Annotated in this window: 51 protein-coding genes (1 of these 51 running past the window's edge); 11 read left to right on the forward strand and 40 right to left on the reverse strand. The window is 47.2% G+C overall.

Features of this window, described 5'->3' with window-relative positions:
* Positions 1-618: 618 nt before the first annotated feature.
* On the forward strand, positions 619-1,323 hold the full coding sequence (locus tag AC1RR2_RS11420; RefSeq protein WP_493222536.1) for a ZIP family metal transporter: 705 nt from the start codon (positions 619-621) through the stop codon (positions 1,321-1,323).
* A gap of 5 nt (positions 1,324-1,328) precedes the next feature.
* On the opposite strand, the gene AC1RR2_RS11425 is transcribed toward AC1RR2_RS11420, so the two are convergent.
* From AC1RR2_RS11425 to AC1RR2_RS11445, 5 genes are all read right to left on the reverse strand, one after another.
* On the reverse strand, positions 1,329-2,189 hold the full coding sequence (locus tag AC1RR2_RS11425; protein WP_493222380.1) for a sulfurtransferase: 861 nt from the start codon (positions 2,187-2,189) through the stop codon (positions 1,329-1,331).
* An 18-nt stretch (positions 2,190-2,207) separates the two neighbouring features.
* On the reverse strand, positions 2,208-3,143 hold the full coding sequence (locus AC1RR2_RS11430; protein WP_493222381.1) for a DMT family transporter: 936 nt from the start codon (positions 3,141-3,143) through the stop codon (positions 2,208-2,210).
* 78 nt (positions 3,144-3,221) lie between these two features.
* Positions 3,222-4,337 (reverse strand): aromatic ring-hydroxylating oxygenase subunit alpha, encoded by a 1,116-nt coding sequence (locus AC1RR2_RS11435; RefSeq protein ID WP_493222382.1) that lies wholly within the window; start codon positions 4,335-4,337, stop codon positions 3,222-3,224.
* A gap of 14 nt (positions 4,338-4,351) precedes the next feature.
* Positions 4,352-4,600: a hypothetical protein gene (locus AC1RR2_RS11440; RefSeq protein WP_493222383.1), complete on the reverse strand. Its 249-nt coding sequence runs from the start codon at positions 4,598-4,600 to the stop codon at positions 4,352-4,354.
* A 307-nt stretch (positions 4,601-4,907) separates the two neighbouring features.
* The gene (locus AC1RR2_RS11445) at positions 4,908-7,433 is read right to left on the reverse strand and encodes a DUF1631 family protein (RefSeq protein WP_493222384.1); all 2,526 of its coding nucleotides are present in this window, start codon (positions 7,431-7,433) and stop codon (positions 4,908-4,910) included.
* 295 nt (positions 7,434-7,728) lie between these two features.
* Here AC1RR2_RS11445 and AC1RR2_RS11450 point away from each other — a divergent pair, with 295 nt between their 5' ends.
* The 3 genes from AC1RR2_RS11450 to dxs are packed head-to-tail and all read left to right on the forward strand — an operon-like array spanning position 7,729 to position 10,708.
* The gene (locus tag AC1RR2_RS11450) at positions 7,729-7,983 is read left to right on the forward strand and encodes an exodeoxyribonuclease VII small subunit (RefSeq protein WP_493222385.1); all 255 of its coding nucleotides are present in this window, start codon (positions 7,729-7,731) and stop codon (positions 7,981-7,983) included.
* Positions 7,980-8,867, forward strand: coding sequence for a polyprenyl synthetase family protein (locus AC1RR2_RS11455; protein WP_493222386.1), 888 nt, complete (start codon positions 7,980-7,982; stop codon positions 8,865-8,867). The genes AC1RR2_RS11450 and AC1RR2_RS11455 overlap by 4 nt, the downstream gene beginning before the upstream one ends.
* Positions 8,868-8,869: 2 nt before the next feature.
* Positions 8,870-10,708, forward strand: a complete 1,839-nt coding sequence (dxs, locus tag AC1RR2_RS11460) for a 1-deoxy-D-xylulose-5-phosphate synthase (protein ID WP_493222387.1) — start codon at positions 8,870-8,872, stop codon at positions 10,706-10,708.
* An 87-nt stretch (positions 10,709-10,795) separates the two neighbouring features.
* Here the strand turns inward: dxs and AC1RR2_RS11465 are convergent, their stop codons facing one another.
* The 6 genes from AC1RR2_RS11465 to AC1RR2_RS11490 all read right to left on the reverse strand — a co-directional run bounded on the left by AC1RR2_RS11465 (position 10,796) and on the right by AC1RR2_RS11490 (position 17,234).
* Positions 10,796-11,737, reverse strand: a complete 942-nt coding sequence (locus tag AC1RR2_RS11465) for a CysB family HTH-type transcriptional regulator (protein ID WP_493222388.1) — start codon at positions 11,735-11,737, stop codon at positions 10,796-10,798.
* 8 nt (positions 11,738-11,745) lie between these two features.
* Positions 11,746-12,816 carry a sulfate/molybdate ABC transporter ATP-binding protein gene (locus AC1RR2_RS11470; RefSeq protein ID WP_493222389.1) on the reverse strand — a complete coding sequence of 357 codons (1,071 nt, stop codon included), beginning with the start codon at positions 12,814-12,816 and terminating at the stop codon, positions 11,746-11,748.
* Between the two features lie 243 nt (positions 12,817-13,059).
* Positions 13,060-13,956: a sulfate ABC transporter permease subunit CysW gene (gene cysW / locus AC1RR2_RS11475; RefSeq protein ID WP_493222390.1), complete on the reverse strand. Its 897-nt coding sequence runs from the start codon at positions 13,954-13,956 to the stop codon at positions 13,060-13,062.
* Positions 13,956-14,810 (reverse strand): sulfate ABC transporter permease subunit CysT, encoded by an 855-nt coding sequence (gene cysT / locus AC1RR2_RS11480; protein ID WP_493222391.1) that lies wholly within the window; start codon positions 14,808-14,810, stop codon positions 13,956-13,958. The genes cysW and cysT overlap by 1 nt, the downstream gene beginning before the upstream one ends.
* A 143-nt stretch (positions 14,811-14,953) precedes the next feature.
* A complete protein-coding gene (locus tag AC1RR2_RS11485) occupies positions 14,954-15,826 on the reverse strand; it encodes an EAL domain-containing protein (protein ID WP_493222392.1) in 873 nt (290 codons plus the stop codon).
* 400 nt (positions 15,827-16,226) lie between these two features.
* Positions 16,227-17,234 (reverse strand): sulfate ABC transporter substrate-binding protein, encoded by a 1,008-nt coding sequence (locus AC1RR2_RS11490; protein WP_493222393.1) that lies wholly within the window; start codon positions 17,232-17,234, stop codon positions 16,227-16,229.
* Between the two features lie 330 nt (positions 17,235-17,564).
* Here AC1RR2_RS11490 and AC1RR2_RS11495 point away from each other — a divergent pair, with 330 nt between their 5' ends.
* A complete protein-coding gene (locus tag AC1RR2_RS11495) occupies positions 17,565-18,464 on the forward strand; it encodes a dienelactone hydrolase family protein (protein ID WP_493222394.1) in 900 nt (299 codons plus the stop codon).
* Positions 18,465-18,480: 16 nt separating this feature from the next.
* Here the strand turns inward: AC1RR2_RS11495 and pssA are convergent, their stop codons facing one another.
* The 16 genes from pssA to AC1RR2_RS11575 all read right to left on the reverse strand — a co-directional run bounded on the left by pssA (position 18,481) and on the right by AC1RR2_RS11575 (position 36,499).
* Positions 18,481-19,842, reverse strand: coding sequence for a CDP-diacylglycerol--serine O-phosphatidyltransferase (pssA, locus tag AC1RR2_RS11500; RefSeq protein WP_493222395.1), 1,362 nt, complete (start codon positions 19,840-19,842; stop codon positions 18,481-18,483).
* A gap of 151 nt (positions 19,843-19,993) precedes the next feature.
* A complete protein-coding gene (locus AC1RR2_RS11505; RefSeq protein WP_493222396.1) occupies positions 19,994-20,341 on the reverse strand; it encodes a VOC family protein in 348 nt (115 codons plus the stop codon).
* A gap of 21 nt (positions 20,342-20,362) precedes the next feature.
* Entirely contained in the window at positions 20,363-20,920 is a 558-nt protein-coding gene (locus tag AC1RR2_RS11510) for a DUF5946 family protein (protein WP_493222397.1), read from the reverse strand.
* A 69-nt stretch (positions 20,921-20,989) separates the two neighbouring features.
* Positions 20,990-21,541 (reverse strand): cob(I)yrinic acid a,c-diamide adenosyltransferase, encoded by a 552-nt coding sequence (locus tag AC1RR2_RS11515; RefSeq protein ID WP_493222398.1) that lies wholly within the window; start codon positions 21,539-21,541, stop codon positions 20,990-20,992.
* Between the two features lie 398 nt (positions 21,542-21,939).
* Complete coding sequence (locus AC1RR2_RS11520; RefSeq protein ID WP_493222399.1) at positions 21,940-23,613, reverse strand: aminotransferase class V-fold PLP-dependent enzyme; 1,674 nt, start codon at positions 23,611-23,613, stop codon at positions 21,940-21,942.
* A gap of 26 nt (positions 23,614-23,639) precedes the next feature.
* On the reverse strand, positions 23,640-24,323 hold the full coding sequence (locus tag AC1RR2_RS11525) for a glycerol-3-phosphate acyltransferase (RefSeq protein WP_493222400.1): 684 nt from the start codon (positions 24,321-24,323) through the stop codon (positions 23,640-23,642).
* 123 nt (positions 24,324-24,446) lie between these two features.
* A complete protein-coding gene (locus AC1RR2_RS11530; RefSeq protein WP_493222401.1) occupies positions 24,447-25,877 on the reverse strand; it encodes a sensor histidine kinase in 1,431 nt (476 codons plus the stop codon).
* A 100-nt stretch (positions 25,878-25,977) separates the two neighbouring features.
* Positions 25,978-27,324 carry a sigma-54-dependent transcriptional regulator gene (locus AC1RR2_RS11535; protein ID WP_493222402.1) on the reverse strand — a complete coding sequence of 449 codons (1,347 nt, stop codon included), beginning with the start codon at positions 27,322-27,324 and terminating at the stop codon, positions 25,978-25,980.
* 388 nt (positions 27,325-27,712) lie between these two features.
* On the reverse strand, positions 27,713-28,960 hold the full coding sequence (locus tag AC1RR2_RS11540; protein ID WP_493222403.1) for an ABC transporter permease: 1,248 nt from the start codon (positions 28,958-28,960) through the stop codon (positions 27,713-27,715).
* 27 nt (positions 28,961-28,987) lie between these two features.
* Entirely contained in the window at positions 28,988-30,301 is a 1,314-nt protein-coding gene (locus AC1RR2_RS11545) for an ABC transporter permease (protein ID WP_493222404.1), read from the reverse strand.
* A 17-nt stretch (positions 30,302-30,318) separates the two neighbouring features.
* Complete coding sequence (locus tag AC1RR2_RS11550) at positions 30,319-31,047, reverse strand: ABC transporter ATP-binding protein (protein ID WP_493222405.1); 729 nt, start codon at positions 31,045-31,047, stop codon at positions 30,319-30,321.
* 64 nt (positions 31,048-31,111) lie between these two features.
* On the reverse strand, positions 31,112-32,380 hold the full coding sequence (locus AC1RR2_RS11555; protein ID WP_493222406.1) for an efflux RND transporter periplasmic adaptor subunit: 1,269 nt from the start codon (positions 32,378-32,380) through the stop codon (positions 31,112-31,114).
* A gap of 178 nt (positions 32,381-32,558) precedes the next feature.
* Positions 32,559-32,906 (reverse strand): DMT family transporter, encoded by a 348-nt coding sequence (locus AC1RR2_RS11560; protein ID WP_493222407.1) that lies wholly within the window; start codon positions 32,904-32,906, stop codon positions 32,559-32,561.
* On the reverse strand, positions 32,903-33,880 hold the full coding sequence (locus tag AC1RR2_RS11565; protein ID WP_493222408.1) for a glycosyltransferase family 2 protein: 978 nt from the start codon (positions 33,878-33,880) through the stop codon (positions 32,903-32,905). The genes AC1RR2_RS11560 and AC1RR2_RS11565 overlap by 4 nt, the downstream gene beginning before the upstream one ends.
* Before the next feature lie 18 nt (positions 33,881-33,898).
* On the reverse strand, positions 33,899-36,013 hold the full coding sequence (locus AC1RR2_RS11570) for a DUF6311 domain-containing protein (protein WP_493222409.1): 2,115 nt from the start codon (positions 36,011-36,013) through the stop codon (positions 33,899-33,901).
* A gap of 30 nt (positions 36,014-36,043) precedes the next feature.
* On the reverse strand, positions 36,044-36,499 hold the full coding sequence (locus AC1RR2_RS11575; protein WP_493222410.1) for an Lrp/AsnC family transcriptional regulator: 456 nt from the start codon (positions 36,497-36,499) through the stop codon (positions 36,044-36,046).
* A 133-nt stretch (positions 36,500-36,632) separates the two neighbouring features.
* Here AC1RR2_RS11575 and lysA point away from each other — a divergent pair, with 133 nt between their 5' ends.
* Positions 36,633-37,877, forward strand: coding sequence for a diaminopimelate decarboxylase (gene lysA, locus AC1RR2_RS11580; protein WP_493222411.1), 1,245 nt, complete (start codon positions 36,633-36,635; stop codon positions 37,875-37,877).
* Between the two features lie 135 nt (positions 37,878-38,012).
* Here lysA and AC1RR2_RS11585 read toward each other — a convergent pair whose 3' ends face one another.
* Entirely contained in the window at positions 38,013-38,765 is a 753-nt protein-coding gene (locus AC1RR2_RS11585; RefSeq protein WP_493222412.1) for a phytanoyl-CoA dioxygenase family protein, read from the reverse strand.
* A gap of 157 nt (positions 38,766-38,922) precedes the next feature.
* On the opposite strand from AC1RR2_RS11585, the gene AC1RR2_RS11590 reads away from it, so the two are divergent.
* Positions 38,923-39,573: a YcbK family protein gene (locus AC1RR2_RS11590; protein ID WP_493222413.1), complete on the forward strand. Its 651-nt coding sequence runs from the start codon at positions 38,923-38,925 to the stop codon at positions 39,571-39,573.
* A 57-nt stretch (positions 39,574-39,630) separates the two neighbouring features.
* On the opposite strand, the gene AC1RR2_RS11595 is transcribed toward AC1RR2_RS11590, so the two are convergent.
* From AC1RR2_RS11595 to AC1RR2_RS11640, 10 genes are all read right to left on the reverse strand, one after another.
* Positions 39,631-39,903, reverse strand: coding sequence for a hypothetical protein (locus AC1RR2_RS11595; protein ID WP_493222414.1), 273 nt, complete (start codon positions 39,901-39,903; stop codon positions 39,631-39,633).
* 185 nt (positions 39,904-40,088) lie between these two features.
* Positions 40,089-41,915 (reverse strand): DUF885 domain-containing protein, encoded by a 1,827-nt coding sequence (locus tag AC1RR2_RS11600; protein ID WP_493222415.1) that lies wholly within the window; start codon positions 41,913-41,915, stop codon positions 40,089-40,091.
* 66 nt (positions 41,916-41,981) lie between these two features.
* A complete protein-coding gene (locus AC1RR2_RS11605) occupies positions 41,982-43,358 on the reverse strand; it encodes a formimidoylglutamate deiminase (RefSeq protein ID WP_493222416.1) in 1,377 nt (458 codons plus the stop codon).
* A 29-nt stretch (positions 43,359-43,387) separates the two neighbouring features.
* Positions 43,388-44,191, reverse strand: coding sequence for an N-formylglutamate deformylase (gene hutG / locus AC1RR2_RS11610; protein WP_493222417.1), 804 nt, complete (start codon positions 44,189-44,191; stop codon positions 43,388-43,390).
* 104 nt (positions 44,192-44,295) lie between these two features.
* A complete protein-coding gene (locus AC1RR2_RS11615) occupies positions 44,296-44,973 on the reverse strand; it encodes an SPOR domain-containing protein (protein WP_493222418.1) in 678 nt (225 codons plus the stop codon).
* Between the two features lie 15 nt (positions 44,974-44,988).
* Positions 44,989-45,807, reverse strand: a complete 819-nt coding sequence (locus AC1RR2_RS11620; RefSeq protein WP_493222419.1) for a type III pantothenate kinase — start codon at positions 45,805-45,807, stop codon at positions 44,989-44,991.
* Between the two features lie 41 nt (positions 45,808-45,848).
* A complete protein-coding gene (locus AC1RR2_RS11625) occupies positions 45,849-46,652 on the reverse strand; it encodes a biotin--[acetyl-CoA-carboxylase] ligase (protein WP_493222420.1) in 804 nt (267 codons plus the stop codon).
* A gap of 220 nt (positions 46,653-46,872) precedes the next feature.
* Positions 46,873-47,667, reverse strand: a complete 795-nt coding sequence (locus AC1RR2_RS11630) for a substrate-binding periplasmic protein (protein ID WP_493222421.1) — start codon at positions 47,665-47,667, stop codon at positions 46,873-46,875.
* A gap of 65 nt (positions 47,668-47,732) precedes the next feature.
* On the reverse strand, positions 47,733-48,692 hold the full coding sequence (locus tag AC1RR2_RS11635) for a LysR family transcriptional regulator (RefSeq protein WP_493222422.1): 960 nt from the start codon (positions 48,690-48,692) through the stop codon (positions 47,733-47,735).
* 60 nt (positions 48,693-48,752) lie between these two features.
* Positions 48,753-50,579 carry an ABCB family ABC transporter ATP-binding protein/permease gene (locus AC1RR2_RS11640; protein ID WP_493222423.1) on the reverse strand — a complete coding sequence of 609 codons (1,827 nt, stop codon included), beginning with the start codon at positions 50,577-50,579 and terminating at the stop codon, positions 48,753-48,755.
* Between the two features lie 195 nt (positions 50,580-50,774).
* On the opposite strand from AC1RR2_RS11640, the gene AC1RR2_RS11645 reads away from it, so the two are divergent.
* Both AC1RR2_RS11645 and AC1RR2_RS11650 read left to right on the forward strand, forming a co-directional pair.
* Positions 50,775-51,182 carry an acyl-CoA thioesterase gene (locus tag AC1RR2_RS11645; protein WP_493222424.1) on the forward strand — a complete coding sequence of 136 codons (408 nt, stop codon included), beginning with the start codon at positions 50,775-50,777 and terminating at the stop codon, positions 51,180-51,182.
* A 30-nt stretch (positions 51,183-51,212) separates the two neighbouring features.
* Positions 51,213-51,971, forward strand: a complete 759-nt coding sequence (locus AC1RR2_RS11650; protein ID WP_493222425.1) for a substrate-binding periplasmic protein — start codon at positions 51,213-51,215, stop codon at positions 51,969-51,971.
* 219 nt (positions 51,972-52,190) lie between these two features.
* Here the strand turns inward: AC1RR2_RS11650 and AC1RR2_RS11655 are convergent, their stop codons facing one another.
* Both AC1RR2_RS11655 and AC1RR2_RS11660 read right to left on the reverse strand, forming a co-directional pair.
* Positions 52,191-53,879, reverse strand: a complete 1,689-nt coding sequence (locus tag AC1RR2_RS11655) for a long-chain-fatty-acid--CoA ligase (protein WP_493222426.1) — start codon at positions 53,877-53,879, stop codon at positions 52,191-52,193.
* 452 nt (positions 53,880-54,331) lie between these two features.
* Positions 54,332-56,410 carry a molybdopterin-containing oxidoreductase family protein gene (locus tag AC1RR2_RS11660; RefSeq protein ID WP_493222427.1) on the reverse strand — a complete coding sequence of 693 codons (2,079 nt, stop codon included), beginning with the start codon at positions 56,408-56,410 and terminating at the stop codon, positions 54,332-54,334.
* Positions 56,411-56,873: 463 nt separating this feature from the next.
* Here AC1RR2_RS11660 and AC1RR2_RS11665 point away from each other — a divergent pair, with 463 nt between their 5' ends.
* Both AC1RR2_RS11665 and prmC read left to right on the forward strand, forming a co-directional pair.
* Complete coding sequence (locus tag AC1RR2_RS11665; RefSeq protein WP_493222428.1) at positions 56,874-57,377, forward strand: disulfide bond formation protein B; 504 nt, start codon at positions 56,874-56,876, stop codon at positions 57,375-57,377.
* Positions 57,374-57,671: the 5' portion of a peptide chain release factor N(5)-glutamine methyltransferase gene (prmC, locus tag AC1RR2_RS11670; RefSeq protein ID WP_493222429.1), read on the forward strand. It continues 539 nt past the right edge of the window; the window shows 298 of its 837 coding nt (coding positions 1-298); its start codon is at positions 57,374-57,376; its stop codon lies off the right edge, out of view. Before AC1RR2_RS11665 ends, prmC begins: the two co-directional genes overlap by 4 nt.

A 57,671-nucleotide genomic window follows, 5' to 3' on the forward strand; every position in this document is an offset into this window, starting at 1 on the left:
CTTTCCCATAGCGTTAGCCTAGCCCTGCGCTCATTTCGACTCATTCGCATGCCAAAATATTATGTCAACACGCCCTAGGACTGCCATGGTCCCGCATTTTTCTTGATTGCGTTTATTGCCTACATTACTGCTGTTCCGGTCAATGCCGTTCAGTGAAGCGAACAAGTTACTTAATTATGCTTCAAAAGCCCTCAACGCCGAGACGCAGAGTCGCCGAGGAGCGCAGAGAAAAGCGACTTTCTTACTGGATTTCTCTGCGTATCTTTGCCCCTCAGCGTCTCGGCGTTGAAGGGTTTTCATTTTCGTCCAAAACCACAAAGTCAATTCGGATAAAATCTCGTATTTTCTCGCTGAGCTGTTCTCATATTCGTCTTTTAACTGAACGACATTAGCAGTCGCAGTCACTTTTGTTACTTATGCGAGTGCCGATTAAGATAGAAAAATAGCTTTGACGCAGCGTTTGCGCGGGCTGGATGAATTGCTTTAATAGTGAGTTTATGGTCTAATTGCAACCGAGTTGCAAAATAAATCCATTCGAGGTTCAAAATTCCTTCCCTGTTGTCATCCATCCTCATTACCACCACGATCGCCGGTGTGCTGAGTATCAGCTTTGCTGCTGTGTTTTCTTTTTCACTGCTGTCGAAACTGGTCGAACGCATGGTGAGTTTGTCGGTCGGCATTATGCTCTCGACGTCGTTCCTGCACGCACTTCCCACAGCCTTCGAATCAGGTGCTGATCCGCGCTCTTTGTTTGCTTGCCTGCTAGGTGGATTGCTCGCATTCTTCTTATTAGAAAAATTCGCGATTTTGCGCCACTCGCATCATCATGAAGGCGACGGTCATCACCATGAACACGGACATGATGCACATGAAGCGGGTAAAGCTGGCTGGATGATATTGATCGGTGATGGTATGCATAACTTCACCGATGGCATTTTGATCGCGGCGGCATTTTTAGCCGATCCGGGTCTGGGCATGGTGACGGCGCTGGCCATTATCGCGCATGAAATTCCTCAGGAAATCGGTGATTTTATCGTATTGCTAAACGCCGGCTTTTCCCGCAAACGTGCGTACTTCTACAATCTGCTGTGCAGCTTAATGGCTGTACTTGGCGGGGTTCTGGGTTATTTCACCTTGGATAAAGCCAGCTCTCTGATACCCTATGTTTTAGTGCTGGCTTCATCTGGTTTTATCTATATCGCGGTCAGTGATTTGATGCCACAAATGCAGCGCCGCGCCTCGCTGAAAGAAACCGTGCCGCAAATATTTTTAATCGCTTGTGGTGTGGCGCTAGTCTTGTTTGTGACGCAGCATCAACACTAAGGGACTTAAGAGCCTGTCGCCACCGGGCGAGTAGCATCTGAACACCATTCACTCCACGAGCCCGGATACAAAGCAGCGCCGTGCAAACCTGCTATTTCTAGCGCCAGTAAATTATGGCAAGCGGTCACACCTGAACCGCATTGCATGATGGCTTTTTTCGGATCGGCCAACAAGCTCTGCCATTCTTGGCGCAGTTGTTCAGCCGATTTAAATCGACCATCCGCTTGTAAATTATCTTTGAAGAAGCGATTCATCGCGCCCGGAATATGCCCACCGACCGGATCTATCGTTTCGTTCTCACCGCGGAATCTATCGGCAGCTCGGGCATCGATCACTTGGAGTCGGGTATCAGCCTTAGCCTGAAGATTGTGCAACACAGTTTGTACATTGACTTGTCTGGTCAAACTTTCTTTCAATTGTATATTCCCAGACTCGTGGCTAACAGCCTCAGTTTGCAAAGCTTGTCCAGCACTGATCCAGGCCGCAATACCGCCATCTAAGACTGCCACTGGTGCATGCCCGATCGAACGCAATAACCACCATAAACGAGCTGCAAACATCCCGCCGTGTCCATCGTAGGCGATCACTTGGGTATCATGATTGATTCCTAAGCGGCGCAAAGCAGCGAGTAAATCATCGGTTTTCGGCAAGGGATGGCGTCCTGCGAAATGACCGTTTGCGTCGTATTTACTACCAGACAAATCGCTATCTAAATTGGCGAATACCGCCCTCGGAATATGGCCCGCATCGTAAGAATTCTTACCTGCACTGGCGTCCATCAAATCATGGCGACAATCAACCACCACGGTCGTTTGATTACTTAGTTCTGTTGCGAGTTGTTGTGCACTAATCAAAGTCGTATACATGGATTTTCCTCAAAGGGCTTAACTGGCGTGATCAATTTCAGCTGACTTGGTACCAGCATTACTATTAAACGAAGACGCTATCATACCGCTAGCCAAAATTACTGCAATTCCTAACCAGCTGATCCAACTCAAATTGAGTTTCCAAATCATGACATCAAGCGCACTAGTAAATACAATGCCGACATATTGTAGATTCGCCGCTACTAAGGGATTACCAAGCCGGTACGAACGCGTCATCGCTAATTGCGCGATCATCGCAAAAATGCCAACGCCGAGCAAAAGTGCAATGCCTTTGGGGTCGAGTAAATGATGATTGACATGGGCTGCCAATTGCGATTCGGAGAGCGTATTAAAATGCCAAAATTGTCCCAGCACGCCCATCAATGTGCAGACCAGAGAAAAATAAAAAACCACCCGATACTCAGGCTCACCTGCCACACCCATTTGCCGAACTTGTATATACGCCATGGCTGCGATAAAACCAGAACACAAAGCAATTAAACTATCAGGCAATTGTTCGACCTGAATTGTCGGACGCAACAACATCACGACACCGATAAAGCCCAGTAATATCGACCACAGCAAATGCGGCGGTAAATGCACGACATCTTTGCCACGATTTTTCCACCATGACATGGCGAACAAAATCACGGCGACCCAGATTGAGGACATGTAACTGAGCGTGACCGATAAAGATAAAGGCAATTTCGAAATCGAATAAAACCATAGCCAGAGCGAAGTCACGCCAAAGATGCCGCGCCAGATATGACCTTTGATCATTTTGCTGCGCAGCGTGCCGTTTTGCCAGCGCATCAAAAAATAGATTCCGATGACACCGATTGCCCCGCGATAAGTCACGATCTCCGCAGTGTTATAAGTTTCAGAGGCGAGCTTGACGCAAACACCCATCAAGGAAAACAAAAACGTGGCAACCAACATCCAGAGTGCTTGCATAATATTTCTTAAATTTCGCTACAAAATACAGAACAGAAAAAAGTATGGGGAAGCATCGCCTCCCCATCTTAGATTTTTTTAGAACGTCATCTTACTTCGATACCATTCGTGGAAGTGCTGCATGCCATCTTCCATCGGCGATTGATAGGGGCCCACTTCATTCTCGCCGCGATCCAATAAAATCTTACGACCAGCATCCATGCGTGCACCGATTTCATCGTCTTCGATACAGGTTTCCATATACGCGGCACGTTCTGCTTCTATGAATTCACGTTCAAATAAAACGATTTCTTCGGGATAGTAGAACTCCACCACATTTTTTGTTTTACCGGTTGCGGTTGGCCACAGCGTCGATACCACCAGCACATGCGGATACCACTCAACCATAATATTCGGATACAAGGTCAGCCAGATCGCACCATATTTCGGTGCTTCACCACCACGGAATTTCAAGACTTGCTCTTGCCATGCCTGGTATTTTGGCGAGCCAGATTTCAACAAACCCTTATGCACGCCAACGGTTTGTACGCTGTAGTCTTCGCCAAATTCCCATTTCAAATCGTCACAGGTAACAAAACTGCCGAGGCCAGGATGGAAAGGCTCGACGTGATAGTCTTCCAGATAGACTTCGATGAAGGTTTTCCAGTTGTAATCACATTCATGTACTTCAACATGATCAAGCATATAACCAGTGAAATCTAAATCCTTGGTCACCGACAAAGTCGCCATTTTCTCCATCACGTTGTAGCCGTTTTGTTCAAACAGCAAACCGTTCCAGTTTTGAATTGGTGTTCGTGACAGGTTCAGGCAAGGTGTATCTTTGAAATGTGGCGCTCCTATCAGCTCGCCTTTCAAATCATAAGTCCAGCGATGTAAAGGGCACACGATGTGATTCGCATTGCCGCGACCAGTCGTGCCGGGGCCACCAAACATCAAAGCTTGGCGATGGCGACACACATTCGAGAGTAATTCGATCCCATCTTTGCCGCGCACCAGCATACGCCCTTCGTTCTCAGAAGCGAGCGTCGCATAATCGCCGACGTTAGGAATCATCAATTCGTGACCAACGTAGCGTGGGCCAGATTGAAATAATTGCTTGATCTCGCGCTCTAACAAGCCTTGATCAAAATACACATGCACCGGAAGTTGCGCGTCAGAACGCGCTAATGTAGACAAAGAAGCCAGATCGGACATCCCCACCCCCCAAATTAATTTGCACCAACTTGGGGCGTGTTGACATGTGAATTAGGTAAGCGAATGTGCGGAAATGGGTGTAGGGCTAGGCGCAAGCTGTGCGACAGTGCTGGCACTGTAAGCAGCTTGTAACGACGCCATGCGCCCATTTCAGCCATTCCCGAAGGGTTCGTGTCAAAACGCACGATGGACAGCGTTGCATCTCTTGCTGAGGCGGCCAGCCGCAGCGGCGAGATGCGCCTTGCCATCCTGCGTTTTGACACGAACGCTTGCCTAAATAACATGTCAGCACGCCCTTAGAGAGAAAGAATCCATAACTACCTATTTTCGATGCCCCCTTCTTACACTGAAGGAACCGAAAACTCAAACAAACTGCACTTGAAGAGGAAATTTTGGACAGAACGCGGGATTATACCCGAAACATCAGATAAGGTCTTGTTTTACTTGAGGTTTCAGCTCTGCAAGCGGCAGTTTTCCAAGATAGAAGCCAGTCCCCTAAGGCTTCTAACGATAGGTTTGACTACAGACATGATTGGCATCATGGCACGACTGAACGTACCGAAATGGGGTTTAAGCTTGGATCGCCAATACCGGCTGAGGAGCCTGATCTGCCTGATTGGGCTGGTCTTTCTGATTAAGCGCATTGAGCAAGGCCTTATCTACGAGTTTATCCATAGATATCACCTGCGCACGGCTTTCTCTAAAATTTTTCTCCAGCTCTTCGACGGAAACAGAGAATGATTTCTCTTTTTGACTGGAGGTGAAAATGAATAAGCTACGCATAGGGCTAATCCAAGCCAGGCGCACTTTTTGTAAGGAATTATCACGTTTCTTGAATTGTATCCAGACACCACGCTCAAGACCCGCCACTGTCGCTTCAGCCACTTCGATATCGTGGGCAATAATTTCGGCAATCGAGGCTTCGTTAATCAGAGGACGGTTCAGCTTGGGCAATGCCTGTTTCGCCGATTGTTCGTTAGCTTTGGCCTCGGTTGAAGTATTTTCTTCGGCATCCGCAATCGCCGCAGCTTGCTGGGCTTGCGCCTGTTGCGCTTCTGCTTTTGCTTTCTCCACGGCAGCGGCGATCAAACGCGCTTTTTCAGCTTCCTCTTCCTCGGCTTTCGCTTTTGCTTCAGCCAGGGCTTTCGCTTCCGCTTCAGCACGCTTTTGCAAGCGACGCTCGGTCGCGATCTTTGCCGCTTCAACGGCGAGCTCCATCTGGCGTTCTGGCGACAATTCCAAAGGCGCACGCACTATCGAGGCATGACACTCAGCCAGATCGGCAAAAAACTGCACCCTATCTGCGTCTTCCCACTTGATCAAACTCAACCATTTATTCAAGCGCGCCAAGATGCCAGGTAAACGATTAATCATTTCCTGACGCTGCGCCAAAGTAATCTTAGGTTTAATGCTCCAAATCAAATCATCCATCGTCTTAATAGCGTCTTCAACCGCATGCGGTTTTTCATCTTTGACGCTATACGCCAGGGTCAGGACTTTAACCCAACGATTCTCAAGGAAGGTTTCGACAAAAGCCATGACTTCGCCACTGCCTATGCGCATAGAAACATCATTACTCGCAGCGATACCGGCTTGCTTAAATTTTTCTTTTTGCAGCGCCCGATTAATCGGTGCTTGCAGAGCTTCGATCGTAGCTGCTTCGTCTTTCTGGATAAATGCTTCCAGATCATTCACAACTTCATCGAACAAACCTAACTCTTGATCAAATTCTTTTTGTACCCGCAATACATTGCGTTGCATTGCTTGAAATAAAGGATCTTCCTCGCCCTTGAGTGGGTCTAGTGACGCGCTGTATTTCGACAACAGGTCGATCAGACGGCGCGCCGGATGAGCATCCTGAAAGAAAAAATTCTTATCGATTAATGCCGCTTTTAAGACTGGCACTTGCAGGGCGCCAATCAGATTTTTTATAGGATCAGCGATTTCCTGATTGCCTAAGACACCATCGAATACATGTGACAGCAAATCAAAGGTGTGCTTCTCCACCCCAGAATGAAATACATTCGGCATATCCTGGCGCATATGCGACAGACGCATGGCATTTTGCGCACCGGATACTAATTGATGGATCGCCATGTTCTTTTGAACATCAGCTAAGTATTGAAATAATTCTGAAGAAGCGGGATTAAAACCGCGCGCTTCGCCACCAGCAAATGAGCCACCAGATCCGCCGGACATGCCGTGCATGCCACCACCCATAGAACCTGAACTACTTGAACCTACAGCTCCAGCAAATCCACCTGCAGAAGTGGCGTAACCGCCGGACTCGGTTTTGCCTTGCGCGTCATTACCTGAGAAATATTGCTCTAGTTTTTTGGTGACTTCATTTTTCACCGCCTCACCCAGTCGCTCAGCCTCGGCACTGGCTTGTTTGCGCTTGAGGCGATAACTCTCTTGCAAATCAGGCAAAATACCCCGGGCTATCATCAAGTCATTTAAGGCTTGATACACAGGTGCCAGATCGAAGATGAACTCGCTCAACATGGGCAACATCAAGGCATGAGCATCAACCTCGCTATTAAACTCTATCCATGCCGCATTGAAAGCACGCAAAAAAACTTCAGGTCTGAATGGGTTTTGTGAAGCGCTGATGTTTTCCTGTCCAAGCAAACTACCGATGCGCATGTTCAAAGCAGCCAAGGGTTCAGCGTAGGTCAATTCTAATGAGCGACTAGCACGACTTAAACTTAATTTGAGCTCCATTTCTTCATAAGAAACTAAGCTCATGCCTTCATCTTGTATCACTACCTGAGGTTTGCTAACAGAGCGTAAAGCATCGACTTCTGCTTTAAACGCCTTTTCCAAACCCGAAGAGCTCAGGTAATAAAAAGTATAAGCGCTATTTTTGAGTAACTGCGCACCGTGAAAACACAGATTGGCCAATTTGGGATCGGAAGCGTTTTCGGATTGGGTAAATAAGTCGTGTGACAAACGCGTCGAAAACGCGTCTATGTGAGGCGTGCACAATTGACACGCCTGCTGCACCAAGGCTTGCCAAGTGTCGAGCTTATCCAAAGGCAATCGATGTTCTGCCTTGGCTCGAGTGTGCTGCTGATCTGCTTGGTTCACTGACATATCAATAATTAACTGCGCCCTAAATACTCAAAAATGCTCAACTAGCCAGTAATTGCAACGTGAATACAGTTTGGACTATATCCACTTTATTTCCACATGGAAATGTTCGAAACGCAATTCCGCTCATTTTTTAAGCATATTTTTTACTCTAAAATGATTAACTCACAATTACGATAATTTTTAGTTAATTTTCTTATCCGAAGTTCACGATGAGAAACTGCACAGAGCACTGCCCTTTGATCTAAAATACGGGGTTTCGCTTGCCACTCCTGCAATCTACCTTGCAAACTAATCTATGTCAAAGAAATTACCATCTAATGTAACACCAGCGTCGTTTGAAAACGCCATGGCTGAACTGGCGGAACTGGTGACACAAATGGAAACTGGCCAGCTGCCTTTAGAGGCCTCAGTCAGCGCCTACCAACGTGGTTCAGAATTAATTAAGTATTGTGCAGCTCAATTAGAAAAAGTGGAACAGCAAGTCAAAATTCTCGATGCCGGTATGTTAAAGCCATTTGATGCGGAAGCGACAGATGAGGATCATGCATGAGCACTAGTTTTCAAAGCTGGATGAAAGACATACAAGCAAATCTTGAAGTCGCACTACATCACTATTTACCAAACACCCAGACTGCCCCTGAAAAACTCCATGAAGCGATGGCTTATGCGGTGTTAGATGGGGGAAAACGGGTACGTCCATTATTAGTATTCGCGGCAGGTAAACTCTTTGATGCACCACAAGAATTATTATCACGTGCCGCCTGTGCCGTCGAAATGATACATGCTTATTCCTTAGTGCATGATGATATGCCATGCATGGACGACGATGCGCTGCGCCGTGGCAAACCCACCGTTCACAAGCAATACGATGAAGCCACCGCCTTGCTGGTGGGTGACGCTTTACAGGCGCAGGCGTTTTTGGTCTTGAGCGAAGCGCCAGCTTGCGCTGATCATAAACTGCCTATGCTGCAATTGTTGGCAAAAGCTTCTGGTTCCGTCGGTATGTGCGGTGGACAGGCGATAGATCTGGCCAGCGTCGGCCTGGCTTTGACTTTACCTGAACTAGAACAAATGCACCGCTTAAAAACGGGTGCGTTGTTGCGTGCGTCAGTATTATTAGGTGCCATGAGCGGCAAGCAATTAACTGCTGAAGAAATTCAGGCATTAGATACCTATTCAAGCGCGATAGGTTTGGCATTTCAAGTGGTTGATGACGTACTTGATGCCACGGCGGATTCTGCGACTTTAGGTAAAACAGCGGGCAAAGATGCCGCTGATAATAAACCAACCTATGTTTCACTTTTAGGCTTAGATGCCTCACGCCAGTTAGCCACTCAACTCTGTAACGATGCCCATCAGGCTCTGTCACAATTTGGAGAATCCGCTCAACATCTGCATGATTTAGCAGATCTCATCGTCCAGCGGAAAGCATAATAATGTCCCTACTCACTACGATCAATTCACCAGCCGATTTACGTCAGCTCAACCGCAATCAATTAAGCTCGCTGGCCGATGAATTGCGCCAATATGTTATCGATTCCGTCTCTAAGACTGGCGGTCACTTATCTTCCAATCTCGGCACCGTTGAACTCACGATCGCCTTGCACTATGTATTCAATACACCGGAAGACAGGCTGGTATGGGATGTCGGTCACCAAACTTATCCGCACAAAATTTTAACGGGACGCCGTGATCAGATGCATAGCCTGCGTCAACTTGATGGCATCTCAGGTTTCCCACGCAGAGTAGAAAGTGAATACGATACTTTCGGCACCGCTCATTCTTCGACTTCAATTTCTGCGGCACTTGGTATGGCCTTAGCGGCACGCACCAAAGGCGAATCCCGTCACGCGGTAGCGATCATTGGCGATGGCTCTATGACTGCCGGCATGGCGTTTGAAGCAATGAACAATGCGGGCGTCTATGATGATATCAATATGCTGGTGGTACTCAACGACAACGATATGTCGATTTCGCCACCTGTTGGCGCTTTGAATCGCTATCTGGCACGCCTGATGTCCGGCAAATTTTATGCAGCAGCCCGCAATGTCGGCAAATCCGTTTTGCCATCGCCTATGCTGGAGCTGGCACGCCGTTTTGAAGAACATGCAAAAGGCATGATCGTTCCTGCGACCATGTTTGAAGAGTTTGGTTTCAACTACATAGGCCCCATCGATGGCCATGATCTGGAATCCTTAATTCCTACCTTGCAAAATATTAAAAACCTAAAAGGGCCGCAGTTCTTACACGTGGTCACTAAAAAAGGTCAGGGTTATAAACTGGCTGAGGCCGACCCGATTTTGTATCACGGCCCGGGCAAATTCAATCCTGCAGAAGGCATCAAGCCTGCGGCAGCACCCGCCAAGAAAACCTATACCCAAGTTTTTGGCGATTGGCTGTGCGATATGGCTGCCGCCGATGACAAACTAATAGGCATCACACCGGCCATGCGCGAAGGTTCAGGCATGGTCGAATTTGAGCAGCGTTTTCCGAAACGCTACTACGACGTCGGCATTGCAGAACAGCATTCTGTCACCTTTGCGGGCGGAATGGCGACCGAAGGCTTAAAGCCGGTCGTCGCAATTTATTCGACCTTTTTGCAACGTGCTTATGATCAATTAATTCACGATGTCGCTTTGCAAAATCTGGATGTCACTTTCGCCTTAGACCGCGCTGGTTTGGTAGGCGCCGATGGTGCAACTCATGCCGGCAATTATGATCTTGCGTATTTGCGCTGCATTCCAAACATGGTGGTGATGGCGGCGAGTGATGAGAATGAATGTCGACAAATGCTCACCACGGGCTATCAATATCCAGGTCCGGCGGCGATACGCTATCCACGTGGGGCGGGTATTGGTGCAAGCATACAAAAAGAATTAACGACGCTACCAATTGGCAAAGCCGAGTTGAAACGTCAAGGTAAAAAAGTCGCGATTCTCGCTTTCGGCTCTATGGTTCATCCAGCTCTGCTGGCGGCGGAAGCGCTTGATGCGACAGTGGTCAATATGCGTTTTATAAAACCACTTGATACCGATATGATCAAGGAAATAGCGGCTAGCCATGAGGCTTTTGTGACCGTTGAAGAAGGCTGCACCATGGGCGGTGCGGGTTCCGCAGTTGCCGAAGTGCTAGCAGAGGTTGGACTTGCCAAGCCAGTGTTGATCTTAGGTTTGCCAGACAAGTTTGTCGATCATGGTGATCCGGCATTGCTATTAGCGCAATGTGGATTGAATGCTGAAGGAATCGAAGCGTCAATTCGCCATCGCTACTATTAATCCTGACAAGCGCATTGCACTCGCAATGAATCACATCACACCACTCATCTTCCTCGAAGTGAGTGGTGTTTTCTTATGTAGCGAGATTCACACTTCTTGCTCGACTAGCGCAGCACGAATGTCTTCACGACTTAAGCTAGGTGCGAACTTTTGAATGAAGTCGTAAGTATAGGTACGCAAATAAGCACCACGACGCACGGCTAATCGCGTCACATTCGATTGAAATAAATGCGAAGCGGAAATCGTGCGCAAACCTTGCGCGCGTTGATTGTCATTACCCGATTCAATCGCCATCGAAGCGACTAAACCTACGCCCAATCCCAGTGATACATATTGCTGAATCACGTCTGAATCCATCGCCGTAAGCACGATATCGGTGCGCAAACCAGCGCGTTTAAAAGCATCGTCAATATGTCCACGCCCAGTAAAACCGACGTCGTAAGTGATCAAGGGATACTTCGCCAAGTCTTGTAAACTCAACTCGGCATGTGCCAATAATGGGTGAGCATCGGGCACCACCACCACGTGATTCCATTCATAACAAGGAAAGGAAACGAGATCTTTAAATGCCGACAGGCCTTCGGTCGCGATCCCGATATCTGCTTTACCGGAAAGCACCCATTCCGCAATATGCTCGGGCGCGCTCTGTTGTAAAGCGATGCGCACTTCGGGAAACGCTAAACGAAATTGCTGTACTACTTTCGGCAAGACGTAACGCGCTTGCGTATGGGTAGTCGCAATCGCTAGCGTGCCACGTGCCTGATCGGAATAGTCATTGCCCGCTTGGCGCAAATTCTCGGCTTCTAACAGCAAGCGTTCTATGATGGGCAAAATACCTTTACCCGGCTCGGTCAAGCCAGTCAGACGTTTGCCATTGCGCTCGAAGATATCAACACCAAGCTCTTCTTCCACTTCACGAATCTGACGGCTCACACCGGGCTGCGAAGTGTATAAGGTATTCGCCACTTCGGTTAAGTTGTAACCGCAACGGCAGGCTTCACGTATCGAGCGTAATTGTTGGAAGTTCATAATCGTTCCTAGGCATTCAGATTTTCAACAAACACATGCAAGCGTTTTGGTTTCACCAGCAAGGCTTCACCGACTTGCAAATTCAAATGTAGAGCACGTTCGGTACTGATCATAGCTTCCACAATTTGACCATTATCTTCACGTACCAACTCCAATTGCGCGAGTGGACCTATGCCATGTATGCGACGCAATTTCACGACCAAACCAGTGGCACCAACCGAGTAGCGATCAATTTCTAATTCATGTGGGCGTACATAACCGGTACCAACAGCATCTTTAGTTTCCGCATGGCCTGGCGCATCAAAGGCGACACCATCGGCATCCAAGATGCCTTCATGCACACGTCCATGAAACAAATTCACATTGCCTAAGAAGCCGTATACGAAAGGTGTAGCCGGATGTTGATAGACCTCATTCGGCGCACCGACTTGTTCAACTTTGCCGTGATTCATCACCACAATTTGATCGGCAACTTCAAGTGCCTCTTCCTGATCATGCGTGACGAAAATACTCGTCACATGCAATTCATCATGCAAACGGCGTAACCAGCGGCGCAGTTCTTTACGTACCTTGGCATCGAGCGCACCGAAAGGTTCATCCAACAACAAGACTCGTGGCTCAACCGCCAAGGCACGCGCCAAAGCGATCCGTTGTCGTTGTCCACCTGAGAGCTGAGGCGGGTAGCGGTCAGCCAGCCAATCGAGCTGTACCAACTCTAACAACTTGGTGACTTTCTCTTTGATCTGCGCTTCGCTTGGACGCAAATGACGCGGTTTCACACGCAAGCCAAACGCAATGTTTTCAAAAATCGTCATGTGTTTAAACAAGGCATAGTGCTGAAACACAAAGCCAACTTGACGCTCACGCACATGCTGATTCGAGGCATCTTCACCATCCAGCAAAACCTGACCTCTATCGGCATATTCCAAGCCAGCGATGATGCGCAGCAGCGTCGTCTTGCCGCAGCCAGATGGTCCTAACAATGCCGTTAATTCGCCATTCGGAAAATCTAAAGACACATTATCTAAGGCGGTGAAATTGCCGAAGCGTTTTTGTAATTGATTGACAGCGATGCTCATGTTTATTTCCAATCTTTCAAATATTTACAAACGTACTCCCTTCTCCAGCAGGCGGGAGAAGAGTTGGGGATGAGGGGCGTCGAGTAAGTCAATTGATATTTCATTTGCTTAACTCAATTTGCTCAAGGACATTCGATCAGCGTTTCGCCAATCTGAACCGCCCTCACCCCAACCCTCTCCCGCCCACGGGAGAGGGAGCTTTGTTCGACCTCTACTTAGCGTTAGTAGTAGAGGTATTTACCGTTATTCCTGTGGCGTTCGCTGACGCGATTCGTCAGTCTTCCATTCCACGATGGTTTTCAAAGCCAGTGTTACTAAAGCCAATAGCGTCAGCAACGAAGCGACTGCAAACGCCGCTGTGAAGTTATATTCGTTATACAAAATCTCCACTTGCAAAGGCATGGTATTGGTCTCACCGCGGATATGCCCAGAGACCACCGACACCGCGCCAAACTCACCCATTGCACGTGCGTTACACAAGATGACGCCGTATAACAAACCCCATTTAATGTTCGGTAAAGTCACATGCCAGAAAGTCTTCCAACCGGATGCACCCAATACCAAAGCCGCTTCTTCTTCCTCACTACCTTGCGCCTGCATCAAAGGGATCAATTCGCGCGCGACAAATGGAAAAGTAACGAAGACCGTCGCCAATACGATGCCAGGAACCGCGAACAGAATCTTGATATCGTGCTCGCGCAGCCAATCGCCAAACCAACCTTGCGCACCAAACAACAGCACATAAATCAAGCCCGAAATCACCGGCGACACAGAAAATGGCAAATCGATCAAAGTCAGCAGAACATTTTTACCGAGGAATTCAAACTTAGCGATGGCCCAGGCTGCCGATACCCCAAATACCAAATTCAAAGGCACTGCAATGCCCGCAGCAATCAAAGTTAGTTTAATCGCTGACACGGCGTCCGGTTCTTGAATGGATGCTAGGTACACATCCCAGCCTTTGCGCAAAGCCTCTGTAAACACAGCGACTAATGGAATAAATAAAAACAAGGTGACAAAAGCCAAAGCCAAAGTGAGCAACAATACTCTCACCCATACCGGCTCTAAAGTCGCCTGCAATTGCAAAGGCGGTTCCGTGCGAGCTTCTATGTTTTTAGTCGTTAAAGTTTGTGCAGACATTATTCTTTCCCCGCAGTTTGACGACGGCGCGTCCACGCCTGTAGCGCATTAATCGCCAACAATAAAATAAAGGAAATAATCAGCATCACGGTAGCGATCGACGTTGCCCCTGCATAGTCATATTGTTCGAGTTTGGTAATCATGAATAAGGGCGTGATTTCAGAAATCATCGGCATATTGCCTGCCATAAAAATCACTGAGCCATATTCCCCAGTCGCACGCGCAAAGGCAAGCGCGAAACCGGTCAACACGGCAGGCAAAATGGTAGGGAAAATCACTCGTACGAATGTCTGCCAATGGCTAGCACCCAAACTGATCGCCGCTTCTTCTAGTTCTTTTTCAGCTTCTTCCAACACCGGTTGCACAGTACGCACAACGAATGGTAAGCCAATAAAAATCAAGGCCACTAAAACGCCGAGCGGGTTGTAGGCGACTTTAATGTCAAACGGCGCCAACAACTTTCCCAACCATCCATTCGGCGCATACAAAGTCGCTAAGGTGATCCCTGCAACCGCTGTTGGCAATGCAAAAGGCAAGTCCACGAAGGCGTCAATCAAACGTTTTCCTGGGAATTTATAACGAACCAACACCCAAGCCAAAATACCGCCAAAAATCACATTGATAAAGGCAGCAAGCAAAGACGCACCGAAGGTCAAACGATACGAAGCCATCACGCGTTCAGAAGTCACGGTCTGCCAAAAGGCATCCCAGGTCATAGTGAAGGTTTTGATGAAGACCGCAGACAAAGGAATCAGGACGATTAAGCCCAGATAAAACAAAGTAAATCCCACCGATAAGTGAAAGCCAGGTATCACCCGCCGCGCCTTCGCCCGATTTTTTGAAAGAAATGCCATGTGAAGCCTTTATTACTGGATTAGCTATAGACATCACATGATTGCATGGTCAAGTTATATAGAAAACGATTTTTTTCATATTTCTATAGTCGAATTCTGCATAAGCTAAAGCGGCGCTCGCGCTCAAAAAGGCGGGCGCACGGTCAACAGCAGCCTCGTTGACCTTGAGTCTCTAAGCTTATTTTGATTTGAGTTTGAGGTGGCGATTTCCCTACCGCGCTGGTCAAGCAAGAACGCGCAATATCGATGGCATTTCCTTGTACTGCAAATGCCAGCCGATGATCTGATACCTCTCGCAGTTTCTCAAACGCTGGCAATTGATCGACTTTACGCACAATGATCAAACAAGTTTGCCGCGCTGCCTGTCGTAGTAAATCCTCAAACAAACAAACATCTTTATCCACGAGACTGTTCTGAAAATGGAGCTTAAGCACCTCAGGGCGCACGCGCTCTAATAATTCAAAAGCTTGCCCTATGTTTCTTGCGTGAACTGCAAGGCGAAATCCATTGCGGCGATAATTCTCAGCAACGTAGCTAATCGCCCAACGCTGACTCGGCACAATCGCAGGTAACTGCAAGACGATACTTTGCTGTGGAATATTTAGCTTGGCGAGTACACGCTGAAATGCCGCACCATGATTGCCTGCGACTGCGGTCAACAAGCGATTATGCACACTCAAATAAAGCTCGCCCTGATCCGCTGTGACCTGACGGAAAAAATTAATTGTGTGAAGTAGTCGGCACAAACGATCAAGTTCAACTGACTCATCGTCGGTGGTCGCATGCTCCAATAATTTCCAGATGCTAAGGCCTTGATCATTCACTGACAAAGTCCTGACAAATGCCTCATATCCTAATAATCGCAAATCACCGCTTGATCGTATCGCTTGAAACACACTGCTTAAACGCGCATTAAAAAATCGCGCGGAAATACGTCCATCTTTACCTGCAAACAATTGGCTTCTACTTTGCGTTGGTGAGCTATTCAGGTAGTCATTTAATCCCGCATAAGTCATTTTCTATTCCCTTTCCATTCATTGAATCAGTGCAGCTTAAAAGAAGAATAGAAAAAAACAAACGAAGACATTCACACTTACTTAGATGATTTATGCATTCTCTTTTCGGCATCGGCGAGTGTAGAAAAAATAAAAAAGCGCGACATTAAAAATAGCTTCTGAAGACAAAATCTCTGGAAGATATTTCTAAGTCGCGCAACACCAAGATCCACTTAGGTTGATCTTTGCATCAAAACTAAAAGGGGAATTTCGATAAAAATAAGTCCAACTATAAGCCTGCTAGCACGCTCGACCTCACATCTAGTTGGGGGACTAAAATGACAGTCGCACACAATCTATCTTTAGGCCTAAATTTAGACGGACAGACATCATTGCTTACAGCGCACCAAAAATTACCAATTTACTTCGCCTGATAAATTTGATCGAAGACACCTCCATCAGAAAAATGCTCTTTTTGCGCCTTGGTCCAGCCACCAAATACTTCATCAATCTTGAACAAACTTATTTGGGCAAACTGAGCTGCGTATTTCTTCACCGCTCGTTCGGAAGTTGGACGATAAAAATGTTTGCCGATGATGTCTTGTGCTTCTTCCGTGTACAGAAAATTTAGGTAGGCCTCTGCCACTTTACGCGTACCACGTTTGTCCACTGTTTTATCGACTACTGTCACGGGCGGCTCAGCCAAAATACTTAAGCTTGGCGTAACAATCTGTAATTTGTCAGCGCCAAATTCTTTCAATGCGAGGTAGGCCTCGTTTTCCCAAGTAATCAAGACATCGCCAATACCGCGTTCAGAGAACGTGACGGTCGAACCACGGGCTCCTGAATCTAAGACTGGAACGTTCTTATACAGCTTCTGCACAAACTCCTTGGCGCTCGCACTAGTCCCAGCCTTTTGCTTTAGTGCATAACCCCAAGCCGCCAAATAATTCCAACGCGCCCCGCCAGACGTTTTCGGGTTCGGCGTAATCACGGCAACCCCTGGCTTGACCAAGTCGCTCCAATCTTTAATCGCCTTTGGATTTCCTTTACGCACCAAAAATACTATCGTTGATGTATAAGGCGAAGCATTATTGGCCAGACGTTTTTGCCATGCTCTATCGAGCAAACCCTTTTCCGCAACGGCATCGATGTCATAGGCCAAAGCGAGCGTCAATACATCGGCATCCAAGCCATCGATCACAGCACGCGCTTGCTTACCTGAGCCACCATGGGATTGCTTAATGCTGAGTTTATCGCCTGTCTTGGTTTGCCAATATTTAGCAAATCCTGCGTTCACATCTTGATATAACTCACGGGTGGGGTCATAGGAGACATTGAGTAAGGTGACATCCGCGGCGTGCACGATAGGGCTAACAGTCGTCGAAGCCAAGGCCAATGCTAGCGCGATTTTTTTCAGTAATTTCATTTCTATTTCACTCCACACAGATAAATAATTAATCGATGTGTGGAGAGTAAAGACTAGGTCAACAATTGAAAACGAATGATTTCGCGTTTGCTTATTTGTTTTTTGAAGTAGCCCTTAGCAAGAAAATTATTCTAAAGCAAACCGTAACGCACTCGGTGTCAATCCCGTGCATCGTTTAAATGATCGTCTTATTTGAATATTACTATTTAGCTCAAGCAAGTTCGGGCGTTTGTGTGTATTGTTATGGGCGCGAGCAGGCTTTTGATCACTTGATTTCAAAAGTTCTGGCGCGCCCAACAACACATTCAAACACCGACGAGGAGAGCAAGAATGGCACAGCAGTTTCCTAGCAAGACCGCGCATGATTTTCATCCTGAAGTACTAAAACTATTTGATCAATACGTACATGGTGGCCTGAGCCGTCGTGGATTTTTGAGTTCGGCGAGTAAATACGCCGCTGGCGTGGTGACTGCGGAGGGCTTACTGCAAGCCTTGAGCCCCAATTTCGCGACGGCGCAGCAAGTTAAAGCTGACGATGCCAGAATTGTCGCCAACTATGTTGAATATCCATCTCCCAATGGCTATGGCACTTTGCGTGGCTATTTAGTTAAACCGGCGAATGCCAAGGGGCCGCTTCCTACCGTATTAGTTGTACATGAAAATCGCGGCTTAAATCCGCATATTGAAGATGTTGCACGCCGTGTCGCCCTGGATAATTTTATCGCCTTTGCACCCGATGCTTTATTCCCTCTCGGTGGCTATCCAGGTACCGAAGATAAGGCACGTGAATTATTTCCCAAACTCGATCAGGCCAAGACCCGCGAAGACTTCATCACCGCCGCTGGCATTCTAAAGACCATCGCTGGCGGTAACGGTAAAGTCGGCGTCGTTGGATTTTGCTATGGTGGTGCGATTGCCAACTTCCTCGCGACCAAGATTTCTGATCTCGGCGCCGCCGTTCCCTTCTATGGCGGAGCTCCGGCTCTCGATGCAGTGCCCAATATCAAAGCCGAAGTTTTAGTACATCATGCCAGTAAAGACGAACGTCTGGTCGCGGCTTGGCCTAAGTATGAGGAAGCTTTAAAAGCGGCCGGCGTTAAATATCAAGGCTTTGTTTATGATGGCGTGGAACACGGCTTCAATAATGACACGACACCACGTTTTGACCAGGCTGCAGCGAAGTTAGCATGGACTCGTACTATGGATTTGTTTAATCGAACTTTGCGTTAAGTTGAAGCGATCAGCTTTACAAAACGCGGTAGGCCAGGTGATCTAAACGCACCCGACTTAAGCGCTGCAGTAATTGTCGTACTTTGTCCGGATAATCTTTCAGATTCTCCAGATCACGATAATGCTGCAGCGTTTTGGTATGTTGCATGATGCTGTCTAATTCCGCTTGTCTTTGCGCTAATAAGTCGCCACACGGATCAGTAAACAATAAGGCGTTTTCCAGATCCAGGCTGAAGGCGCGGGGATTCAAATTGTTCCCGGTAACCAAGGTGTACAAATCATCGATCCATACGCCTTTCAAGTGATAGGTATTGTCACCGTCTTTCCATAGATGTACCTGTAATGCTGCGCTACTAATTTCCGCCTGATGCTTTTTTACAAACCGACGCAAGTTAACTTCGTACAGATAGGGCAAACAACCTATCGCTTTATAAGCCTGTTGGGGCGGGATATAAAAATCATTGGCGGTCTTATCGCCCACAATAATACTGAGCTTTACGCCGCGTTTGAGGGCACGATTGACTTCGCGCATCACTGGTCGTGGAAAATTGAAATACGGTGTACAGATCGTAATCTGTTTCTGCGCTGCAGCCAGTAACTGGCATAGACTACGATTTAATAAATTATTTTTGCCGAGGCCAGAAATATTCGTAACGCAAAGACTTTGAGCATCTTTAATGCTGTGATCGCCAGGTAACTGATAAGCCACCGCTTTTAGATGCTCGCGCAATCCGCGCATTTCCGCACGTAAGTCTTTAGTCCTTGGAACCTCAGCAAGGTCCAAGCGGTGCACCGCTGCTGACGACAAGATATGACGGCGCACCCAATCCACCATGCTATTGGCCAAACTGGCATCCTGAATTAACCAGTAACGATCATGACGATATTTTTCCAACTGGTGCAAATACACATTATTGATACTGGCGCCGCTGTAAATCACAGTATCGTCGATGACAAAGCCCTTCAAATGAAATACGCCAAATAATTCACGAGTCTGTACCGGTACGCCATAAATCGGAATGACAGCCTCATGCGCGGCGCTTTGTGTTTGATACCATGCGGCATTACCTGCCACTTTGCCCGGAATTTTTTGCTCGCCAATTAAACCACGTTGAGCGCGGTGCCAATCCACCAACACATGAATTTGCAAAGCGGGATTCATACGCTGTGCCGCATATAAGGCATCCAATACCACTTGCCCTGCCTCGTCGTGTTGCAAATACAAGCTGCACAGATAAATTCTATGTTTAGCCTGGGCGATTTGTTCTAACAAACTTTGTCGAAACTGTGAGGCGCTGTTTAAGATGCGGATTGCATCGGCTTGAATCGCGATTTGCGGGAGGTCGGTTAATTGCGGGCGAAGTTTAAAAAGACGCATGAATGAGCTTTAAGTGAAACCTGAAAAAAGAATTGCTTACGGCGATCTTGAGCACTGATAGACATCAATAGCTACATGTGAAAAATTTTATTTAGCCTTTTCTCGAAACAGCAGTCATTTTATCCTAGCTGTGGTCAAGGCAAACACGTACTCATCGCTCTCTATCGTCTTGCATAAACGCCAGACAATAAGCATTGCAATCGCGCACCGCAAACTCTCTGGTGCCATAGGGCATGTCTTGCAAAGTCCAGGCTAACTCTACCGCATCCTTGACTTCTAAAAAATATTGGTCAACGTCGGGAACTCGAATATAAATCGTGCCTGACATCCCGAAATTTTGTTGCCAAAGGTCAAGCTCGGTGAAAATAATCAGCGCACCAAATTTCATCACACTTAAGGACAACTCGCTGCCGTCAATGACCTCGAAATGCAGGATGTCGCGATAGTAGGCGCGAGTATTGGCTACCTGTTCACAACGTAGTAAGAGCGATAAAGACACAGTCTCTCCTGTATTCCAATATTACTCCGGTAATTCAGCGCGATTAATTAAGCACTTTTTTTGAAATAACTGAGCCAATTTGCGCGCAATTGCATGACTCTCAGAAAACGAGGCATATACCTGTTCCGCCCATTGCCAGACCAAAGCAATATATTCGTCCTCATCATGACTGGCATCAACATCAATGACCGTGATCGTGGCTTGATGTTCGGCATCGGCCTCGATCACCGCTTCATCCGGATGCTGTCGTTTGTAATCATCCAAGACTTCATTAAGTACGGTAGTGAGGTCATAATTCCATTGCACATCATCTTGCAAAATTAAATGCAAGCGCGTCAAATGAAAGTGATTATTCCAGCGGCCGTGAATCAGCGTGTGTTGCAAAGCATGGGCATCAACGCACAGGAAAATAGTCATATGTTGTATGCCTTTTTCCTGGCTGATCTTGTGAGTGATCTTCCCCGCCGTATTCACGCATTCGGTAATGCCATGCAAAGTATCAGAACCGCAAAGCTGGCACTGGCCATCTTCGAGTATCTCTAAATCATTCTTTGCTGCCTGTTCTACCCATTTTGGCATAATCTACCTCCATTGCGTTGACGCACATTGAGACTTCATGTCCATCATAAAACAGGCTACAAAATTAAACTAGCGTTGCCGTTCTTTTTCCCACAAAACATCACTACCGCCAGCGTAACGGTTTAGAACACGTGATAACACAAACAATAAATCCGACAGGCGATTCATATATTGACGAGGTGCTTCGTTAATTTGTTCAGCCTTGCCGACACTGACGATAGCGCGTTCAGCACGACGACACACAGTGCGACATACGTTGGCCATAGAAGCGGCGCGCGAACCACCCGGCAGAATAAAATCTTTGAGAGGTGGCAAATCGGCATTGTATTTTTCTAGCAATGCATCTAAGCGCGTCACTTGTGCTTCGGTCACCATCGTGTAGCCAGGAATACACAATTCGCCGCCCATATCAAACAAGTCATGCTGTATGGAAAACAATTCCTGCTTCATTGCGTCTGGAATATCTTCACAAATCAATGCGCCTATATGTGAGTTAAGCTCATCCACATCGCCCATCGCGTGTACTCGCAAAGCATCTTTGTCAATACGCGTACCGTCACCTAAACCCGTCGTACCTGCATCGCCAGTGCGTGTAGCGATTTTTGAAAGCCGATTGCCCATATTCCTATCCCATATCCAATAGCAAGAAAATAAGTGACTATTCAGTCTCATTGATAAGAGTAAAAAACTAAACCCCTCAACGCCGAGACGCTGAGACGCTGAGGAGCGCAGAGAGAGGCGAAGATTTTACTGATTTTCTCCGCGTATCTCGGCGCCTCAGCGTCTCGGCGTTGAGGGGTTTTGACCTTTTTTTATAGCGACTGAATAGTTACGAAAATAGAACCTATAACGAGTGAAGCTTCGCCAATACTTATTTAAAAAATACCTAAAGAATGTCTATTTTACCAGTCAAATTTTGATGTGAAGCTGATACCACTATTGTGAGCAATGGTAATCACGGCACTGCCACTGCGCCGTACAAATCAAGTATCGGAAAAACACGCTTATTGAGGTGTGACCTAGGCGGCAATTTTTCCAACCTGTTGGAAATAAGCAAGCAAACTTGTGCTTAGTTCATCTTGTTGCGCTGGCTCGGTATGCCCCATCAAGCATATTTGCAACAGATTGCCCTTAATGAGGTAGCCACTACGATAACTAAGCAAAAAGCCACGCTCTGCCATCGCGTCACCACAAGCGACCGAACTGATGTGATCTGGCAATTGTAGTGTTAATACTGCAGGCGAGCTATCACCTGCAGAATTCAAGATAGCTACACCTGCCGTCCGCAAACTGCTACGTAAGCGCGCAGAGGCATGAGCAATCTGGTCAAAACGCGTGGGTGAAATTTGCAACAAAGCTTGCTGTAATGCGGATACCAGATTAGAAGAATGCGTATAAGGAATACCCGCGTTCGCACGATACACGCCCAAATCCAAATAGCGTGGAATTTGTCGATCTGCATCCACTTCATGCGAGTACGCGACGATTGCCAAGCCCGGATACGCCGCAATCGCTTTACCGCTGACCGTCGTTGCAAGGTAGGCAGCACTTATATCCACAGGTACACAAGCAACGGAACTGGTGCAATCCACACAGAGCTTAATTCCCAAACCATCGCACAACGCTTGAATCTCACTGAGCGGATTTAAAATGCCACTCGATGTTTCACAATGTGTCATCCATAACCAGTCTGGTTTATGTTGAATCAAAACTTGACGCAATGCAGGCAAATAAAAACTGCGCCCAAACTCTGCATGAAAGGTATGGAATTCAATACCAAAACGTTGCGCATGATCACATAAGCGTTCGCCAAATTCACCATTCACCAGTATCAAACCACGACTATTTAATCGCTTAATCTGAGCCGCAACCACATCGTTGGCAAGCGTGCCGCTGCCTAAAAAAATTTCGACCTCACGACTACCTAAGAGTTGGCAGAGCCGCGCTTTGGTGTCCGACAAAAGCGAAAGAAAAGACTCAGCCCTATGCGACACCGGAGCGTTGGCAAAAACCGCTTGAACCGCAGGATGAATTTCGACAGGACCAGGCAAAAAGCTAATGGGAGCTTTCTTTAAAGGGGGCATCTCATCTCGCGTGAGCACATCCTTGGTCGTCACACCGTCCCTTAGTATACGACTTGCTTGCAGCCGCTGTTGCATACGTAATGCCGACGCGAGTACTAAGTACATCGGTTGATACATGGCGCCCGGCTTACCCACCAGATTAGCGAAGGCGGTAAAGCCCATATTTGCATACAATTTTTCTTGTAGCACTGTCGCTGAAACCAAGGCCAATGTAAATTCTTGCTTCAAACAAGTCGTCAATGCAAAGTGAAACAATTTAGCGAAAACAGAGGTGTGACGATAGGCTGGCTCGATAGCCAATAGACGGATTTCGCAAATTTTCTGCACGCTATCTGGCTTAGCTTGAGGTAAATATTGGTCTAGATTATCCACCTTGCCATCGAGCGAAAATGGTCGCGCTGCGCGCAAAGTCAACATACCTATCAGCGTCTCGCCCTGCAAGGCAATGAAGTAAGTATTTTCGTCGTGAAATTTATCCACCAGACGACGTTCAGGATTCGCTGGATGTTGGGGTATCTCTTCGACAAAGGTACGATAATTCAAGCGATGTATCTGTTCAAATTCCTGCGCCTGATCGGCGATCTTAAATTGCATCGTGGCTTGTGTCATTGGTATCACCTACTCTAAAAAACGATTCAAATCTGGGTATCATCATGAGCCAATTCTTGAATCGGCCCTAAAACAAATGGTGTAAGCAAATCAAGTATATTTTGGCGGTGCGCAGCTAGCACCATTGCGCTAATTATGCCGAGTAAAAAACAGGGCACAAGCAGCTCATTGATCAAAAAGCGCGAGAATAAAATTTGGTTGACAAGAAAAAGGCAAGGCAATAGCAATACGCTGATATACACGCTAGCATCTGGCTGACGCCAACGTAAGCCCCAGCGCAGTAGTACCAACATGCCCAAGAAAAATATCAAGCACAGGGCAAAGAAAACAGGCGCACAGCTTAACAAGCCACCGAGCAAACAAGCCAGACCTTTACCACCACGCCATCCTAATTGTACCGGCCAAATGTGTCCGGCAATCACCGCAGACAAAGCAAGTAAAGACATATTGATTGAGGCAGTACTCGCGTCCACGCTAAACCAAGTAGCAGCATAAACCGCGAGAAAAGCCTTTGCTCCATCCCAAACAAAAGCCAGTACTGCATAAGACATGCCCAGACTACGCGACAAATTTCGGCTACCCGCATTGCCGCTACCGAGGCTACGAATATCGACCTGTGCAAACCACTTGGCCAGATAAAAACTGGCATTCAGACATCCTAACAAGTAAGCAGTGACGCTGAGAGTCACGCTAGATGCGAGAAATAACATAGTGATTTTGAGCACAAAAAAATATTTGGCTATCCTAACGAGAATAAAGTAGAACAAGGCAAGAGAGTGCCGAAGTAGCGTGTCGCAGCACCCATCGTATTGGAATTTGAAATTTGAATGGATTCAAATTGGCAAAATCAAGCTCACGGTCAAGCCACCAGTTTCACGATTATTAAGCATAATGCGCCCACCGTGGGCTTCTATGATTTCACGCGCCAAGGCAAGACCCAGGCCAGTACCATTGCGTTTCGTTGAATAAAAAGGTACCAATGCATTCGACATCACAGTATCACTCATGCCACTGCCCTGATCGCTGACTTCAATACGCACACCTTCGACCATGGGCTTGACTTCTAAGCTCACGCCGGAAGGCGGCGAGCCTGATTCCAACGCATTTTTTAAAAGATTGAGCAGCGCTTGCTCCATTTGTGCCACGTCAAACATGACATTTTCATCGGGCAAGCGACCGAGCAATTGAAATCCTAATTGTGATTGCAAACGTCCAATAAAACTAGGCCAATTAATACTTTCCAGACGTGGCGTCGGAAGCTTTGCAAACCTTGCATAACCATGAATAAAGCTTTCCAAATGCTGCGCACGTTCTTCTATGGTTTTCATAATTTCGGGCAGGCGTTCGTACTGGCCGCGACTGATCAAGGCGCCCGCTGAATTCGCCAACGAGGCTACTGGCGCCAGAGAATTATTCAGTTCGTGGCTAATCACGCGTATCACTTTCTTCCAGGTTTGCACTTCTTGTCGACGCAACTCCACGGTCAAATGACGTATCAAAAACAATTCATGCTCAGTACCATTTAAGGTAAAACTACGCCGTGACAAATGATAAATTTCATCTTCATCGTTGTCCTCATTGACATGATCTGGAGTCGAGATTTGACTAGCATTTACGGTAAACAGACCATCGCCACCATGTTGCATCGCTTCCCGCAAGGACGGCGAAACCTGCTGCAAAATTTCTTCCAGAGTATAGCCTTCGAGCTTGCGACCCTTGTTCAATAATTGTCGTGCTGTGATATTGCCAAACACAACATGGCCGCGCAATCCTATCAAGAGCATCGCCACTGGCGTGTTTTGCAACATACTGTCGAGCAGTAATTCGCGCTGCACCAGATCGAGACGCTGTTCACGCAACACATGGCCGAGATCATTATGCGCATCGACCAGGTCAGCCAATTCATCATTGCGTTGCCAATGTAAACCAAAGGAAAAATCGCGGTCTTGGTAGCTGAGTACCGTACCACTCATCGCGCGAAACAATTCAAGAATGGGCCTGAGCTGAGCCCGCACCGACGCGATCGCAATAGGAATAAACAGCAACAAACACGCGCCAGCAATCAAGATACGATCGTTTGGAAAGAAATAATCCAGAAGCGCGGCACAGCTTAATGCCAAACTCAAAATCAAAATAAACATCAGTGATAAACGTGCCGCCAAGGAAATCCGCAAGCCGCGTGTTGGCTTAATGGCTGGCCCGGTCTCGGCAGCACTAGCAGAATTAGTTACTTGATCGTTAGGCTTGGCAGGAGGCAGATTCATAGCAAAAAGAAGTGGTGCGATAGCCAGATTATCCTAGATTTCTGGATAAATTCTCGAAGTACTTGATCCAAATTTGCTGGGAAAGAGTGGAAGTACGAACTCAAGGGCGCGAAATATTTAATCGCTCCATACGTCGGTACAAAGCCTGACGACTCAAACCCAAGTCCGCAGCCGCTTGCGCCACCACACCACGCGCCTTGTTCAAGGCTTGCTCTATAGTTTCTCTATCCAGCTCCGCATCACCGGCGACTGCCGCATTAGCCGCCATAAGCGCAATAGGTAATCCCAAGTCTTCAGCTTTAATATCGTCGGTAGTTGCCAATAAGCAGGCTCGCTGCATAACATTTTTCAGTTCCCGGACGTTGCCAGGCCAGGCGTGTGCCAGTAAACAGGCTTGCGCGGTGCTACTTAAATTCTTACCCTCTTCCAAAAAGGCTTTTGCCAGCGGCAAAATATCATCAGGGCGTTCCGCCAAGGAAGGTAAATTAAGTTGAATCACGTTCAAGCGATAGAACAAATCTTCTCTGAATTGCCCAGCCTTGATCATCGCTGGCAAGTCAGCATTGGTGGCACTCATCACCCTCACTTTTACCTGACGTTCTTTGTTCGATCCTAATCGTTCAAAGCGCCCGGTTTCCAATACACGTAATAATTTTATTTGACCAGCTAAAGGTAAATTACCGATTTCGTCTAAAAACAAAGTCCCACCGTCGGCGGCTTCAAACTTGCCTTCACGTGCTTTCGTGGCCCCCGTGTAGGCACCTGCTTCGGCACCGAATAATTCCGCTTCAATTAATTCTGCAGGAATTGCGCCGCAATTGAGCACGACAAATGGACCATCTTTGACTTTGGAATTCGCTTGCACGATGTCGGCAATTCTTTCCTTACCTGCACCGTTGGGCCCGGTAATCAAAATTGAGACATCCGATTTTGCGACTTGACAGGCCATACCGAGAACCCGTTCAGTGGCAGGATCTTGCCAGACGAAATTGCGCAGGTCGTATTTGCTTTCCAATTCGCGCTTTTGCTTACGCTCACGCTGGACGCGATGTTGTAAAGCACGATTCACTTGTCCCAGCTCGATCAGATTTTTAACACTCGCCACCAGACGCTGATCATGCCAAGGTTTAGCCAGATAGTCAGCGGCACCCGCCTTAATCAAATCCACTGCAGCGTCGAGGTGCGTCCACGCCGTCAGTAAAATCACAGGCAAATCAGGATGTAGCGCACGGATTTTTTTGAACAAAGCGACCCCCTCTTCACCCGAGGTTGTATCTTCCGTAAAATTCATATCCTGTATCACCAGATCTATCGCATGCTGTTCCAGCAATGCCAGACCTTGCTCTGGCGATTGCGCACTAAAACTGCTGATATCGTGCAAAGACAACAGCACATCAAGCGCCATCGCGATAGAGGGATTGTCATCAATAATTAAAACACTGGGCATGAGATTCACATCAAAATAATAAAGTTGAAGACCTAGATACGTCGCTTACGTTCTCACTACAGGTTTAAAACCGAGTCTCAAATGCTAGGGCGGATGCAACCCGCGCTGCCAGCCAACGTGCACCTGAGCAGCGCGGGTTGCACCCCATAGGCGCTAAGCAAATTTCTAAAACCACTAACCACAGGTAAGCAGTATGCTGCGACCAGAGATATGGAGGTAACACGGAGAAAAACACAAAATGAAGGAAGTCGTAACAATTTGATTTTCTCTAGCCTTTCTCTGTGCCTCTGTGTTGAGAGGTTTTGGTTTAGATTTGCTTAACGATTATGGGGTTTCACCCGCCCTACGTAATAGCATTGGGGTTTCGGCAAAAACCCAAAACGCCATACTATACGCCACGCGTCGCCGTTGCAGGTGAAATACTCGCAGCACGCCACGCTGGTGCGTACACTGCGAGCACACCTAAGATCCAAAAAGCCAATGGCGACAACATCAGGTAGCTCACGGGAAGCTTCGGCAACTCAAATTGACCTACCAACACATAATTTAAACCTAGTGCCAGAGCAATACCAAATACGATGCCACCGGTGCTAATCAACCAGTTCTCAGCAATAAAATAGGCCAGCACATCAATACGACGTGCGCCTAAAGCACGACGAATACCAATTTGCTTACGACGCTGTGCCACCCACAAAGTACTCATACCGACGATACCACTGGCAGTCACGACCACCAATAAGGTACTTACCGCCAACAACATCCACGCTAAACCTTTTTCACTACGATAGCGGTCATCACGGAATTTTTCCATACTTGTAGCTTTGACGTAGATCGGTGTAGCGGAAGCCTTACGCAAGGCTTCTTCTACTTCTTTCATGACACGGTCGCGTTGTCCGGCTTCCGCACGTACCGCATAGCCATCCCAGATTTGGCCAGACAAACGCGCTGGCAACAAGGTGCTCATTTCACCTCGTTGACCCGGCTGAGCACCCGAAGTTTGCAAGGTCTCAACCACGCCCACGATAGTCACACCGTTCGCGCTATTACCAGTGCCAAAGAAAAATTCTTTGCCAACAAAACTGGACTGACCTGGATAAAGCTTCTGTGCCAGCTCTTTGGTGACGATAACTTTTTTTACAAAATCATTGCTGACATTTGGGTTCAAATCAACATAATCACCGGCTTGAAAGTCTTTACCTTCGACCAAGCGCAGTTTCCAGGTATTGACCAGCGAATCAGCCGATACAAACATACCGGTATTGGCGGTAGGCACCTCTTGTTTTCTATCAACCGATACTGAGGTATTGCTACCAGATCGAGATACTGGAAAAGAGCTGACACGAGCCACAGAGACCACGCCAGGCACAGCACGTATGGTATCTGTTTCGCGTTTTTGCAATGCAACTTGGTCTTCATGCCCCCCCAAAATCTGATTGCTGATATTGACTCTAAAAACTTCAAGCTCATCAGCAATACCGCTAGGGCGTGCCGCTACATCAAGGCGCAGATTCACGATGTAAATCGCATTCACGAGTATCGCTAAACTCAATGCAACCTGCATCGCCACTAATAAGGGGCCGAGTTTATTACGCATCATTGCGGAAAAGATGGGGCGCAGTTCAAATAATGTTTTCATGATTTCATGCTTCCTTCTTTTTAAGGATTACTGCGATTTAAGTTGAATTGCCGGCGTCACTTGACAAGCACGCCAGGTTGGCAACAGGCCGGCGATCATCGCCGCACTCACTGACATCAAGAAAGTTAACCCAAGCATTGCCCAGTCCATGTGTGCCACCACAGCTAAATCCTTCGATTGCAAAGCAATTAACTGCAGAGCACCCGCTGCTAATAACACGCCCAACAAAGCACCCACCAAGCCGACGACACCGGTCTCAATCAAAAATTGCGTGAATATCTCTTTACGTGAGGCACCCAGGGCGCGTCTGACGCCGACCTCAGAGGCGCGTACTGAAAATTTGGCCAGTAATAAACCGACGGTATTCACAAGACAGAGCATCAGGAAACCAAAAGCTAGCCAAGCTGAAAGCCGGCTATCATCGCCAATCACCTTCATTTCAACCAAAAATTCACGCACATTGAACAAGCGATTTTTGGTCTGACGTTGGAAGCGACCTAACTTAAACTGCTCAGCCGTATAGCTGTCCAAATAGTTTTGTAATTCTCCACGTTGGCTAGGTGATTTCAGTTCAAACCAAAAATGAAACCAAGTACATTCGGAATTCAAGCGACCTTCCCAGCCCGGATCAGAACGCCCGGTACATCCCATACTTCCACTATGTGCAATTTCACGGCGTATCGCATTACTCAAAGGGAGTATGAAATCAGGCTCATCGGTGAATGCGCCTTCACGGCCATTAAATATGTAAAATTTTGGCTTCGGTGCCCAGTCATCACTGACACCTAACACCGTAAAATCACCTTTCAACATACGAAGCTTTTGTCCCACAGGATTCACGGCACCAAAAAGTTTCTCTGCCATTTTTTTACTGAGAACCACGACATCAGCAGAGTTTTTATCTTCGGAAGCTTGCCATCCTTGCCCACTCACAAACGGAATCTCAAACATAGAAAAAGTATCTGCCGTCACCGCCAGGCCTTCCATCGCGATAGCGCCCAAGTCTTTACGTGCTGGTTCGGCCGTTGCTGCAATACCATACATCGCAGCACGACGTTCACCTTGCTTGCTTAGCAGTAAATTACTGATGTCTTTATAGGTGAATTGATGGTCATTCGGTTCATCGCCGGGTGTATAGCCTTCCTTTGGGCCCGGATCAAGAATGGCAGTAAATAAGCGATCACTCTTTTGTGGAATAGGATCGCCCGACATGACATGTAGTATCGTCAACGTCGAAACACTGGCGGCAACGCCAATCGCCAAAGTCAGCACCATCAAGGCGGTGAGCGCGGGATTGCGTCGTAAGCTTTTTAAGCCCAATAAAAAATAGTATCGAAACATGATGAGTCCTATCCGGCTTAGGCAATATGTAAGTTAGTTTCAACATTGTGGTGATCAACCACGAGGCTAGGCGTTTTACGCACCAGATCAGAAACTTGTCCATCGATGATGTGGACATTACGCTGCGCACGTACAGCCAATTCTGGATCGTGAGTCACCATCAGTATCGTGGTGCCTCTGGCGTTAATTTCTTCCAATAATTCCATCACACTACGCGCCATTTGCGTATCCAGATTACCGGTTGGTTCATCTGCCAATAGCAGTTTTGGTGAGCCTGCCAAAGCACGCGCAATCGCTACACGCTGCTGCTGACCACCCGACAACTCTGCTGGATAGTGTTTCATGCGAGACGACAAACCCACTTGTGCCAATGCATCTTCAATACGCTCTTTGCGTTCTTTGGCAGCTAAACCGCGATAACGCAAAGGCACATCCACATTGTCGAATAAGTTCAGATCAGGGATCAGATTAAAGCCCTGAAAAATGAAACCCAGTTTTTCATTACGCATGCGGGTGCGCGCATTGTCGTCCATGCGAGTTACGTTCACGCCATCGAGATAGTATTCACCGCCGGTGAATTCTTCCAGCAAACCGGCGATATTCAAGAAGGTAGTTTTACCGGAACCGGATGGACCTGTCACTGTCACAAATTCACCTTGCTTTACGTGGATTTCGAAACCACGCAAAGCATGCGTTTCTATCATGTGGGTGCGATACACTTTGCTCAGATTTTTCATATGTAACATGGCGTTTCCTTTGTGAGTTTTTGATATTCGTATTGAAGATTGTATTAATGTTTGTATTAACTAACTAATTATTCAGTGACACTTTTTCTGCATTTTCAAACTGATCGGTTCCTGCTACCACGACCTTATCGCCTTCTTTTAAGCCCGATAAAATTTCCACGGCTGAGATACTGGTTGCACCTAATTTGAAAGGAATGCGCGTAGCAATATTGTTTTGCACGAGATAGACAAAACGACCGCCTTCACTCTCTACAAAAGGCCCGCGTGCCAACATCAAGACATTCGGTTTTTCTTCTATCAGTAAGCGCGCAGAAACACGTTGGCTTTGACGTAAACCTGAGGGTTGCGTGCCATCGAAACGAACACGTGCCAAAACTTGGTTTTTCACCACTTCAGGTGACAAGGCCGACAATTTTCCTTTGGCTGTCACACCATTGATCGTAATTTCTGCCGTCATGCCTAAACCCAAATCAGCGACATAGGTCTCAGGAATTTCCAACTCAACTTCTAACTGAGACAAATCGACCAAAGTCATCAAGGCGGTATTGGCGGCGACTACGCTACGGTTGGCAACCGATAAAGTACCAACCATGCCGTCCACAGGCGCTTTGAGGCGCAGCTCTTCAACCTTACGTTTTGCGTCATCGCGTACTAAGCGTTGCTGCTCTAACTGCGCGCTTTTGGTTTTAAGGTTCAAATCGACGTCTTCATTTTCTAAGCCAGTCGCTGCTTCTGCGTGCTTGGCGCGAATTTCGGCAGTTTTTAAAGCGTCTTGTGCACGCATGTAATCAATCTTGGAAATCACACCGGAAGGACCGGCTTTTTCAAATCGTTCGAAAGTGCGGGCGGCGGTGATACGTTCAATTTCGGCCTGATCCGCATCACGTCGCGCAATCAATTTTTGCTTACGCGCTAAGATCTTTTGGCGTGCCACTTCCGCTTCTAATTGATCGTAATTGGCTTGTTCGCGTTTCAGCAAACTGCTGAGGTCAGGCGATTCCAATTCGGCGACGATATCGCCCTTTTTTACCATGTCGCCGGCTTTCACTTTCAAGGTGACCGTACTCGGTGCAGTGGAATATAAGGTAGGACTGATCGCCGCCACCATGCGACCATTGACGGCAACATCACGTACCAAAGTACCGCGTGTGACTTGGGCGATTTTAATACGTGAAGCATTAATAGATTTGCTGCTATTGGCAAATGCACGCACCAAGAAAAAACAAAGAATAAGGAAGGCGATGGCGAAAACGGCAAACAGCACCAGCTTCTTGCGACGCCAAAGCGGCGGTGCTGCTATCACGGCATCTTGACCTGAGGTATCACGAATCATAGGGCTTCCTGCTAAGGAGTTGTAAGGAATAACAACTCTTTAGCAGGAAGCGTGCCATACTTTAAAAACTACTTAAACCTTTGATTTTATTGGTAATTATAAATAGAGATATGAAATGGACCTGGTGTCCGCAAGCCCGGTTCGGACACCCGCGGACAGGCTTGAACTGATTTGGCCGTTATAGGGAGGCTTTGCTTAAAATAAAAATGCCGACAAAAATCACCAGCATGCCCAGCACTTTTTGCAGATTCATGGCTTCATGCAAAACGAGATAACTTGCCAGCGCGATGCCAACAAAAGTCAAACCTGCCATCAAAGGCGAAGCAACACTCAAAGCCGCTTGCGACAAGACTTGCAAGGTCAATAAAAAACTCAGTCCGTACAAAACCACACTAGTCATCAATTGCCAAGAAAAGTAAGTGCTGAGATCCCGCATTTGAAAGCCACTCTGGCTGGCCAATTTCATCAACACCTGCGCCGAGACGTTACACAAAACCGCAATCAAAGCGATGCTTAGTTGTTTCATGATGCTTCCTTATCTTTGGAATCATGGGTGTCTGTTCGTATTAGGTAAGCTGGGCGGCCTTTGATCTCATCGTACAAACGCGCCAGATAATGCCCAATCACACCTAAGCTGAGCAGGATGGCTCCACCAATAATAATGATTAAGAGATTGACCGTGGTAAAGCCATCGATGGCCTTGCCCTCAATTTTTTGCAGCAAACTATTTCCACCTATGATCAGACCAAATAACAATGTCGCCATACCCAAGTAAGTCACGAGCTTTAAGGGCAAACTAGAAAAACTGGTGATGTTATTGACCGCATAGCGTAGTAATTTAAGACGGTTCCATTTACTCTCAGTACCGTCGGGGCGATCTGCTACTTCGAACGGTAATTGCCCACTAGGGAAATTCGCCCAAGAAATCAAACCACGGAAAAACCGCTGACGCTCAGGCAAAGCTAGCAGCATTTGCACGACCTGTTGATCGAGCAATTTAAAGTCAGAATGTCCACGCAAATCTAAACCCGACATGCTTTTAAACACGGCGTAGAAAGCCTTGGCTAAGTGCTTTTGCAAGTAACTTTCACGCGCACGTTGTGCCTTGACGGCGTGCACCACCAGTAAGCCGTTTTCCCATAATTTGATCATCGGTGCGATCAATGCGGGCGGGTGCTGCAGATCAGCGTCGATCACAACGACGGCATCACCTTGCGCATGTGCCAAGCCAGCCAAAATCGCCGCCTCTTTTCCAAAATTGCGGGTAAAACTGATGGCACGTAGCCGTGGTTCTTGCTGTCGCATGTGCGCCAACACTTCGGCGGTCTGATCAGCAGAACCATCATTGACCGCGACAATATCTAGGCGATAGTGCTCTGCGTGTTGCGATCCTAAGCCTCGCTCCACAGTTTGTATGATCAAAGGAATGCTAGTCTGTATCAACTGGGCTTCGTTGTAGACCGGGATCACTATGCTGATGGTTTTTTTTGTCGTGTTCATGATATTCATCGCGGATCTTCACTTATCCAGTTTCTTTAAATGTAAGGCGTGAATGAGAATTTTTCCTTGCCCGTTGAAAAAGCTACGAAACTCAATCAATTGATTGGCGGTGTCACCATCAATCACCACCGGCACTCGCAAAACTTGTTTGCTATGATTGGTACCGAACAAGGATCCTTGTCCCAAACGTCGTCCGCCTACTTTGCTTGCGGGCAAAGTCACCCACACATCCCAAGTCGCTTGCTCTGTCGTCTCGCTCAAATCTGCCTGATATTCAAATGCGAACTCATAACGCCCTTGCTCTAAACGAACATAGGGGCCGTAATTGAGCACCCCGGCTTTAGCGTCTGAACTCAAGACATCGCTGAGTTGCCCCACCTGCGTTGGTAATTCTTTGCCGCTCCAATGCAATTCATGCAGTTTATCTTGAAACACGAGACCCAAATTTTGTGCCATTAAGCTGGAGCGCATTTGTGCCGATCCACAGACCAGAAAACTCTGCCACTTCACGCAAGCCTGCTGCGCTACGGCTTGCACAAAGCCTTGCGGCGCATTCATCAAACTCTTAGTCGGCATCACGTACAAAGCATTAGGAACAAAGCTTTGATCAAAGTAGGCTCGATTCTTTTGACAATCAACTTTATCGCGGGCGATGTAACCTGTGTCTATGCGTTTTTGGTAATGCGCGGCCAAGCGTTGGAAAAACCACACCATCTGCTCATTGGTCGAATCGCATGAGAAAGCCGGGTACACATGCAAATCCTCGACTTGTTGCATCACTGGCTGCCACGCAACTAAATCGCCCTTGCTCGGCTCGCCAGCAATACGCGTCAGGCGTTCGCTAAAGTCACGCGTATCGACAAATTGCAAACCCAAGGCAAACAAGACCAAGGCTAACTTCGCTTTATTCATCGTCTGCATGACACCAGCTAGGCTGATAAACAACAATGTGTACGCCACTAGCCAAAAGAAACGTCCGCTACTCCTGAAGCTATCGGTGATTTTTCTCAGGCTCTGCGGCACCGTATATTCAAACAATAAATGATCATTCCAATACACGCGATTGGCAATCGCATAAAAAGTTAACGCCAACAAAAATAAGATAAACCATTGATATTGACGACACAGTGACAGCGCTTGTCCACGCGCCAAAAACACACTGACAGGCAACAGCAAGAACACGCCAAACCCCAGATAGTTCAAGCCTTCGTATTGCCCGGTGGTCGGATCAGCGAAATGATAAGCAGCAAATTGATGAGCGCTCTCACTGGCAGCACATGAATAAAAATGACTGCCACAAAACGGTGAACTCAAATTCATCGAATATTCGCCAAAACCAAAGCTCGTCGTATTCTGCCCACCGTAGCCCATGACGAAAAAAATAAAGGCGATCAAGGCTAGCGACATCATCAAGAATTTCGCGCCAGTAGCCCAACGACGGTGCAGCAAACCTTCTTCGATCAAGCTAAACAAAAACAGCGCATACAACATCGCGAAAAAATAAGGATGAATCAACAAGCCTAGCAAACTCAAGGCCAACAAATACGTCTGCGCCCGATTTACTGCCAAGGTCTCGCGTCGCTTTTGAAAATACACGGCGAGTCCAAACAATAATAAGCACTGCGTCATCAAGGCCGTATGACCAAAACGCCACATCAAAGCAGGCCACAAACAGGCAAACACGCCAGCAACCACGGTGGCGAAGATTGAGCGCGCACCTAAACTACGCATCAACACGCCAGCGGCTATCGCTTGTCCTATGAAAGCTAAAATATGCCACAAGGCGATGTAATGAAAATCGACTGGCAACCAAGCGGCAAAAGGTTTGAACAATAAGGCCGCCAAAGGAATCGCGTCCATAAAAGCGATATTGACGCCATCGGGGCTATTAATGCGTGTGGTGTGTAATAAGGGAAAGCGCCAACTATCTTGCGCATAAAACTGCCAGCCTGCGATATGTTGCGAGGCATCGATCTTTTCAAAAAAACCGCCCTGCCCTTGCCAAAAGCTGAGCGGAAATAAAAAGCCTAGCATTAATACGCCGATGAACAGCGCTGCCAATAAGCTTTGTCGAGCACTAGCATCACGCGTCAGCCATGCTAGTCCGGGCGTCGGTTGCGAAAGTTGGTTCAAACTTGTTTTCATCGATATAGCGAGCCTTACTTATCTATCGTCCAACCCAGGCACGGCAATCACTTTGCCTGCCACGTGGGTCGTTAAGACGATCGCCGTCGAGGTCGAACCGAAAGCATTGAGCGCATTAATGATCTGCTGCAAATGTTCAACATCGGTTGCCAACACTTTCATCACCGCACCGTCTTCGCCCGTGACGGTGTAGCAATCAATGATCTCGGGGCAGCTAGCGACAAATTGTGCATAGGGACGACCTTGCTGGGTCGAGACGCGTATCATTGCCGTGATGTCATAGCCCAAAGCTTTGGGATTAATATCGGCACGATAGCCGCGTATGATATTGCTACTTTCCAGTCGCTTGATGCGCTCGGACACTGCAGGTTGACTGAGATGGATTTGCCGGCCAATCTCTGCATGCGACATACGCGCATCTTCTTGCAATAATTGCAGGATTTTCTTATCGTATGGGTCGATTTTTTGATTCATAAGCAAAACCTCGTGATTTCAGGTGCTTCCAAGGTCAAAACCCCTTTTCGCCTTTGGATGCCCATTTTGTTTTGGCATTGTACGCGCTACAGTGATGCATCTCAAATTGACTTTTCCTACGGATAACTCTGCTATGTCGAACGCCATCACCGCCCAACAAATTCAAACCATCGCCCAGACCTATCAAACCCCATGCTGGGCCTACGATGCGGCATTGATTCGCAGCCAAATTGCGCAGTTACGCCAATTTGATGTAATCCGTTTTGCCCAGAAATCCTGTAGCAATATCCATATTCTGAGTTTAATGCGCGAACAAGGCGTCTTGGTCGATTCCGTATCCTTGGGCGAGGTCGAACGCGCGCTGGTTGCCGGTTTTGATCCTGCTGCCAAGAGCGAACATGCGCCTATCGTCTTCACCGCTGACCTGCTCGACCGTCATGCTTTACAACGTGTGGTGGAATTGAAGATTCCCGTCAACTGTGGCTCGCCGCAAATGCTTGAGCAATTAGGGCAAGTCCATCCAGGACATCCCGTCTGGCTACGCATCAACCCTGGTTTCGGTCATGGTCACAGCCGCAAAACTAATACCGGCGGCGAGCAAAGCAAGCACGGGATCTGGCACGAAGAATTACCCCAAGCCTATGCGCTGATACAACAATACGGTCTGCAACTGGTGGGCTTGCACATGCACATAGGTTCAGGCGTCGATTACGATCATTTGCAAAGTGTGTGCGATGCGATGATAGCTCAAGTACAAGCCTGCCCACTTGATCTACAAGCCATTTCCATTGGCGGTGGCTTATCGATCCCTTACCAAGCAGGTGAACCTGAAGTCGATACCGCCCATTATTTCGAGATCTGGGACAAAGCACGTACGCAAATCGAGGCGCATCTCGGTCACAAAATCAGTATGGAAATCGAACCGGGACGTTTCCTGGTCGCGCAATCCGGCATCTTGATTTCCGAACTACGCGCGCAAAAACAAGTTGGTAGTAATTATTTCATCTTCGTCGATGCGGGCTTCAATGATTTAGTTCGTCCATCCATGTACGGCAGTTACCACCGCATCAGTGCCCATACTGCCGACGGCAATTTGCGTGCAGGGGCATTACGACCTAGCGTGGTCGCGGGTCCACTGTGCGAATCTGGCGATGTATTCACGCAAGAAGAAGGCGGCGTGGTCACGCATCAAGATCTACCGGCATGCGAAGTTGGTGACTTAATTGTGTTCCATGATGCGGGTGCCTACGGCGCTAGCATGTCGTCGAATTACAATTCACGACCTTTGATTCCTGAGGTGTTGGTCGATGGTGATGAGGTGCGTTTGATACGTCGTCGGCAGACTATTCAGGAGTTGATGAGCTTGGAGCGTGTTTAAGACTAAAACGTTTTGTACTTTTGTGCTCGTACTCTTCACAAAGTAGCGTAGAGATGGGGCAGTAAAACCTAAGCCTAATCAACAAAAAATGGAGCATATCAGGCCAAGCTACCCGCTAAGAACATTGTGGTATGACTAAATAGCAATCTCAGGCAAACTAGCAGATCGTGAATTCGGCAGTGGCTCATTATCCTTTGCGCGATAGGTAAAGACCATAGAAAACTTGGTCTGACTAGTTTGATTACAACCGGCGGCATGAAATAAATTACTGGAAAACAGTAATACATCACCTTGCCGCAAAGGCACGCTGATTGCCTGTGCCAGCAAGCTTTGATTAGCGGCCACATCGGCACGTAAGAACTGAGCGCTGTCTAATTGCTCTGCTTCGACCTGCCAGCGATGGGAACCGGGCAACACTAAGAGGCAACCGTTCTCCACTTTCTCATCACGCAAAGCCAACCAAACACTGATCAGCTCTGCTCGTTGGAACTGCCAATAACGACTATCTCTATGCCATCCGGTCAAACTAGAAAAGCGCGCTTGTTTGGTCATGATACAGTTGTGATGTACCTGCGACATGCGTACACCCGTGCCAAGCAGTTGCTCCAAAGCCTGTGCTAATACGGCTTGCGTCGCCCATTTGGCGAGCAAAGGTGAACGCGCATAAGCTTGCAATAAGCGGCGCGCAGTTTGTCCTCCTTCAGCATCACGAGAAATCGGTGCGCCGGGATAACGCGTATCGGCTTCAAACTCGATGGGTTGCGCCACAAGGTCCAATTGTTGCTGAGCAAATTGCAGCACTTGCTCACAGTAATCGACGCCACTTAATCCTGGCAGCACCAGATAACCTTGTTGATGAAATTGTTCAATTTGTGTGGGATTTAACATGCGACGAGCAAAGTGGATTCGATGATCAAGTCCATATTATAGGGCAAAGTAATTAAATAAAATTTCACATCTGGGTACTTCACAAAGGACAAGAAAGCATATACTCACGAAAACTATAGCTCTATCCTGCTTTCTCAATTTACTTGAATCAAATTCCATGCAAAATCGTCGCCAATTTTTAAAAAAATCCTTACTGCTCACCGCCAGCGGACTTTTTTTAGGAAGTCGCTCCGCGCTCAGCTTAGCTCAAGAAGCGGATAGCACGAATAAGGCAAGCAAACTAACGCCACCGCCAGATTTATTCGACGCTCAAGCTTTAGATATGGAGTTTTGGTTGAAACCGCGTACTTTGGATTTAATACGCCCGGTTAGTGGTGAGCGTGTCAAATTATTGTATTGGAAGGATGGTGACATTATTGATTCTGCTTATCAGCAGTTCTGTCATGTCTTGCGTGATGTGCATGGAAAAAAAACTGCGCCTATCGATCCTAAATTATTAGAAACCTTGTGGGCAACCCAGGCTTTTATTACTCGCTTTGGCATGACCAAGCCTTTGGAAGTCTTATCAGGTTACCGTACTGCAGAGTCGAATCAGCGCTTACGTGAAGATGGCATTCCTGCAGCACGCAAATCCTTGCATTTAGAAGGACGCGCCGCCGATATCCGCATCGGCGATTTACACGAGGAAGTGCTGGGCGAATTAATACAAAGCTTCCGGCAAGGCGGTGTGGGATTTTATTTCAGAGCCAGTAGCAAAGGTGGATGGATACACGCCGATACCGGACTAAAGAGAAGCTGGAAAGGCTGAAACCCAGAAAAATTATCCACTGGGATTCACAAGCCAAGGTAGTTAGACCAGTAAAAATTAGCGCTTACGGCTGCGGTCCGCGGATTCACGCAAGATGGTGAAATTCCAATCATGTTCATTGGTCACGCCATTATGAACGGTGATGATTCTAAACATATCAGGATCGGATTTCAGGCGTTGGCCTTTTGCTTCTACCTTAATGGCCAGATCGTTTTTGTTATATACATCCAATTCAACTTCTACCCCATCAATTGCATGCTGCGACAGCAAAGAGGCAATTGTTTTCGGAGTGAATTCCAGCATATACACTGGCATCGCAAAGGCACCCATGGCAGCTCCAAAAGAGTTGAGAATTCGATGTGAAGTTCTTGATTCTACTCGCGCCGATTGAAATGTGGCAACTTATTTAAAATAAGTTAAATTAAACTAAAGCAAGTTAGACCAAAAACGGGCGTCAAAACCACATTACACCCGTGATCATGACACCCGTTTACCTAAAAATATCCAAGCTTCTACTACTGCGACTTCACCCAAGTATGAATGCGTGTTTCCAAAATATCCAAAGGCAAAGCCCCTGCGCCTAAAATTTCATCATGAAATGCTTTCAGATTGAATTTTGCGCCCAAGGCTTTGCTGGCGTAATCACGCAATTCTAGAATCTTCAACTGACCTATTTTGTAGCCTAATGCTTGACCAGGCCACACAATGTAGCGGTCAGTTTCGCTTTGAATCTCGACTTCTTCGATGCCCGAGTGATCACGGAAAAAATCGACGACTTGTTGACGATTCCATTTTTTATAATGCAAACCGGTATCGACGACCAAACGTATAGCGCGCAACATTTCATCTTGCAAATGGCCATAAAAACTATACGGGTCCTGGAAAAAGCCCAACTCTTGCCCCAAGCGTTCAGAATACAAAGCCCAACCTTCGACATAAGCATTATTGCCACCTTGCTGGCGATAAGCGGGCAAGCCTTCTAATTCCTGCGCTATCGCGATTTGCATGTGATGACCTGGCACACCTTCATGCAAAGCAGTGGTCTCTATCGACAAAGTCATACGATTCGCAAAGTCGCCGGTATTCACCATCACGTGACCCGGACGTGAACCATCAGCCGCACCTGGATTATAAGAGGCACCTGCTGCTTCTTTCTCGCGGAACTCCTCGACCGCCATGATTTTCACTTTCGCTTTTGGCAAACGTCCAAATAGCTCAGGGATCTTGGCGTACATCTGGTCGGTGTACTTGCTATACAAATCTAAAATCTCTTGGCGAGATTTTGGGTGCAGCGCCGGATTTTTTTCCATCGAGGCATTGAAGGATTTCAAATCAGCGTAACCTAATTTTTTCGCCACATCTAACATTTGGCCTTCAATTCTTCGTACTTCACTTAAACCAATTTGATGAATCTGTTCCGGTGTTTTATTGGTTGTAGTTTGTGTTTTGACTTGCAACTTATAACGTGCAGCGCCGTCAGGCAATGACCATAAGCCGACATCTTTACGACCATAAGGTGCGTAATCGCGACGCACGAAACTGGCGAAATTTTGATAAGCCGGAATCACCTTGGTTTGAATCGCCTGCAAAATGGCGGCTTTTAAGCGCTGCTGATCCGCTTCTGAAATGTCAGCAGGAAACTGCGCGACCGGTTTCGCAAATGGCGAGGTCTCCATACTCATCGCAACAATGTCATCACATTGACGTGCGATTTTTGGCAAAAGAAATTGCGGCGGCATGATTTTATTCTTAAGGCCTTTGCGCATTTGCACTATGGTTTGTTCGAACAAAACCGGCAATTTATTCAGACGCGCAAGGTAGTCTTCATAGTCTTTTACGCTGGTAAAACTTAACATCGTCACTAGCTCGGGCGTATCCAGATGCAATCCGGAATTTTGTAACACGGGCATTTGCCAGCTTTGAAAACGTGCGCCTTCTAATTCTTCTTGCAACTGACGCACCATCAAGTCTTTATTCAACTTTTGCTGTACATCAAAACCGGTAGTATCTATGGCTTTAAATCGTTTCAGAAATTCACGACTCTTTTTTAGATTCGCATCGATCGCCGCTTGGGAGAAATCACGTAATTGATCATTGAAGCGCTTATCGCCTAACATAGACGCGTACTCTGGACTGGTGCGCAGGCCATATTCCCATTGCTCGGCCAACAGGCTATCCAATGCTTTCAAACGCGCTTGCAAAGTCAGGTTGGCTTTACTGACAGTCGATTCGGCCTTCAATTCTGTGCCATGTGCAGCGCTGGTCGCTGCCAAGACTGGCATGCTGAGCAGGCCTAAGCTGATAAGTAATCCTGCTACGGTGTTGGTCGTAAATTTTTTCATAGGTCGCGATATCTTTCTGCTTTTTAAATTTCTTTTTTTCACTGTAAAAACTATTTCTAAAACAATTTAGAGTTGACGTAGTTGCCGCATGCAAGCCGCATAATTGGCATTAATTTGCGCCTGATCGCGATGGCGTCCTGCCGCTACCACCTGCTGCCCACCCACATAGACATCACGGATTACATTGTCATTGCCGGCAAATACCACACTACTCAGTAGCTCAGCGACATCCAGCTCTTGCAGATTAGGATGTTGATCATCAAAAATAATGAAGTCAGCTCTGTGCGCGGCTTTTAATTGCCCGACTTTGCGGCCAGACGCTTGCGCCCCACCTAATAAGCACTGCTGCCACAAATAATCTGCGACACGTCTTTGCCCCTTAACGCTGGCAATATTACGACCTTGCGCCTTTAAACGTTGTCCATATTCTAGCCAACGAATTTCTTCCACCACACTTTGTGAAGCATGGCTATCGGTTCCTATACCAAAGCGCCCTTGCGCCGCAATATAATCGGGCAACTCAAAAAAACCATCGCCCAAATTGCCTTCGGTCGAGGTACAAATTCCGGCGACAGATCGACTCGCTGCCATATTCGCTACTTCGTCTTGATTCAGATGCGTCGCATGCACCAGACACCAGCGTTCATCGACAGTTTGGGTATCAAATAATAATTCAACCGGGCGCTTACCCGTCGCTGCAAGACAAGCATTGACTTCGCGCATTTGCTCCGCGATATGAATATGAATTGGCCGTCCCGCGGGCATCGCTGCGACTAATTCAGCGATTTGCTCAGTGCTAGCCGCACGCAGGGAATGCGGTGCCACGCCGACTTCCACTTGCGCACCACGCTGCGCTTCTAATGCTTGCATGATCTGCAGTATCTGCTCCACATTGGTATTGAAACGGCGCTGATCATCACGCAATGGCTGATGTTTGAAATCGGCAAAGCTGTACAACACGGGCAACATGCTAATTCCCATGCCGGTGCCATTTGCCGCAGCGATCACTTGCTTTGCGGTCTCCGCGATATCGGCATAAAACACACCTTCAGGTGCGCGATGTACGTAGTGGAATTCACACACCGAGGTGTAACCATGCCGCAAGCACTCAGAATACAACTGTGCCGCTATCGCCTGCATTTGTTCTGGTGAAATCGCCAAAGCATAGCGATACATCAAATCACGCCAGGTCCAAAAACTATCCGGGCCTTCGCCTGCAATCTCGGTCATTCCCGCCATCGCTCTTTGAAAAGCATGCGAGTGCAAATTAGTCATACCGGGTGCGACGTAGGCGTGTTGCGCTTCATAGGCTAAGGGCGTGGCGGCGCTTTCAATTTGACTGAAATTACCTTGCTCATCCCAATGCAAACGCACATTGGCGACCCAGCCTTCAGGTAATAAAGCGTGTTGTGCGAAAAGAGTTTGCTTGGAGTTTGTATTCATTGATTTGTTCCTGATATTTCTGACACAGCCTATTTAGTTGACTGTGCCCAGGTTAGGCAAGTTTGCAATAATTGTTTCAACAAGGGTTGAATCTGAGCTGCTAAATCTCCTCGATACGCGTAGGGATAGCTTTCATCCATATACACACACTGGCTCATTTCTAATTGCACCGCATGAATATTGTTCTCAGGTTGTCCATAGTGACGCGTGATATGCCCGCCTTTAAAGCGTCCATTAAACACGTGGCTAAAGGCCGCACCATGTTGCGTCATGACAGTCGCCAATGCCTGTTGCAAACCAAGGGCGCACGATTTTTGATCGGCCGTCCCAAAGTTCAGATCGGGTAAACGTCCATTAAAAAAGCGCGGCACCTGCGAAGCTATTGAGTGTGCATCCCACAAAATGGCAATCCCATGCAGATCACGCAAGCGCTGCAATTCGGCTTGCAATTGTTGATGATAGGGCTGCCAATAGGTTTGCACCCTGCGTTGTATTTCCTTGGCGTCTGGATTTTTTCCTGCTTGATACAATGCTTCTTTCGCGAAAGTATCAACCGGACACAAGCCTGTCGTATCCTGACCCGGATATAAATTCATATCGTCAGATGGGCGATTCAAATCAATCAGGTAACGCGAATAGTGCGCGTGAATCAAAGAAGCGCCTAAGGCTGCGCGCATATTGTAAAGAAGCGGCAGATGCCAATCGGTATCGGCTTTCAAAGTCGCGACTGGATTCATGTTTGCGGCAACGTCGGCGGGAATCGCCGTCCCTACATGCGGCATAGAAATTAATAAGGGAACCTGTCCTTGGAAGAAGTGAAATGGGGCTGACATGATGGGCTGTCTTTCGAAAAAGAATTATGGATGCTGGCCACTGCCCTAATTGACTCATCAGGAAGTGCGCCTTACATCGCTGTTCTCAAATGTTGACTTGGTATTTAGGTGGCTTCGCTCTTGATTGTGCACTCGTGCATTTCTGCACTGCTGATGCTTTCTTTCAACGCGTCTAAATTCTTCTTTTCTTCAGGCGTGATGTCCAGCAAACGATAAACCACTTTTGCCGCACTCACCGCGCGTGGTGCAATCCGTGCTTCTTTCAAGCCTTTTTTTGCCAGGTTAGCGAGGTGAGTTTGTGCCGCTTCCGGTGTTTTAAATACCCCTAGCGAAATGCCCCAGCGCAATGGCGATTGATCTTGCACGACGTAGAATTCAGTCAAACCTAGTTTTTTTAATTGTGCGGCTTTTTTATCGGCAGCATCTTTGCTTCCCAAAGAAGGCAAGTAAACCATATTAGTCGCCACCTCGGCAATTTCGGTACGAGATTGACGCTCGCCCAAAGCCAGTAATTTCAATTTTTCTTCTACGCTTTTTGCGTCTGCCGTGTTGATACCACCCAATTCCAAACAAGCTATTGGCGGTATCGCTTTTTTGTTAGCGGCCTCTATCATGTCGTGGGCGACATTGGGTGCCAGCAATTTCAGCTTGTCCGCATTTTTTTCCGCTTTTAATCGGGTCGGTTCGCGCTCGGCACGCTCCCAATTACCTAACACACCCAAATTCAAAGCGAGTAGTAAGCCATTAATGATCAATAAAATCCACAGAAAAAATCGCAGCATAATAAATATAAAATATCAAAAATTAGGGGTTGAGCGAAACGCCTTTGGCTCCAGTTTGCTAGCGACCAAGAGGCCAGAGAGCACCAGATTGTCCACGTGATGCCAGATCAAATTCGTTTGTAATTTTAATTGCGGCATCAAAAAAGTGGCCGCACCACCAGAAATTAATAGTTGCACCGGTCTGCTACTGCGTTGACGCAGATTTTCAACTGCCGCTAGCATGGCACCGACTTGAGCGTGCAAACAGCCACTGACGATAGCCTGATCAGTACTTTTGGCGAAGGCATCCTGCAAACCCAAACTATGTGCGATCTGCGGCAGTTGAGCGGTATTTTTGGCGAGAGATGCTGCCATCAATTGCAGTCCAGGCAATATCATTCCACCAATAAATTCCACGCCATCCAAGGCATCAACCGTAGTCGCCGTGCCGCAAGTTGCGACCACTGACGCCCTATCCGGGTACAAATAATGTGCGGCAATCGCTGATGCAAAGCGATCCGTGCCCAAGCGTTGCGGCTCCAGGTATTGATTTCGCACACCGGCACAGTGCGCCTGTGAACGAAAAATTTGGACGGGAATTTGTGAGAACTGCAACGCCAGGATTGCAGCTAATTTTCTCCCTAGTTCATCGCCCGCGACATTCGACAGCACAATGTCACTCACCTCGATCTCAGCCCACGCAGCGGCTAAATCCTGTAAATCCTGATGCGCCACTGAACCTGTTTGCACCCAGAGTGCTGGCAAAGTCAGCGCTGCACGATGCTCTATGCAGGCCCACTTCACACGGGTATTTCCGGCATCAATTAGCAACAATAAGGGTGACTTAGACGTCATGAAAGTGATTTGAGGATGCGAACGATGAGAATCGAAGCATTTTACGGCAAAGCACGCAAAGACACATCCCCTGAATGAATACGCAGCGTCTCTGATTCGGTTCGCAACAGCAAACTTCCCTGCTCGTCGACGCCTAGCGCAATCCCTTGATGCAAGAGTTTACCCTGATCGATAATTTTCACCATTTGTTGCGCATACGCATGTAAATGATTCCAGCGCTCTACAAATGCCGGAAAGCCTAGTGCTTGAAACTCTTCCATGGCCATTAGCATGGCTTGCAATAGCTGCGCCAATAAGGCATTTCTCTCCATCTGCGCTAACCAAGGGGCATCAGCGACTTGATGTCCTATGGCATGTTCTATAGATTCGGGGATACTAAGGTTGAGGCCAACTCCAACCACCGCCCAGACGCCACCTTGTCCATCGTTCTGCGACTCAACCAAAATACCGGCTAATTTTTTCCCCTCTTTGAGGATATCATTCGGCCATTTCAAGTTGACTGACACGCCTATCTGCCTTAAACAATTGGCGATGGCAACACCGACGACCAAAGGTAAACCCATCGTGGCCCGTGCCTGCAAAGGAAAATGCCAGGCCAGAGAAAAGGTCAAAGCGCCACCCGGTTCAGATAACCATTGCCGTCCTGAACGACCGCGACCGGCTGTTTGCTTCTCAGCAATCAATGCAATCGGGCGCGCCGGATATCTATTGCGCACAATCTGCATTAAATCAAGATTGGTCGACCCGGTCTCGGCCACGACTTCAATCTGCAATCGCTGCTGTAATCCACTACGCTCGGCACTTTGCGCCATTAAATCTTGGATTATTTCTGTTTGTATTGCCATAGTTCCGTACGCTTATCGTGTGTAAATTATTCATCAGGAATAGAAAAGTCAGGCCGCGCTGGCGCGGGCACATGTTATCCGCGAATCGACAGATGCGAAAGACTTTACAGCGGGGTGTCACGAGGAAAAAGTCATCAGACAAGGCGGTTTGTCATTTGAAAACAATACGCCAATGCGAACAAAGACAAAGCGAAAGACGCTGAAACAGAGGCAGACTAGCTTACTGCCGGTTTGTGTATTGCTGCACTATGGCTTGTATCTTGGCCTCACGTTTGAGCTTATCAATACTCACTTGCAGCTTCTCAATCAGCTCTGGATTGGAATCAAGATGCATACCAAAATACAATCCGCCGCCATCATACAATTTCATCCTACGCACAAAACTATCGGCGGGAATATCAAAGTTCTTTTGATTCATCGCCATCCCAATTTCTGTGTTCACCAGCACATCGAGATTGCCCGATTTGGCAGTGCGCATCACATCAGTATTTGAATTGAAAATCCGAATCACTGACTCAGGTACGCCCGCTTGCACTAATTCAGCGACTGAGGCTTCTGCACGAATCAAGCCGACCCTGAACTTAGCCACATCCTTAATCGTATGAATTTTTTCAGCGACTTCCTTGCGTACATAGATCCAAGTAGTACGCGGCAAGACCGGGCCTACCCAGGCAAAGTGCGATTCACGTGCCGGGACACGGGCTATCGAGTAAATCAAGGTATTGGGTGTTTCTTGCACCGTTTTGTAGGCACGCGTCCAGGGCACCAATTGAAACTCACATTGAATTTTCGCCCCCGCGCAGGCGGCTTTCAATATATCGGTCGCGATGCCCGTCACTTCATTATCGTGAATGAAATTATAAGGAGGCCATTCTTCGGTATAAGCTTTCAGGGTTTGCGCCGACACTACGGACGCTTGAAAAAATAAGAAGGCAAAAACGTAAGTAATCGTTTTGCAAAATGCCTTGTTTCCTGATTGGGCAAAAACAAAATCTGGAATAAGACTGACAGGCATAACAAGCTCAAATATTTCTCGGCAGCATGTATTATGGCACGAAAATCTAGCCGTAGATTCGTTCATTAACGCTGCGAACGCACGGTTTTTGATTTATTCACCAGTTGCGATTTTTGTGTCAGATAATCCCACAGTTTTGCAACCACGGGCTTACCTGGTTTTTGCTCTGAAGGGCGTTCACGATACAGGCGAATCTCCATGCTTACTTCCCATGCATCGACACCACCATCGGCACGCGCCAACTGCTTTTGCTTGAGCTCGCGCACGACCGCGGACTCCGGCAGAAATGCCACACCGCGGCCTTCTAAAGCCATCATCTTCAAACCCTCGGCCATATCGGTTTCATAACATTTATCGAGATGCAAGCCTTGCTTGGTTTGATTCAAAATCAAATCGACCATACGGCCTAAATAGGCGTTATTTGCATAGGCTAGGAAAGGCAGAGGCTGCTCTATTGTGCCCGGCAAGACAAAATCCGGCATACCAGATTTATCACAACGGGCATAAGCACGTAATGCTTCGGTTCCCATACTGATCATTTCATACTGGGCTGGATCGAGTAACAAGGGCTGCTGCGGATGGTGATAGCACAACATCAAATCACAACCCCCCTCCACCAAACTCATCACTGCATCATGCACATTTAACGCTAGTAATCGACTATTAATGTCACCAAAATTACTCTGCAACTCGGTCAGCCATTTCGGGACAAAGGTCAACGACAAGGTATGCGGCACCGCAAAGTCCACTGTGGTCTGAATCGAAGTTCGTTTGCCACGCAGGAGTGCACGGGCATTATTGATTTGACCCAGCATCGCAATCGCTTGCTCAAAAAAAATCTCACCCGCATTGGTCAATCGGGTGGGATAGGAGGTGCGGTCTATCAAATCTGCACCTAACCATGCTTCTAAAGATTGTATACGCCGGGAGAATGCGGGTTGCGTTACGTGCCGCAGTTCTGCTGAACGACTAAAACTATTGGTTTCCGCCAAAGAGACGAAGTCTTCTAGCCATTTGGTTTCCATAAAAATCGCCGAAAAAAATGAGAACAAATTAGAACAAACTCATGCTATTGCTTTGCACACCTATTCTTCCTGAGCAGTCAGGTTCGTATGCTGCTGCCTCTCCCACATTTGCGCATAGGCACCAGCCAAAGTCATCAATTCGGTATGCGTACCACGTTCAATAATGCGCCCCTTATCCATGACCAAAATCTGCTGTGCATCAACGATAGTTGATAATCTGTGCGCGATGACCAAGCTGGTTCGGCTCTTGGCGATTTGTTTGAGCTGCGCTTGTATCAGCTGTTCTGATTTTGAATCTAAAGCAGAGGTCGCTTCATCAAAGATCATGATCACAGGATTTTTCAATAAAGTGCGCGCTATCGCAACTCGCTGTTTCTCACCGCCCGACAACTTCAAACCACGCTCACCAACCATGGTGTCATAGCCATCTGGAAGGCTCTCAATAAAGTCATGGATATAGGCGGCCTTGGCAACCGCAATCACTTCATCTTGCGTCGCGCCTGGTTTGCCGTAAGCGATGTTGTACGCAATCGTGTCATTAAATAGAACTGTATCTTGCGGCACGATACCTATCGCCTGCCGCAAAGAATGCTGCGTCATATCCAGAATATTTTGTCCTGCGATTTGTATCGCGCCCGATTGGATATCGTAAAAGCGAAACAATAAGCGTGATAGTGTCGATTTGCCAGATCCACTGTGGCCAACAACCGCAGTAGTGGTACCTGCAGCAATCTTAAAATCGACATCGAATAAAATTTGACGTTTTTCTTCGTAGCTAAAATTCACAGTCTGAAACACGACTTCCGGTGATACGTGGCCTTGCAACTGCAAAGCAGGCGCATTGTCTTTATCCGCGATTTCTTTATTTTGGTCCATCAAAGAAAACAGTTTTTCCATATCGGCGAGACTTTGCTTAATCTCACGATATAAGACGCCCAAAAAATTTAACGGAATATACAACTGAATCATAAAAGCATTGACCAAAACCAGATCACCCAAGGTCATGGTTTGATCAATGACACCTTGCGCCGCACGCCATAAAATCAAAGTGACTGCAGTGGCAATGATCAAAGACTGACCGGCATTTAACAGCGATAAAGTAGTTTGCGATTTAACTGCCGCTTTTTCATAGCTTTGCAGACCATGATCGTAGCGTTGCGCTTCATATTCTTCGTTACCGAAATATTTCACGGTTTCATAATTTAATAACGAATCGATCGCCTTGGTGCTGGCTTTAGAATCTAACTCATTCATGGTGCGGCGAAAATTAGTGCGCCATTCGGTCACTGCAATCGTAAAAATAATATAGGCGACCAAAGCCAAGATAGTAATGATGGCGAACCATTTATCATATTTAACAAATAAATAGCTGAGAACCAGAGCAATTTCCAACAAGGTCGGCACGATACTAAATAAAGCAAATGAGACCAGTGAAGAAATCGCTCTGGTGCCACGCTCAATGTCGCGTGTCATACCGCCAGTTTGTCGATTCAAATGAAAACGTAATGAAAGTGCATGCAAATGACGAAAAACTTTGAGCGCAATAGTACGCACGGCACGCTGCGTGACTTTGGCAAACACAAACTCGCGCATCTCGGTAAACAAGGTGGTCGACAAACGCAAGACACCGTAAGCAAGCAAAACGCTGATAGGTAATACCATCAAGCTGGCTGGGCTTAAGGGATTGACCGTGAGTCGGTCAACCAACTCTTTCAAGACTAGCGGCACACCGACATTGGCTAGCTTGGCACCCACCAGAAAACCCAGGGCAAGCAAAACCCGCCATTTATAAGCCCACAAATAAGGTAATAAAGTTTTAACAGTGGACCAGTCACCCCGCACATTACTATTATTGACGGGAACTGAAGAAGGGGCATTACGACGCATAGGCTACAATCAAAAAAAGGAAATTGCTATATCATTCCAAGTATGGTGCGGTTTAGGTATGCAGCAAGGAGCTTCAAATCATAGTTTCAGAATTGATCAAACCCGGTCACAGGCCTAAACCTCCCAAACACCAAGAATTTACGAGTCTTTATTTACCCGATTGTATCGCGTTCAGCCCAACCACGAGAGAAAGCCATGTCAGACAGCGCTCAAACTTCCTTACCAAGCGGCATGCCCACCCTGCGTGTGATGCCTATGCCGTCAGACGCCAACATTCACGGTGACGTGTTTGGTGGATGGATTATGGCGCAGGTCGATATCGCTGGCGCGGTTCCGGCAGCACGTCGTGCCAATGGTCGAGTAGCAACCATTGCAGTCAACTCTTTCTTATTTAAACAACCGGTATTCGTGGGCGATCTATTATCGTTTTATGCCGAAGTCGTCAAAGTCGGCAATACCTCCGTCACTGTCTCAGTGGAAGTTTATGCAGAACGTAATCGCCTGCAGGCGGACACAGTCAAGGTGACCGAAGCCACACTGACCTATGTGGCAACCGATGGACATCGCAAGCCCAGGCAAATTCCTAAGCTCGACGCTTTATAGACAAAACAGATACTGTGTAAAAGAAACAGCATGAAGAGATTCTGTCAGTTTTTCGCTTTGATGTTTTTGCTCAGCGCAGGATTGCTGAGTAGCGCAGTGTTTGCACAGTCTTTAAGCTTGTACTGCGAAGAAGATAGGCCTTTGCAGTTTTATGACAGCGATGGCAAGCTCACAGGTCTGACCATAGAGATCGTGCAAGAAATCCAAAAACGCGTGGGCAATAATGACCCGATTCAAGTTGTGCCTTGGTCACGTGGTCTGGACAAAATTAACAATGATGCCAACACCTTATTATTTAGTATGGCACGCACTCCCGAACGCGAATCGCTATATCAATGGATAGGTCCTATCATGTCCAATGTTTACGGTTTGTACGCGAAGGCAGATTCGAGCTTAAAAATCAACAATCTGGAGGATGCGAAAAAGATTCCCTCCATCGGTGTCTATCGCGGCGATATCCGCGATCAAACATTAACGCGCTTGGGTTTCCGCAATTTAGATCGCGCTAGTTCGAATATTTCCAGTTTTAAAAAATTGATGATGGGGCGTATTTCTGTCTACACCGATTCAAAACTTGGCGTAGAGAGTTTGGCCCGAGCTTCCGGTTACGCAATTAGCGACGTCAAGTTCATTTTTGAATTATTTAAAAGTGAACTGTATATTGCGGCATCAAGGAACACCGATCCGGCCGTGATCAAGAAATGGAATGCGGCATTGGAAAACATGAAAAAAGACAAAACCTTCCTCAAAATTCAGCAAAAATATTTGCCTCATATACCAACATCGTGATTTGAATCTCCCTAAAAAAAGAGAGCCCTAGCTCTAATGCCGTTCAGATAAGCGAACAAGGTGGTTAATTATGCTTCAAAACCCCTCAGCGTCTCAGCGTTGAGGGGTTTTCATTTTTATCCAAAGCTACAAATTCAATTCGAATAAAATCTCGCATTTTCTTTCGTCTTAACTGACGGGCATGGGAGCCGTGGCTCCCTTTTTTTGATGGTCAGTGCATCAAGCCTTCTTCGCTTCATCCCGCAAAGCGCGACGCAATATTTTGCCGACATTGGTCTTTGGCAATTCAGTACGGAACTCAATATACTTCGGTTTTTTGTAAGCAGTGAATTCTTCCTTACAGAAAGCCATCAAATCTTCTTTTGTTAAAGCTGGATCTTTCTTAACGACGTAGAGTTTCACTGCCTCGCCTGAATTTTCATCTGGCACACCGACACATGCACATTCCAATACGCCAGGATGCCCTGCGACTACACCTTCGATTTCAGTTGGATAAACATTGAAACCCGAGACCAAAATCATATCTTTCTTGCGATCGACAATTTTCGTGAAACCACGTTCATCCATAATACCGATGTCACCGGATTTGAAGAAACCATCTGGCGTGAATGAATTCGCTGTTTCATCAGGACGATTCCAGTAACCTAACATCACCTGTGGGCCACGGATGGCGATTTCGCCGCTTTCACCCAAAGGCACAGGCTTCCCATCATCGTCCAAAATAGCAATTTCAGTTGAGGAAATCGGCAAGCCTATGCTACCGGTAAATTCTTTAGAATCTGCATAATTTGCAGTTGCCACGGGTGAAGTTTCGGACAAACCATAGCCTTCTGCAATGGCGCAACCTGTCACCGCTTTCCATCTTTCTGCCACGGCTTTTTGCACTGCCATGCCACCACCTGTGCAACAGAAATAGCCAGAGAAATCCGTTTTGGAAAATTCTGGATTGTTCAGCAAGGCGTTGTACAGGGTATTCACCGCAGGGAAAATATTGATCTTGTATTTCTTCAGTTCTTTGATGAAGCCTGGAATATCGCGTGGGTTAGGAATCAATATATTCAAGCCACCGATACGAGTACCCACCATATTACACACCGTCAAAGCGAAGATATGGTAAAGCGGCAAAGCACAGACAAATACCAATTGTGGTGTGCCTTTGTGTGCGTCCATACTTGGTTTCAACCACGCATGATTTTGCAGAACGTTGGCAACCACATTCTTGTGGGTCAGAACCGCACCCTTGGATACGCCAGTCGTGCCGCCGGTGTACTGCAAGAAGGCGACGTCATCAAGCTTGGCGTTCACAGCTTGAAACTTCATGGAACTACCCTGAGCTAATACTTCTTTGAAAGTCACCGAGCCGGGCAAATTAAATGCGGGTACTAATTTTTTCACATGGCGCACTACCAGGTTCACAATCACGCCTTTGACGCCACCCAGCATTTCACCCATAGAACACACGACGACATGCTTGATGTCGGTATTCGCAATCGCCTGTTCCAAAGTAATTGCAAAATTTTCTAAGACGAAAATCGCTTCTGCGCCAGAATCTTTTAATTGGTGTTCCAGTTCACGATGCGTGTACAAAGGATTGACGTTGACCACTACGTAACCGGCGCGCAAAACCGCTGCCAGAGCCACTGGATATTGCAACACATTAGGCATCATGATCGCGACTCTGGCACCAGGCTTTAAGCCTCGGCTTTGTAACCAAGCTGCGACTTTTTTCGACAAGGCATCTACTTCGCCATAAGTCATGTACTTATCCATACAGACATAGGCATTGCGATCAGCAAATGTCTTGAACGCCTCATCCAACAGATGTACCAAGGATTTGTATTGTGTCACATCGATCTCCGCCGGTACGCCAGGCGGATAGGATTTAAGCCAAAATTTGTCTGCGCTCATGTTGTCTCCATTTTTAATTTAATGGTCAATGTAGGTTGACCTGTTGTTTGCTAATTTTGCTCGTCAATCTAATCTACATAGGGCTTACGCAAAATTGCGCTGGCTAGAGCCTGCCCTCGAATGCTTGAGTCGGGGGCGTGGAGCCGAAGACAGTGCAATTGCATGGCGAGGCGAACACAACAACGCCAGCGTTTGTTTTCCGTAAGTCCTACTACAAAAATACTTTAGTGCCCACCTCAGGACTAGGTATCACTAAATTCTGATCGAAAGAAATGACTCTCTATGCTCATCAAAGCCGCTATCAGACCTCATAGAGCTTGATAAAACTTTATGCACCAACACGATACACCAAGCCTTGCGTGCTGACCATTGCTGGTGCAAATTAGCCGCGCAAAATCAGAGAAAACTGAGCAACAACTCTAGGAAATTTTGCGCTGCAACATTTAAACAACTCAAGCCTTTTCGACTTGAACCAAAAGATCATAAAAAGTCGGACCACCACCCATGTCGGTTAATTGTTGACTCGTGACTTCATTAGCATTTTTATGGTCAGAAGCAAATTTTTTCCACCAAATCGACAGGCCAACCACTAAACCCGCGCGCGCTTTTTCGGTGACACGCGCTTTGGCAACAAAGCTACCACGATCATTAAATATCCTGACCATGTCACCAGCCTTAATCTCACGTCGTGCCGCATCGTCTGGATGAATATCGAGATGGGGTTCGCCTTCGGTGTCACGCAAACTTTTGACATTAACAAAAGTCGAGTTCAGGAAATTACGTGCAGGAGGTGAAATCATCGCCAGCGGATATTTCGCTGCCAACTCTGGATTACTGATCACCGACTCATAAGGGGGAATATAAGCGGGTAAAGGATCGAGTCCATCGTCCAACATTTGTTGACTATAAAATTCGCATTTACCTGAAGGCGTGGTAAAGCCACCTTGCGCAAAAGCAGCATCCGGCATTTTCAGTTTCGACCAGCCTAGCTGTTTCAATTGCGCCCAATTGGTATGCTCGGTACGCGCATGCTGAAAATTAAAAGCTTGTGCCGCTATTGCATCGTCCGACTCTGCAAAACAGGGCTCGGTAAATCCTAAAGCCTGTGCCAGCAAACGGAAAATTTCGGCATTCGATTTCGCCTCGCCCATAGGCGCTACCGCAGCATTATTTGCCATCATATAGCGATGTCCATAGGCGCTATGCACATCTACATGTTCTAATTGCGTGGTGGCTGGTAATAAAATATCGGCGTAGTCCGCGGTATCAGTTTGAAAGTGCTCCAAGACCACGGTGAACAAATCCTCACGCGCAAAACCTTGCGCCACCACCGAGGAATCGGGCGCAATGGCAACCGGATTTGAGTTGTAGACCAGTACCGCTTCTATCTTAGGACCAAATTCAGCAGAGCCGGGATGCAATAAGCTATTCCCTATATCGCTCATATTAATCGTGCGACTCGCTTGCCCTTGCGGGAACAAATCAGGACGTTCTAAAGCATCAGAGTTCTTAACAAAGCCACCGGAAGAAGACAACAGAGCGCCGCCTGCCGCGTGACGCCATGCTCCAACCAATGCGGGCAAGCAGCAAATATTACGCACCGCCATACCGCCACCATGCACACGCTGCACGCCATAATTCATGCGGATCAAACTGGGTTCGCCACGACGTGCGCCTGCACCATAATCGCGTGCCAAGCCCTCGACTTCGGCGGCGCTGATGCCACAAATGTCTGCGACTTTTTCAGGAGTCCACTCTGCTGCACGCTGTTTTAATTGTTCGAATCCCAAAGTGTATTGAGCGATATAGTCGTGATCAATTAAGTCTTCTTTGATCAACACATGCATCATACCCAGTGCCAAGGCTGAATCGGTTCCAGGACGGACGGCGATATGCTGGTGACATTTTTCAGCAGTCAAAGAACGATAAGGATCAATCGCAATAATTTTGGTGCCATTCCGTTTCGCCTCTTGCACGCGTGTCCAAAAATGCAAATTCGAGGCAATAGGATTGCCGCCCCAGATAATAATCAGTCGTGCATTTTGAGTTTGTTCGACATCGGTACCGATACGATCACCCAAAGTGTATTTGTAACCGGTACCGCCCGCTGATGCGCAAATCGTGCGGTCGAGAAAGGAGGCGCCCAATTTGTGCAAAACCCGCGCTGCCATGCTTTCCCCCTGCACCATGCCCATCGTCCCAGCATAGCTGTAGGGCATAATCGCCAGAGGATTACGTGCTGCAATTTCTTTCAAGCGGGTAGCAATAGTCGAAATTGCTTCTTCCCAGGATATTCTGACAAACTTGCCTTCGCCTTTATTGGCTATCCGTTTTTGCGGATATAGCAAGCGATCTGGATGGTAAGTGCGCTCGGTGTAACGCGCCACTTTGGTACAGAGTACGCCACCTGTAGTTGGATGATCAGGGTCACCTTTGACCTCGGTCGCGACGCCATCTTGCACTGTCACCAATAAGGCACAAGTATCTGGACAATCATGAGGACAAACGGCGCGAACGACAGAGCTAGACATAATACTTCCTTAATTTTTTAACGTGGAGGTGCTTGCTTGGCACAGTAAGGCAATAGCAAGATGATAGACCGCTTCTGATTCTTGTGCCAGAGACGAGGACAGGAAACTCAGCGCAATCACAAAAATCTAATAAGAATCAAACAAAAGACAAAAGATCGCTAGCCACAGAGACGCACAGGGCGCAGAGAAAGACAAATCCAAGCTTTTCTCTGCGTTCTCTGCGCCTCAGCGCTGAGTTTTTATTCGGATTTTCATGTTCTTGAACGACCTCATTTGTGATGTTATTCATGCGATCGCCCCGACAGGAAACTTTTTAGTAGTTTTGCTGTCAGCCTCAACAAGGTTCAGCATTTTTTTCGATTGGTGCATGCAACAAAACGAGTATCTCTAGTATCCTTACGTCCTCGATGGCGTAATGCCGTTTAGCTATTTTCAACCAATCCTCAAAATAAAGACTATTGCCATGAATCGTAACAAAGCCGCTCTGATATTGATAATTCTCGCTTGTAGCGGCCTGCTCGGCTTTGCCTTGTATTTGCAATTGGTGCTCGATATGTTGCCCTGCCCTTTGTGTGTCATGCAGCGCTATGCCTTTGCTTTGATCGCAGTAGCCTGCATAATTGCCTTGATATTCCCAAATTTTCAACGTAAAAGCATGGCAGCCAGTGCGGTTTTTGGATTAATTGGCGCTGGTGTTGCAGGCTATCAGTTATGGGCCATCGCCCAACCACTGGGCTCATGTGGTGCTGATCCTTTGTCAGGCCCTATGAATAGTTTTTTCATTGCTCAACTGTTCCCGGTGATGTTCAAAGCCAATGGCTTGTGCGAAACGCCTTATGATCCTATTTTAGGTTTGTCCATCCCAGCTTGGGCTTTGACTTGGTTCCTCGTATTCGTGATTGCGTCTTTCACTTTAATCTTTAGTAAGAAAAAAGAACGTGTTTTCTTTGGCAAAATTCGCGGATGAGTATTTTTTGTTCACAACAGTCACTAGCACAGATACAGGCGAGCTCGCCACTTGAGCCTCTAGAAACTCGCATGTTGTTGTGCCATGTGACGACTTACACCAGGGTGCAATTAATTACGCAGTCCGAACAGCGACTAAGTGATGCGCAGTTGGCGCAATTAAATCTCTTAACTGCACAACGGCTAGCAGGTCAGCCTATCGCTTACTTATTAGGACAACGTGAATTTTATGGACTGACTTTCAAAGTCACGCAGGATGTCCTGATTCCCAGACCCGATACCGAGTTATTAGTCG

The organism is Undibacterium sp. GW821-FHT11H02 (assembly GCF_058808015.1).

What these genes read in the sequence shown, in the direction of transcription:
- AC1RR2_RS11425 (WP_493222380.1), bottom strand. Translation starts at nt 2,189, where the DNA reads ATGTATACGACTTTGATTAGTGCACAACAACTCGCAACAGAACTAAGT.
- AC1RR2_RS11430 (WP_493222381.1), bottom strand. Translation starts at nt 3,143, where the DNA reads ATGCAAGCACTCTGGATGTTGGTTGCCACGTTTTTGTTTTCCTTGATG.
- AC1RR2_RS11435 (WP_493222382.1), bottom strand. Translation starts at nt 4,337, where the DNA reads ATGTCCGATCTGGCTTCTTTGTCTACATTAGCGCGTTCTGACGCGCAA.
- AC1RR2_RS11445 (WP_493222384.1), bottom strand. Translation starts at nt 7,433, where the DNA reads ATGTCAGTGAACCAAGCAGATCAGCAGCACACTCGAGCCAAGGCAGAA.
- AC1RR2_RS11450 (WP_493222385.1), top strand. Translation starts at nt 7,729, where the DNA reads ATGTCAAAGAAATTACCATCTAATGTAACACCAGCGTCGTTTGAAAAC.
- AC1RR2_RS11455 (WP_493222386.1), top strand. Translation starts at nt 7,980, where the DNA reads ATGAGCACTAGTTTTCAAAGCTGGATGAAAGACATACAAGCAAATCTT.
- dxs (WP_493222387.1), top strand. Translation starts at nt 8,870, where the DNA reads ATGTCCCTACTCACTACGATCAATTCACCAGCCGATTTACGTCAGCTC.
- AC1RR2_RS11465 (WP_493222388.1), bottom strand. Translation starts at nt 11,737, where the DNA reads ATGAACTTCCAACAATTACGCTCGATACGTGAAGCCTGCCGTTGCGGT.
- AC1RR2_RS11470 (WP_493222389.1), bottom strand. Translation starts at nt 12,816, where the DNA reads ATGAGCATCGCTGTCAATCAATTACAAAAACGCTTCGGCAATTTCACC.
- cysW (WP_493222390.1), bottom strand. Translation starts at nt 13,956, where the DNA reads ATGTCTGCACAAACTTTAACGACTAAAAACATAGAAGCTCGCACGGAA.
- cysT (WP_493222391.1), bottom strand. Translation starts at nt 14,810, where the DNA reads ATGGCATTTCTTTCAAAAAATCGGGCGAAGGCGCGGCGGGTGATACCT.
- AC1RR2_RS11485 (WP_493222392.1), bottom strand. Translation starts at nt 15,826, where the DNA reads ATGACTTATGCGGGATTAAATGACTACCTGAATAGCTCACCAACGCAA.
- AC1RR2_RS11490 (WP_493222393.1), bottom strand. Translation starts at nt 17,234, where the DNA reads ATGAAATTACTGAAAAAAATCGCGCTAGCATTGGCCTTGGCTTCGACG.
- AC1RR2_RS11495 (WP_493222394.1), top strand. Translation starts at nt 17,565, where the DNA reads ATGGCACAGCAGTTTCCTAGCAAGACCGCGCATGATTTTCATCCTGAA.
- pssA (WP_493222395.1), bottom strand. Translation starts at nt 19,842, where the DNA reads ATGCGTCTTTTTAAACTTCGCCCGCAATTAACCGACCTCCCGCAAATC.
- AC1RR2_RS11510 (WP_493222397.1), bottom strand. Translation starts at nt 20,920, where the DNA reads ATGCCAAAATGGGTAGAACAGGCAGCAAAGAATGATTTAGAGATACTC.
- AC1RR2_RS11515 (WP_493222398.1), bottom strand. Translation starts at nt 21,541, where the DNA reads ATGGGCAATCGGCTTTCAAAAATCGCTACACGCACTGGCGATGCAGGT.
- AC1RR2_RS11520 (WP_493222399.1), bottom strand. Translation starts at nt 23,613, where the DNA reads ATGACACAAGCCACGATGCAATTTAAGATCGCCGATCAGGCGCAGGAA.
- AC1RR2_RS11525 (WP_493222400.1), bottom strand. Translation starts at nt 24,323, where the DNA reads ATGTTATTTCTCGCATCTAGCGTGACTCTCAGCGTCACTGCTTACTTG.
- AC1RR2_RS11530 (WP_493222401.1), bottom strand. Translation starts at nt 25,877, where the DNA reads ATGAATCTGCCTCCTGCCAAGCCTAACGATCAAGTAACTAATTCTGCT.
- AC1RR2_RS11535 (WP_493222402.1), bottom strand. Translation starts at nt 27,324, where the DNA reads ATGCCCAGTGTTTTAATTATTGATGACAATCCCTCTATCGCGATGGCG.
- AC1RR2_RS11540 (WP_493222403.1), bottom strand. Translation starts at nt 28,960, where the DNA reads ATGAAAACATTATTTGAACTGCGCCCCATCTTTTCCGCAATGATGCGT.
- AC1RR2_RS11545 (WP_493222404.1), bottom strand. Translation starts at nt 30,301, where the DNA reads ATGTTTCGATACTATTTTTTATTGGGCTTAAAAAGCTTACGACGCAAT.
- AC1RR2_RS11550 (WP_493222405.1), bottom strand. Translation starts at nt 31,047, where the DNA reads ATGTTACATATGAAAAATCTGAGCAAAGTGTATCGCACCCACATGATA.
- AC1RR2_RS11555 (WP_493222406.1), bottom strand. Translation starts at nt 32,380, where the DNA reads ATGATTCGTGATACCTCAGGTCAAGATGCCGTGATAGCAGCACCGCCG.
- AC1RR2_RS11560 (WP_493222407.1), bottom strand. Translation starts at nt 32,906, where the DNA reads ATGAAACAACTAAGCATCGCTTTGATTGCGGTTTTGTGTAACGTCTCG.
- AC1RR2_RS11565 (WP_493222408.1), bottom strand. Translation starts at nt 33,880, where the DNA reads ATGAACACGACAAAAAAAACCATCAGCATAGTGATCCCGGTCTACAAC.
- AC1RR2_RS11575 (WP_493222410.1), bottom strand. Translation starts at nt 36,499, where the DNA reads ATGAATCAAAAAATCGACCCATACGATAAGAAAATCCTGCAATTATTG.
- lysA (WP_493222411.1), top strand. Translation starts at nt 36,633, where the DNA reads ATGTCGAACGCCATCACCGCCCAACAAATTCAAACCATCGCCCAGACC.
- AC1RR2_RS11585 (WP_493222412.1), bottom strand. Translation starts at nt 38,765, where the DNA reads ATGTTAAATCCCACACAAATTGAACAATTTCATCAACAAGGTTATCTG.
- AC1RR2_RS11590 (WP_493222413.1), top strand. Translation starts at nt 38,923, where the DNA reads ATGCAAAATCGTCGCCAATTTTTAAAAAAATCCTTACTGCTCACCGCC.
- AC1RR2_RS11595 (WP_493222414.1), bottom strand. Translation starts at nt 39,903, where the DNA reads ATGGGTGCCTTTGCGATGCCAGTGTATATGCTGGAATTCACTCCGAAA.
- AC1RR2_RS11600 (WP_493222415.1), bottom strand. Translation starts at nt 41,915, where the DNA reads ATGAAAAAATTTACGACCAACACCGTAGCAGGATTACTTATCAGCTTA.
- AC1RR2_RS11605 (WP_493222416.1), bottom strand. Translation starts at nt 43,358, where the DNA reads ATGAATACAAACTCCAAGCAAACTCTTTTCGCACAACACGCTTTATTA.
- hutG (WP_493222417.1), bottom strand. Translation starts at nt 44,191, where the DNA reads ATGTCAGCCCCATTTCACTTCTTCCAAGGACAGGTTCCCTTATTAATT.
- AC1RR2_RS11615 (WP_493222418.1), bottom strand. Translation starts at nt 44,973, where the DNA reads ATGCTGCGATTTTTTCTGTGGATTTTATTGATCATTAATGGCTTACTA.
- AC1RR2_RS11620 (WP_493222419.1), bottom strand. Translation starts at nt 45,807, where the DNA reads ATGACGTCTAAGTCACCCTTATTGTTGCTAATTGATGCCGGAAATACC.
- AC1RR2_RS11625 (WP_493222420.1), bottom strand. Translation starts at nt 46,652, where the DNA reads ATGGCAATACAAACAGAAATAATCCAAGATTTAATGGCGCAAAGTGCC.
- AC1RR2_RS11630 (WP_493222421.1), bottom strand. Translation starts at nt 47,667, where the DNA reads ATGCCTGTCAGTCTTATTCCAGATTTTGTTTTTGCCCAATCAGGAAAC.
- AC1RR2_RS11635 (WP_493222422.1), bottom strand. Translation starts at nt 48,692, where the DNA reads ATGGAAACCAAATGGCTAGAAGACTTCGTCTCTTTGGCGGAAACCAAT.
- AC1RR2_RS11640 (WP_493222423.1), bottom strand. Translation starts at nt 50,579, where the DNA reads ATGCGTCGTAATGCCCCTTCTTCAGTTCCCGTCAATAATAGTAATGTG.
- AC1RR2_RS11645 (WP_493222424.1), top strand. Translation starts at nt 50,775, where the DNA reads ATGTCAGACAGCGCTCAAACTTCCTTACCAAGCGGCATGCCCACCCTG.
- AC1RR2_RS11650 (WP_493222425.1), top strand. Translation starts at nt 51,213, where the DNA reads ATGAAGAGATTCTGTCAGTTTTTCGCTTTGATGTTTTTGCTCAGCGCA.
- AC1RR2_RS11655 (WP_493222426.1), bottom strand. Translation starts at nt 53,879, where the DNA reads ATGAGCGCAGACAAATTTTGGCTTAAATCCTATCCGCCTGGCGTACCG.
- AC1RR2_RS11660 (WP_493222427.1), bottom strand. Translation starts at nt 56,410, where the DNA reads ATGTCTAGCTCTGTCGTTCGCGCCGTTTGTCCTCATGATTGTCCAGAT.
- AC1RR2_RS11665 (WP_493222428.1), top strand. Translation starts at nt 56,874, where the DNA reads ATGAATCGTAACAAAGCCGCTCTGATATTGATAATTCTCGCTTGTAGC.